The organism is Ilumatobacter fluminis (assembly GCF_004364865.1).
Classification (GTDB): domain Bacteria; phylum Actinomycetota; class Acidimicrobiia; order Acidimicrobiales; family Ilumatobacteraceae; genus Ilumatobacter; species Ilumatobacter fluminis.
In genome coordinates this window covers 3,975,184-4,031,864 of the sequence record NZ_SOAU01000001.1, presented here as the reverse complement: position 1 = coordinate 4,031,864, position 56,681 = coordinate 3,975,184, and the positions used below count along the sequence as shown (strand labels likewise).

The window sequence follows — 56,681 nt, the reverse complement described above, 5'->3', positions numbered from 1 at the left end:
CTTCGCGGAGCAGCAGAGCAAGCTCGTGGTCGAGGCGATCGAGGGTACCTACGCGTTCCCGCCCGAGTCGGAGATGACCGAGGTGATCGACGCCGACGAGCGCGAACACCTGGGGCACTTCTACGACAGTCCCCGTCACCGCATGCAGGTCGACTTCGCCACCTACGTCAAGGATCTCATGAAGGAGATCGACGCCGGCCGCACCCGCGCCACCCAACCCACGAACGCATGAACAGTGTGCGCACCGGGTGCGCACACTGTGCACGCATTGCTCGAGGTCGGTGGAGCAGACTGGTGGGGTGAGCAGCACGCGTCCGGCTGACGGGACGGCGTCGTCCGACCCGGAACCGGCCGATCCGTCGACCTCGGACCGGTCGTCGGTGGGGTGGGACGTCGCGGTCGACGGTGGCGACCGGTGGGGATCGGTGCCCGGTGGCGTGGCGACCGCGATCGGTGCGGTCACCGGGCTCGTCGTCGTGCTCGTCGGCGTCGTCGGAGCCCTCTCGGTCGAGTCGACCCTGCTCGGCGACCGGGCACTCCTCGCGATGCGGACCCGCGACGTGTTCAGCTCGTCGATCCCCGTGGTCGGCGCCTACTCGAGGTTCGGCTGGAGCCATCCCGGACCGTGGTCGTTCTACCTGCAGGCGGTGCCCTTCCGGGTGCTCGGCGGCGACGGCACGGCACTGGCGGTGGCTGCGGCGACGGTCAACGCCGCGGTCCTCGGACTCGGCGGGTGGGTCGCGGCGCGGCGGAGCGCGGCGGTGACGGCCGTCTTCACCGTCGCGACCGCCGTCCTGATCGTGAACGGCACGCTCGTGATCCACGAGGCGTGGAACCCGGCGATGGCGATCGCGCCGATGCTGGTGGCCGTCGTCGCCGCGGCGGTCGCCTGGACGGGAGACGGTGCCGCGCTGGCCGTCGTGATCGGATGCGGTGCGCTGGCGGCACAGACACACGTCGGCGTGGCGCTGCCCGTCGCGGTGGCGATGGTGATCGCCGGCGTCGGATGGTTCCGGCACCGCCCCGACGACGGCGGCGTGCCGGTCGCGGCCCTGGTGGTGGCCGGGCTCGCGGTGGCGCCGATCGTGTTCGACACGGTGACCGACTGGCCAGGGAACGCCTGGCGTCTCGTCGAGTCGGCGTTCTCCGACGACCTCGAACGTGTCGGCGCGGTGGATGCGCTGCGGCTGATCCTGCGGTCCACCTCGCCGGAGTTCGTGGTCGATCCCGGCTACGAGCAGTTCTTCGGTTTCGTCGTGTCCGGCCAGTCGGTCGGGTGGTTGCCGGGGGCCGTGCTCGTCCTTGTCGCGTTGGTCGCCCGGTACGGCGCCTCGGCGTCGCTCCGACGGCTGGCCCTGATCCAACTCGCGGTCTCGCTCGGCGCGTTCGTCGGCATCGCCGGCATCCGGGGTCCGTTGCACGCCTACCTGCTCGGCGTCCTCCCGGTCCTCGCTACCATCGGCTGGTCGATCGTCGCGGCGGAGGTAGCCGCTCGCCTGGTGTCGGCCCCGCCGGCGTGGATGCTCGCGGTGTCGCTGCTCTCGTTGCCACTCGTCGCCTGGGTCGCCGCCGACGGTCCGTGGGTCGACCAGGCTGCCGACGGCGATGTCGACGCCGTCGAGTCCGTCGTCACCGACATCGAGCGTTGGGCCGACGGACGCAGCAACCCGACGGTCGCGCTCGAGGTCTCGGCCCCCGACGACTTCCAGGGCGTCGACCTGTTCGGCGGCCTGGTCGAGGCGCTCGACCGGCGAGGGGTCGGGGTGGTGCCAGGGACCGGGCACGAGTTCCTGCTCCCCGATCGCGCCGGCGACGCCGTTTCGGCGACGGTGACCGTCGTCTCGCTCGCGCCGACCGACCCGACCGGTGACGTCGACGGCGCGCTCGTGGTGTACGACCCGCTCACGGCCGCCGAGCGGGCGCGCCTGACGGAGCTCCTCGGCCAACTGGTCACCGTGCTCGAGCAGAACGACCTGGCGGTGCTCGTGCCGGCGGTGACGAACGGTGATGTCGACGCGGTCCCGGTCGATCGCTTCGAGGATCCGGACACGGTCCGACGACAGCTCGCCGAACTGAGGGCGTTGCTCGAGCGAGGTCCGCGGCTGGTGGTGACGGTCAGCTGATCTTCGGCGCGTCGTCGCTCACGAACTGGGTGCGGAGCTCGCGCTTGAGCACCTTGCCCGTGGCGTTGCGGGGGAGTGCCTCGACGATGGCGATGTCGGCGGGCACCTTGAACTTGGCGAGCCGCTCGGCGCAGTGCTCCTGCACCTGTTGACGGTCGACCTCGGCACCCGGCTGCAGCGCCAGCACCGCCAGGCCGACCTCGCCCCACCGATCGTTCGGCACGCCGATCACGGCCGCCTCGGCCACGCCGGCGATCTGGTAGAGCACGTTCTCGACCTCGGCCGGGTACACGTTCTCCCCGCCGGAGATGTACATGTCCTTCCACCGGTCGACGATGAACACGAACCCCTCGTCGTCCATCCGGGCGGCATCGCCCGTCTTGAGCCATCGGCCCTCGAACGCGCTCTCGGTCGCCTCGGGCTTGTTCCAGTAGCCGGGTGTGATGTGGGGCCCGGCGACCCAGAGCTCGCCGACCTCGTCGGGTCCGCAGTCGCCGCCGTCGTCGTTCACGATGCGGAACTCGGTGTGCATCAGCGCCTTGCCGGTCGAGCCGATCTTTCGGAGCGCGTCACCCGGGTCGAGGAAGATGGCGGCCGGGCTCGTTTCCGTCATGCCGAACCCTTGCGACAACAGCACGCCACGATCCATCCACGTCTCCATGATCGTGAGCGCACACGGTGCCCCGCCGACACCGGCGATCCGCAGACGGGACAGGTCGGTCGTGGCGAAGTCGGGGTGCTGCATCATGAACTGGTACGGCGCCGGAACGGCGAAGAAGTGGGTGATGCCCTGGTCGGGATCGCCGATCAACGCCAGCGCCTCACCGGGATCGAACTGGCGGACGAGCACCACGGTGCCGCCGGCGTGCAGGACCGGGTTGCTGTAGCAGTTGAGTCCGCCGGTGTGGAACAGCGGCAGCACGTTGAGATGCACGGTGTCGAGCCCGACCCCGGCGGGGATGCCGAGATTGACACAGTTCCAGAAGTTCATGCCGTGGGTGATCATCGCCCCCTTCGGCAGGCCGGTCGTGCCCGAGGTGTACATGATGGTCAGGACGTCGTCGTGGGTGAGCGTGGCCCGATCGATCGGCCCACCGGCCGCTGCGGCGAGCGCCTGTTCGTACGGGCTCTCGGGCGTGCCGCCCGCGATCTCGAGGGTGGTCGCGATGCCGCAGCGTCGTTGGAGTTCGCCTGCCGAGGCGACGAACTCGGTGTCGTGCACCAACAGCTTCGGTGAGCTGTCGTTCAGGATGTACTCGAGCTCGTTCACGGTCAGTCGCCAGTTGAGCAGGACACAGATGGCACCGGTGCGAGCACAGGCGAACTGCACGTCGAAGTACTCGACGCCGTTGTGGGCGAGCACGGCGACCCGGTCGCCACGCCCGACGCCGAGCGATGCGAAGTACGACGCCATGGCGTCGACTCGGGCGTCGAGTTCGCCGTAGGTGAAGCTGCGGCCGGTCCCGAGGTCGCGCACCGCCTCCTTGCCGGCTCGGTTGTCGCGGTGGTGGGCGATCCAGTCGTACGCCCGCACGGCTCCGTGCCCGGCGGGGCGTGACGTCGTCATCGCGGCGACATCGGCCGGGTCGGGTGTGAACGCGGTCGCGTCGGTGTCGGTCGTGGTCGTCATCGGCATCCCCCTCGTCGTCCTCGGACGGAGCGAACGTAGCAAGCCGCCGACCATCGGGTCTCCGCGGACGGCATAGCCTCGGCGGCGTGTTCGACGTCGTCCTCGTCGCCCCCGAGATCGCCACCAACACGGGCAACATCATCCGCCTGTGTGCGAACACGGGCGCCCGGCTCCACCTCGTGCACCCCCTCGGCTTCTCGATGGACGACTCCTCGCTCAAGCGGGCCGGTCTCGACTACCACGATCTCGCCACCGTGGCCGTCCACGACGACGTCGTCTCGTGCCGGGACGCAACGGGGTCGCGTCGGTTCACCTTCTCGTCGAAGGCGACGAGCCGGTTCGACGAGGTGGCGTTCCGACCCGGCGACGTGTTCGTGTTCGGCGCCGAGCGGGCCGGACTCACCGACGATCAGCAGGACGCGTTCGACCCGGCGACGCGCTTGGCGCTGCCGATGCGACCCGGCAACCGGAGCCTCAACCTGGCCAACGCCGTGGCGGTGGTGGTCTACGAGGCCTGGCGCCAGCAGGGCTACGCAGGTGCGACCAGCGCGGGTTCCACGAGCGAGACGCTGACCACGCCCGAGTTCGACGGCTGAGCCGGCCCAGGGCGGCGTCGTGGGTGTCAGCGCGGCGTCATTGCGGTCCGGCGGCGATCACGACGATCCGGGTCCGCTCGGGTGGTCGGATGTCGAGCCGCTCGAGGTCGAGGCCGCCCCCGACCCGTTGCACCGACCACGCCCGGTCCGGGTCGTCGGTGAACGCCACGACGCCTTTGACCCTGACCACGGTGTCGGGCAAGCCCTCGAGTTCGGCCACCAGCCATGCCCGGTCGACCGGAGCGTCGTACTCGAGCGTGCGAGTGGAGTGAGCATCGTGGTGGTCGAAGCCCGACCCGCCAGGCTCGGTCGCGTCGCCGTCGAGCACCGCCCAACCGAGGTCGCATCGCACTGTTTCGATCACGTCGGCGTCCGGCGCCGTCTCGGCGAGCCAGTCGTGGAGCCGGACGATCTCGGCGGCGTCGACGAGGTCGACCTTGTTGACGACACAGACGTCGGCCGCCTCGAGTTGGCGCAGCACGGTGTCGCCGACGTATCGGTCGGTGGCGCGACGGCGAACGGTCTCGGCGTCGACGACCACGACGACCCGCCCCACCGCGAACCCCGCGGCCACGCCGAACCGGACGATCGAGGCGGGATCGGCCACCCCGCTCGCCTCGACGACGACCCGGTCGAGGTCGTCGGCGCGCTCGCGCACGACGGCGAACGCCTCGACCAGGCCGTCGGCCAGGCTGCAGCACACGCACCCGTTCGCGAGGCTGATCACATCGTCGTCGGCCGACGTGATCAACGCGCCGTCGACGTCGATGTCGCCGAAGTCGTTCACCAACACCGCGACACGCCGACCGTCAGCCGACGCGAGCAGCCGATTGACGAGGGTGGTCTTGCCGCTCCCGAGGTAGCCACCGATCACGTGAAGCGGCGTCATGCGCGACGACCCTATGTACGATCGGGTCGCATGTCGAAGCGCAACCTCATCTGGCTGGCCGCCATCGTCGTGGTGGGCGTCGTGCTCGGCGTCGTCGCCGGCTGGTTGTGGGGCGTGATCGCCGCCGCCGTGGTGCTGGTGATCAGCGAGGTCGTCGAGCGCTCCGCCCGAGCGAAGCGCCGCGCTGCTCGTGGTGCAGCCGGGTCGCCGTCGATCGGTGACGCCGTCGACGCACGCCGCAAGCGTCGCTGATCACGCGGGCAGCGTCAGACGGCCAGCGTCGTCGACAGCTCGTGGCGGGCTCGGGTCGACCATCCGGTCTCGTCGACGATCTCGTCCATCTCGGCCAGCCATTCGTCGATCGGCTCGACCGGACCGGGCAGATCGAGACGTTCGATCTCGGAGCGGAGCGAGGTGAGCATCCCTGCGAGCGTGCGCATGACGTCGGGGTCGTGTCGTCCGTGATGGCGGATCGGGTCGAGCGCCGCTCGGAGCAGCTGCTCGTGGGTGGCGACCGTGCGATGGACGATGCGACCGTCCTCGTCGATCGTCTCCGTCGCTCGCTCGTGTGTCCAGACCTCGCGCAGGATCTCACCGAGGTGCATCGTGAGGTCGCGTGCCGTCTGCGGGTCGTTGACGCCGGGTGAGAGTGCGCGCACGGCGATGTCGGTCAGCTGTGCCATGCCGAATCCGACGTCTTGCTGCATCGTGCGCGACGGGCCGAGGGCGAAGCAGTTCCGGATGTCGTCGACGATCTCGTCGCGATCGCGATCGTCGTTTCGGTCGTTGTTTCGGTCGCTGTTTCGGTCGGGCAATCCGCTGACCCAGGCGAGCGGACTCCGGCTCATGGCGTAGCCGCCGTGCGTGACGACGACCCACACGGTGGTGCCCTCGGGACTGACCTCGACGATCTGGGCGGTGTCGATCTGCTGGACCCAGCCAGCGGTGTCGGCTTCGACCGGGATCGCGTCGCCGGGGATGTCGTCGGGATCGTCGCGCCGGTCGTGAGCGAGCGGGGCTCGTCGAGGCGCGGCGCCCCGAGTCGCGCCGTTGGCGCGAATCGTCGAGATCGTGTCGTCGGTCAAGCGCTGAGCGATCGTGCCGATCTGCAGGTTCGTCGTGACCTGATCGATCGCCCGAACGACGTAGACGAGCGACACGATCGCCAGGACGACGCCGACGAGCACGGTCGTACTCGGCACGATGCTCAGATCGTCACCGAGCTGCCGCGCCGAACGAAGGCCGAGCAAGCAGAAGACCGTCGTTCCGAGGACGACGCCGACCGCCCGCTGGAGGATTCGGTCGCCCAACCAGTTCCGCAGTGTTCGCGGCGACAGCTGGCCGCTCGCCAGCTGGACGGCAACGAGCACCATCGACACCAACAAAGTGACGGCGGTGATCAGACCACCGGCGATCGCGCCGAGGATCGCCCGAGCGCTGTCGACGGTGGTCTCGAAGAAGTTCGGCAGCGATTCTCCGTCGAGCTGACGATCGATGACGAGGGTCACCTGGCTCAGGACGACGCCGGCGAACAGGAAGGTCAGCGGGACCAACGCCAGACGGTGCCGGGCGTCCTCGACCAGCTGGCGCAGCCGGACGATGCCGATGTGATCGCGGAGCCACGACGTCATGCGAACGGAGTACCCGGTGTCACCCACGTCCAACCAGGTCGGGCCGACCGAGGACTTCGCCGCGACTTCACCTCGGTCACACCCCACGGCCACTCGCACGTCGGAACCGACTCCTACGTTCCGCTCGTCCGCCCCACAGAGGAGACCTCCACCCCCATGAAACCCGCATCCCTCGGGCGACGGCATCGTGCCGTCGCCCTGTCACTCGCCGGCGCCGCACTGGCGTCGGCGACGCTCGTCGGCGCCGGCTCGTCGTCCGCCGCCCCTGGTGACGTCGTGTTCGCCGAAGACTTCGACTCGACGGCCGACGGAACGCTTCCCGACGGTTTCTTGGCCGCAACCGGTGACTGGTCGGTCGAAGACGGCGAGCTGATCGGCCACATGAGCGACAGCTACGCCCCCGCCATCCTGACATTCGGCGACCCGACACTCGATGACTTCCGCATCGAGTTCGACATGCGATTCGACGCCGTCAACATCGCGAACCGATGGGCCGGCGTGGTCACCGACATCGCCCCGACCGGGTCGGCCCCGTGGTGGCAGGCGGTCGTCCGAGCCGACGGCACGAGCGTCGAGTTCGCCGAGCGGACTGCCTCGAACGGATGGAACGTCACCAACGCATCGACCGCACCCGCCCCGGGAGTCGGCAACGATGTCTCGGTTCGTATCGACGTCCACGGTGACTCGGGTGAGTGGTTCCTGAACGACGAACTCGTCCTGACGACCGACGTCATGACGCGCAGCGACGCAGGCGTGCTCGGCTTCGCGATGACCGGCGGCACGGTCGCGTACGACGACATCGTGGTGACCGAGCTCGAACCGCTCCCGACCGAGCCCGAACCCGAGCTGTTCCGACTCGAGGAGTCGTTCGACGGCGACTCGTTGCCCGAGGGATTCACGCCGGTCTCGGGCGACTGGTCGGTGCACGACGGTCGGCTCCATCTCGACGCGCCGACGTCGATCGGTCGCATCACCTTCGGCCCGCACCTCGACGACTTCGAGGTGTCGGCCACGATGCGCTTCGAATCGGTGAACAACTCGTCGCGGTGGGCCGGCATCATGACCGACGCCGCGGCCGACGGGTCCGTGCCGTGGTCACACGCCGTCATGCGGTCGACATCCACGGCGACCAACGGCATCGAGTTCGCGATCCGCACCGCCTCCAACGGCTGGAATGTCACCGATCGTGCCGCTGCGCCGACGAATGCCGGCGTCGGCACCGACGTCGACGTCCGGATCATCGTCCGTGGCTCGCGCGGCGAGTGGTACTTCGACGACCAGCTCGTGCTCGAGACGAACGCGATCGCTCGTTCCGGCGACGGAGGCCTCGGCTTCATCGCCGACGGTGCCCGCATCAGCATCGACGATCTCGTCGTGTCCGAGTTGCCGTACGAGCCGATCTCGTTCATCCGGGAGCCGGGTGAGGGACCGGTGACGATCGCGCACCGCGGCAACTCGTCGGTCACCCCCGAGAACTCGCTCGCCGCGTTCGAGTCGGCGATCCGCACGGGTGCGGAGATGTTCGAGATCGACACCTACACCACGGCCGAGGGCAGCAACGTCGTGATGCACGACGGCACCCTCGACCGGACGACCGACGGCACCGGGTCGACCACCGGTGTGACCGACGAGTACCTACGTTCGATCGACGCCGGCTCGTGGTTCTCTCCGGCATACGCCGGTCAGGCGGTGCCGTTCTTCGAGGACGTGCTCGATCTCGCGAACGGTCGCGGTTCGATCGTCGTCTGGGAGGTCAAGAACATCAGCGGTCCCGACGAGATGGCCGAGGCGGTCGCCCAGATCCGCGAGCGCGGGATGGAAGAACAGGTCCTGATCCAGAGCTTCAACGCGACCTACATCGCCTGGGCTCGCGATGCCGCCCCCGAGATCCCGCGCGCCTACCTGAGCACGCCGAGCGGTGACCCCGTCGCGCTGGCACGCGACCTCGAGCTGTCGTCGTGGAACATGTCGGCCGGCTGGCTCCTCGGCAACCCCGAATTCGTGACCCAGATGCACGACATCGGGGTGGCCGTGATGCCCTACACCGTCAACGACGCGGCGACCTGGAAGGCGTTGGCCGAGATCTCGGTCGACGGCGTCATCACCGATCGCCCTGCCGCCCACATCGGCTTCCGGAACGGTTCGCCGATCGATGTCACGGTTGTGGCCCCCGAGCCGGTCGAGCCGACCCCGATCGCGGTCCGGGTCGAGCAGGCCGCAGCGCAGGCCGACCCGTCGGCAGCCTGGCCGGTGGCGTTCGACGTCGTGTTCGCCGAGCCCGTCGTCGGGTTCTCGGCCGACGACGTCGTCGTGGAGACTCCGGTCGCCACGACGACCACCATCACCGAGTTGACGCCGGGCCTCCGCTACCGGGCGACCGTGGCCGCCGTCGACGCGCCGGCGCCGTCCGGTGCCGTCACCGTGACGGTCGCTGCTGCTGCTGCCACCGACGCCGACGGCGTCGCCACGGCGGCGTCGACGTCGACCGACAACATGGTCGAGGTCGTGATCCCGGTCGAGCCGACGGCTGCGTGCCGGCTCGACTACGACGTCACGGCGACCTGGCACGGTGCGTTCATCGCCAACGTCGAGTTCGTCAACACGGGCGACATCGCCTGGGACGGCTGGGAGCTGGGCTGGACGTTCCTCGGTGACGAGCAGGTGCGGGCCAACTGGTCGGCGGTGATGGACCAGACGGGGTCCGACGTGACCGTGACCCCCGCTCACTGGAACCGGGTGATCGCGGCCGGCGATTCGGTCACCTTCGGGTTCATCGGACATCGCGGCGACGCTCTGCCCACGATTCCGGGTGACGTCACCCTCGACGGCGTGCGATGCGCCGGATGACCGCCGTCCACTGACGTCGGCTCCACGACGCGCCGAGGGCCGGACCGGGAACACCCGGTCCGGCCCTCGCTCGCGTCAGGGCGTCACCAGCGAGCCAGGGCGGCGAGGCCGCCCGTCATCTCGGGCGTCTGTGGCACGACCACGACGGTCGCCGACGTCGTCAGGGCTGCGGTGATCGCGGCGCCGATGGCATCGAGGCGACTCCGGCGTGCGTCGTCGTCCATCGACGATGTCGGGCCGGACACCAACAGCGTCTCGACCCGTCCCTCGCGGAGCGCGGCCTCGACCTCGCCAGGATCGGTGATGCCGCCCTCGTCACGGAAGCGTTCGAGGATGGCAACCTGGAAGCGAGCTCGGCGGTCTGCGAGCTGATCGACGACCTCGGACGAGATGCCGTCGACGTCGCCGGCCTCGATGTCGACGAGCCGGTCGCCGAACTCGTTGTCGAGCGCTTCGTGCAGGAACTGCTTTGCTCGCACCTCGCCGGTGACGGCGATGAGGACGGGGTCGAGATCTCGAGCCATCCGGGTCACGACGTCGGCCACGTCGCCGGCGTTGCGTTCCCAGGTGTTCTCGGCCCGCTGCTGGTAGCGGCGATGCGACCAGCCACCGCCGCGCACGCGATTGATGTGCTCGGTGTCGCCCTCGACGTCCTCCGTGCCCGTCGGCTCGCCGGCGTCGAAGCCGCTGACGGTTGCGCCGGCTCGGTCGGTGTCGACGATGATGTGGGGCAACGTCCGCTGACGGTCGTCGATGACCTCGAGCAGGCGCGGGTGGTCGGCGATCTCGACGACGGCGTTGTCGGCCTTCAGCTCACCGCTGAGCGGCTCGACGAACACGGTGCCGTCGGCGCGCTGGGCCACGACGAACGCCGGCGCATCGCTGTGATGCAGGTCGGCGACGGCCGACTCGAACGAGTCGAGCCGGTCGGACGGCCAGTCGGCGTCGAGCTGTCGGCGGGCGTGTTTCCACATCACCTCGAACCGGTGGTCGCTGCCGAACTGACCGCTCGGGGCGGGCAGCAGAACGGTTGCGAACGGACCCTCACCGTCGACGAACTCGCGGAGGTCGTCGGTGGAGAACGTGCTGGTGAGGCGGGCGGCTGGATCGATGGTCGTCATCGGGGCTCCTTCGTCGTCGGAATCAGGCTGTTCGGTCTCGCCGGCGCTGTCAACGGGCGCCGTCGACGTGGACGGCAGCGGCTTCGGGCGAGGTATCGCGATCGCCGGTGTCGGCGACCAGCTGTTGCTCGTCGTCGATCACGTCCGGGTCGAGGCCCGGATCGATCAGCGCCGGGGGTTCGGCGACGTCGGACCCGACCTCGTCGCTTCGGACGTGGCGGTCGTCTCGCGTTTCGTAGTCGTCCTCGGCGATCGAGCCGTCGGACAGGATGGACGGGTCGTCGACACCAAGCGGCTGGTCGGGCGGGAAGTCGTCGGCGGCGCGCTCGTCGTCGCCGACCTCCTCGCCGAGCTTGGAGGGGTCGAGCTGTTCGGCGTGTGAGTCGCTCATGAGCACGGCGTACCCGAGCTCGAGCGAGCGGAAACTCGCTCGTCAGTTCGAGCGCAGCGCCTCGATCAGCTCGTCCTTGGTCATGTCGGACCGTCCGTCGATGTCGAGCTCCTGTGCCCGCTCGTACAGCTCGTCCTTCGACCATTCCTCGTACGGCGACGACTCACCACCGCGCTTCGACGCGCCGTCGGAGTTCGCGATCGCCGCTGCTTTCGACTTCGACATGCCCTCGTCGCGCAGAGCTTCGTACTGCTCGTCGTCCTTGATGCTGGAACCGTGGTTCTTCGCCATGCGAGTGCGGTACCCGACGCTCCGACCCCGGAAACCGTGGCGCCTCCGCCGCCGGGCGCGCGGCCGGGCACGGTCGGGCAGACTGGAGCGATGAGCGACGCGACTGCGATCGAGATGCTGATCGACCCCCGGGAGCGTCCGGTCGGCAGCGGAACCGTCCGACGCCTCCTGCCGTGGCGACGCCGGCGGATGGTGGGTCCGTTCGTCTTCGCCGACGTCATGGGACCGGAGACGATGGGCCCCGGCCAGGGCATGGACGTCGACGCCCACCCCCACATCGGCCTGTCGACCGTGACCTACCTGCTCGCCGGCCGGGCGGTCCACCGAGACTCGACCGGCGCCGTGCAGACCATCGATCCGCGTGCGGTCAACTGGATGACGGCCGGTGGCGGTGTCACCCACACCGAGCGCAGCCACCCCGACGACCGTCCGGTCGACGCCGAGATGTTCGGTCTCCAGACGTGGGTGGCGCTGCCGGCCGAGAGCGAGAACGCCGATGCCCGGTTCGAACACAGCCCCGCCGACGAGATCCCGTCCGAGTCGGGTGACGGCGTCTCGGTGCGGCTGGCCGTGGGGACCGGGTTCGGGCTCGCAGCGCCCATCGCCGGGTCGTCTCCGCTCGTGCTCGCCGAACTCGACCTGCGTGGCGGCTCGGTGCGCGTCGAACCCGATCACGCCGAACGCGCCGTGATCGCGATGGCGGGCGACGTGTTCGTCGACGGCCACCGCCTCGACGTGGTCCAACTCGCCGTGATCGAACCGGGGAGTCGGCCGGTCGTGTCGGGCACCGGAACCGCCATGGTGCTCGGAGGCGAACCCGTCGGGCACCGTCACATCTGGTGGAACTTCGTCCACTCCGACCGTGAGGTCATCGAGGACGCGAAGGCCCGTTGGGAGCGGCAGGACTTCCCGCTCGTGCCGGACGACAGCGAGCCGTGGGTGCCGCTGCCCGGCAGCTGATCGGCGTCACCAGCCGCCAGTGCCCGGTTCGCCCTTGTGCGGACCGACGATCTCGTCGGTCACCCAGCCGCCGTAGAACCCACCCGCCTGAGGACGGACGACCTCGTCGGCGACCCGGCACTCGATGCGACCGGGATAAAACGCGAACCAGCCGGCGATCGTGAGGAACTCGGGCAACGGGGTCGGGTACGTCCAGCCGATCGGGTCGCCCGGCGTGTCGGCGAGCCGCCAGTACTGCGCCTCGCCCTTCCACTCGCAGAACGAACGGCCCTCGGCCCGGACGAGTCGTTCGGTGCGGACGTCGTCGGGCGGGATGTAGAACGTCGGCGGGCTCGCCGTTTCGAGGATGCGGACCGCCGCCGTCGTGTCGGCCAGGGGGTCGGCCGGGTCGCCGACCACGACGCGGCGCCCGTCGGGATCGATCCGGGGTGGGCGTGGGTAGTCCCACACCGATTCCTGTCCCGGCCCGGGCTCGAGGGCGAAGGGTGGACGTTCGTCGCCCGTGTTGGTCCAACCGAAGAGTCCCATGTTTCGACGGTACCCACTCGCCAGGCGTGATCGGTCGCGACACCGGGCACTGTCGGGCATGAGCTACGACATCCACATCGGAGACCAGGTCGAATGGAACTGGGGCAGCGGCACCGGGACCGGGAAGGTGGTCGAGCGTTTCACCGACAAGGTGACCCGCACGATCGACGGCAGCGAGATCACCCGGGACGCGAGCGAGGACAACCCGGCCTACCTCATCGAGCAGGACGACGGCGACCGGGTGCTCAAGTCGTCGAGCGAGCTGTCGTCCGCCTGAACACGCAGCACGGCGCACACTCGCGACGCGCCACCACAGGTGGCGGAGGCGCGCGAAACTTCAGGCCGCCTTGATCGGGGGTTGATCTTGGAGTCTTAGCGTTCCCCGCATGACTGAGAGTGCGGGAATCGATCAGGCTTCGACCGGGATGCGTGTCGGCGTCGTATCGGCGTTCCCTCCTGGCAAGAACAGCCTGAACGAGTTCGGGTGGCACATGGTGACGAACCTGGCGCCCAAGCGTGAGGTCGACACCGTCGTGTTGTACGCGGACGACACCCCCGAGGGCGCCCCCACCCCGGTCGATGACGTCGACGTCGAGGTGTGCTGGGAGTTCAACTCGATCCGCAACGTGTGGCGGATCGCCCGAGCGGTCCGTCGCAGCAAGCCCGACGCCGTGCTGTTCAACCTCCAGTTCGCCACGTTCGGCGACAGCCGCATCGCCGGCGGGCTCGGCCTCCTCGCCCCCGCCGTCGTCTCGATGATGGGTGTCCCGACCGGCGTCGTGCTCCACAACCTCGTCGAGAACGTCGACATGGAGGACGCCGGTTTCGCCTCGAACAAGCTCGTCGCGAAGGCGATGTCGTTCGCCGGTCGCATGCTCACCAAGGTCATCCTGCGTGCCGACTACGTCGCGCTCACCATCCCCCGGTACGTCGAGATGCTGCGCGACTCGTACGGCGCCGACAATGTGCTGCTCGTCCCCCACGGCGCGTTCGAGGTCATCGACGAACCCGACTTCGGCGTGCCCGACGGGCCCCGCAAGCTGCTGGCGTTCGGCAAGTGGGGCACCTACAAGACCGTCGACGTGCTGATCGAGGCCTATCGCCTGTTGCTGGAGCGCGGTGGCTACGACGACGTCGAGGTCGTCATCGCCGGCACCGACAGCCCGAACAGCAAGGGCTACCTCGCCGGCGTCGCCGAGACCTGCGCCGATCTGCCCGGCGTCGTGTTCACCGGCTACGTCGAAGAAGACGACGTCCCCGTCCTGTTCTCGAGCGCCGCTGCCACCGTCTTCCCGTACACCTCGACGACCGGCAGCTCCGGGGTGCTCCACCAGGCCGGGAGCTACGGGCGCGCCGCCGTGCTCCCCAACATCGGCGACTTCGCCGAGGTGATCGAGGAGGAAGGCTTCATCGGCCAGTACTTCGACCCTGCCGACGCCGAGAGCCTCGCCGACGCGATCGCGGCCGTCATCGACGACCCGGCGCGCCGTGAGGAAATGGGACGACGGAACTTCGCGGCTGCAGCCGGCATCCCGTTCTCCGAAGTCATGGACTGGCACCTGAGCCACCTCGAGCCGCTCGTCGAGGCCAACCGATGAACGACGTCGCCGAGCGCACCGGCGGCAAGGCCCTGCTCCAGGGCGGCACCCTGCTCGCGATCGGCATGATGGCTGCCAACGGCGGCAACTACCTGCTCAACCTGCTGCTCGGCCGCTGGCTCGAGCCGGCCGAGTTCGCCGACGCCAACCTGATGGTGACCCTCATGTTGCTGGTCACTGCGATCGCGATCGCCCTCCAGCTCGTCGCCGCCCGCTACGCCGGCATCCACCAAGCCCGCGGCACCGACGACCGAGCCGACGCGATGGCGGCGTGGCTGGCCCGCTGGGCCACCTGGGCCGGCATCGCTCTCGCCGTCGTGCTCGCCGCCCCGGCCGTCTGGTGGGCCGACGTGTTCAACACCGAATCGGCCTGGCCGTTCGTCATCCTCGCCGTCGGCATGCCCGCCTACCTCGTGCAGGCCGTCGGCCGGGGCGTGATGCAGGGCCGACTCGATTTCGCCCGACTCGCCTCCACCTTCGTCGTCGAGATGATCGTCCGGGTCAGCGCCGGGCTCGCTCTCGTCGCCCTCGGCTTCGGAGTCAACGGCGCCACGCTCGGTCTCACCTTGTCGTTCATCGCCACCTGGGCGTTGGTGCGGTGGATGCAACCGATCCACGGAGAACCGAAGCTCACCGTCGCCGAGTTCGGCGACCTGCGCACCTACGTCACGCCCGTCCTCGTCCTGCTGCTCGGCCAGATCGTGATCAACAACGGCGACGTGATGATCGTCAAGAGCACCTTCGACGGTGACACCGCCGGCGTCTACGCCGCCATCGCACTGATCGGACGCGCTGTCTTCTTCCTCTCCTGGTCGGCCGTCACGACGCTGTTCCCGGCCGTTGCCCAGCGGAGTGAGTCGGACGAGGAGTCGACCGGACTCCTGATCGGCGGCGTCGCCGTCGTCAGCGCGGCGTGCGGCTTCATGGTGCTGCTCGCCTGGCTGTTCGGCGACATCTTCCTGAGCGGGGTGTTCGGCGACGAGTACGCCGGCGTCGACTCGCTGCTCGTCGGCTACGCGATCGCCACATCGATGTTCGCCGTCGCCAACCTGCTCGTCACCTTCCAGCTGTCGGCCGGCCATCATCGAGAGAGCAACCTGCTCCTCATGGGCGCCGTCTTCCAGACCACGCTGCTGCTCCTCTTCCACGACTCGATGCGCACCGTCGTCGACGTCCAGCTCATCGCGATGGGCACCCTGCTCGCCGCCGTGGCGATCTCGACCGTCGCCCGAGTCCGCTCGCACACGCCCCGCCCCGGAGATGCGACGATGGGAAAAGCACCTGAGACCGAGGAGGCGCTGACATGAACTCGAGCACCGACGACGCACTGCCCACGACCGAGGCGGGCACCCCCGGACTCGACCTGTACCGACGGTGGGCCGAACAGCCGATCGACGGCCCGCCCGAGATCAGCATCGTCATCCCCGCCTACAACGAGGAGTGGCGCATCCTCCCCACGATCGGGGCGATCGCCGTCGAGATCAGCAAGCTCGACCGGCCCTGGGAACTGATCGTCTCCGACGACGGCTCGTCCGACGACACCCGCAAGCTCGTCCGCGAGCTCGGGCTGCCGAACCTCCGCCTGATCGAGAGCGAGAACACCGGCAAGGGTGGGGCCGTCCGACGCGGCATGCTCGCTGCGAAGGGCGACTACGTCCTCTTCGCCGACGCCGACCAGTCGACGCCGATCGAACAGTTCTCGCAGCTGCTCGCCGAGATCACCGAGGGCGGTGCCGACGTCGTCGTCGGGTCGCGTGCCGCCGACGGCGCCGACGTCGCCAACAAGTCGTTGCTCCGCAAGGTGATGAGCGCAGGCCTGAACGGCATCGTCCGTGTCGGATTCCGGATCCCGATCAGCGACACCCAGTGCGGCTTCAAGCTGTTCACGAGAGACGCCGCCGACGAACTGTTCGGCGTCCAGCGCATCGACGGGTTCTCGTTCGATCTCGAGATCCTGTTCCTGGCCCGCAAGCGCGGCATGAAGATCTCCGAGGTGCCGGTCGCCTGGTACGACGCTCCGGGATCGACCGTCGACCCCGGCAAGGTCGCCATCCAGTTCCTCAAGGACCTCGTGCGCATCCGCACCTGGTCGATCCAAGGCAAGTACTCCACGCCGCGCAGCGCGGCACCCGAAGCCGAGAAGGACCCCGCATGAACGTCTCCGTCGCGCTCGCCGACACCGAAACCGTCCTGAGCCTGTCGGGCCGCTTCGACGCCCACGAGGTCGAGGCCTACCGCGCTGCGGCCGACCCGGTCGTCGACGTCGACAGCGCCTCGATCGTCGTCGACCTGGAAGCGGTCAACTTCATCGACTCGTCGGCGCTCGCCGAACTCGTGCGATCGATGAAGCACGTCCGCGAACGTGGCGGCGAGCTGGTGCTCCGCAACCCGAGCGACCCCGTGCAGATCATCCTCGAGCTCACCGGGCTCGACCTCGCCTTCACGATCACATGATGACGCTCGAGCGGCTCCCCAGTCTGCTGCACCCCGTCGAGGGGCACCTCCGGCGTCTCGCCCGAACCTGGATCAACGACGGTGCCGACGGCTGTCGCCTCCGCTACGGCGACGAGGTGGTCGTGATCGACGGCCGTTGCGACGAGGACCGTCTCGTGTCGGCCCCGTTCGGCGGTCTGCTGCACGATTGGCACTGGGAGGTCGGCACCGATCGACGCAACACCGAGCGAGTGGAGGCCGAGGCCGATCTGCTCGGCGAGCTGGCCGCGCGGAACGAAGAAGTCGGCCAGGTCGCCGGTGCACTCCTCGAGAGCGGCGACCAGCTGCTCGCCATCTACGACCTCGCCCGCAGCTCGCTGTCGCGTGCCACCGGTGCCGAACGGCGCCGGATCGCCGTCGCCGACGCGCTACGCCTCACGGGTGCCTCGTGCGCGGCGCTCGTCGGTGGCGAGGAGACGGCCTACGTCGGAGACGACGCAGTCGCGGCACGCATGCTGCCCTGGAGCGGCGACTCGACCCGGACCGCCATGCGACGGGTCGACGGCGTCGGCGACGTCGCCATCCGCCCGTTCCCCGACCGTGCCGACGGCACGTTGCTGCTCGCGTCCGGGCCCGATCGACGGTTCACCACCGCCGACCTGAAGTTGATCGACGCGATCTCGTTCTTCGCCGGCGGGCTCATCGCACTCGAGCGGATGAAGAGCGACGCCGTTCGTGGCGCCCTCATCGAGCGTGATGCCGAGACGGCGGCGAAGCTCGCCCAGATGCTGCTGCCGCGTGAGAGCCCCGACATCGACGGGCTCGACGTCGCAGGACGATGCGACCCGGCGCGTCTCGCCGGTGGCGACTTCTACCTGTGGATCCCGACCGGTGATCACGTCGTGGTCGCCGTGGGCGACGTGTCGGGCAAGGGGCTCGGAGCGGCACTCGTCATGACGATGGTCGTGCGCACCACCACACGGCTCGCGCTCGAATCGAACATCCCCGATCCGCACGAACTGTTCCGCCAACTGGCGCGCCACCTCACCGACTACCTGAGCGAAGCCGGTGTGTTCATCACGATGGTGATCGGGGTCTACCGGCGCGACGGCGACACGATCCGGTTGGCGAACGCCGGGCATTCACCCGTCCTGGTCGGCAACGCCGACGGGTTCGCCAACCTCCCGCCGACCGCTCCGCCGCTCGGCGTGATGGAGGACATGATCGCCGACACCGTCGAGCTGCCCTTCGTCCCCGGTGACGTCGTCGTCATGGGGACCGACGGACTCGTCGAGCAGGAGAATGCCGAACGGGCGCAGCTCGGCGACGAATGGATCGCCGATCACATCGCCGGCCTCGCCGGCGATCCTGCCTGTGTCGTCGTCGACTCGTTGTTCGCCGCCGTCGAACGCCACGCCGGGGACACCGCCGCCAGCGACGACCGCACCGCCGTCGTCATCCGCCGGGAGAAATCGTCGTGCACGAACTGACGGTCCACGCCGACCTGCTGAGCATCCGAGACATCGGACCATGGCTCCGTGAGGTCGCCGGTGACGCCGTCGCTGCGGACGCGCTCGAGTCGTTCGCGATGAAGTGCGAACTGGCCGTGCAAGAACTCGCCGTCAACATCGTGACCCACGGCTACGACGGCGAAGCCGGACCCGACGATCACATCACGCTCGCCGGCACGACCGTCGACGGGGCGGTGCAGGTCGTGATCACCGACCGCGCCAAGGAGTACCGTCCCGACGAGCAGGCCGCTCCGGCCGCCGACGAACCCCAAGTGCACGGCTACGGGCTCATGATCGTGCGCCAGCTCACCCGCCGCTTCGATCACGAACGTGTCGACGGCGTCAACACGACCACGCTCGAGTTCCCCCTGCCAGGAGGCCAACCATGAAGATCACCACCACCGACCAGGTCACCCGATCGACCACCCTCGCCCTCGAGGGCCGACTCGACGCCCTCAGCGCACCGTCGTTGCGCGACGCGCTCGACGGTGTCTTCGCCGGCGGCGTCCATCAGATCCTGATCGACCTCGCCGCCGTCGACTTCGTCGATTCGGCCGGCCTCGCTGCCCTCGTCCACGCGATGAAGGCGGCTCGGACCGAAGGCGGCGATGTCGAACTCGTGCGTCCCCGCTCCGACGACGCGTTCCGCGTGTTCGAGCTGACGAAGTTCGACGCCGTGTTCCGCATCCACGAAGCGTCCTGAACCATGGCGCGCATCCTGATCGTCGACGACGACATGGTGTCGCGCGTCTTGCTGCGCCACCTGCTCGCCGCTCACGGCCACGAGGTCGTCGAGGCCGACGACGGAACCACGGCGGCCGACACGTACCGACCCGGTGATGTCGATCTGATCATCAGCGACCAGGAGATGCCGACGATGTCGGGCATCGAGCTCCGCCGCCACCTCGGGGAGGGCCTCACCGTGCCCTTCGTGCTGCTCACCGGCTACGCGACAGGAGACGAGTTCGCGCTTTCGCCCGAGGCCGACGAGGTCGACGCGTTCCTCACCAAACCGGTGTCGGCCGCCATGGTCGATCAACTGCTCGCCAACCTCGAACTCTGACCGCTCCGCTCGGCTGCGCCCACGGGTCGCATGCGAGACTGCCCCTTCATCCGAGGGACGAAGGGGGACCCGATGACCGAACCATTGACCGTCTCGCACGCGCACGGACCGACCGAGCCGGCAGTGCGCGACATCACGATCGGCGCGTTGCTGCGCGAGACCGCCGCCGACCTACCCGACCGCACCGCCCTGGTCGCCGGCACGCCCGAGCCCGACCGTCGCCGGAGCTGGACCTATGCCGAGCTGGTGACCGACGCCGAACGGACCGCCCGAGCACTGGCACAGCGGTTCGAGCCCGGCGAACGGGTCGCGGTCTGGGCGCCGAACGTGCCCGAGTGGCTGATGCTCGAGTTCGGTGCTGCGATGGCCGGGCTCGTGCTCGTCACCGTCAACCCGGCGTTCCGGGCGAGCGAGGTCGAGTTCGTCCTCACCCAGTCGCGTGCGTCGGGGGTGTTCGTGCTCGACGAGTTTCGCGGGAACCCGATGCGCGCCACCGTCGAGTCGGTGCAGGCCAACTGCCCCGAGTTGCGCGAGATCATCCCGCTCAGCGACTGGGACGACTTCATCGCCACCGGCGACGCCGATGTGGCCCTGCCCGACGTCGCCCCGACCGACCCGGTGATGATCCAGTACACGTCGGGCACCACCGGTTTCCCGAAAGGGGCGCTGCTGCATCACCGAGGTCTCGTCAACAACGCTGCTCACACGTCGTCGCGCATGGGTGTCACCTACGGCGACTCGGTGTACGTCAACCCGATGCCGTGCTTCCACACCGGCGGGTGTGTGCTCGGTGTGCTCGGCGCGGTGTCGAAGGGGTCGACCCACGTGCTCGTCGAGGCGTTCGAACCCGGGCTCGTGCTCGAACTGCTCGATCAGTACGGCGGCACGGCGATGATGGGCGTGCCGACCATGTTGATCGCCATGATCGAGCATCCGTCGTTCGAGTCGAGCGATCTGTCGAAGGTCGAGGCGATCTGCTCCGGCGGATCGACGGTGCCCGCACCGCTGGTGCGTCGGCTCGAGGAGAGCCTGGGTGCGCCGTTCACGATCGTGTTCGGCCAGACCGAATGCTCGCCGGTCGCCTCGATGACGAATCCGAGCGACAGCATCGACGACAAGGCGAACACCATCGGCAACCCGATGCCGAACGTCGAGGTCAAGATCATCGACCCGGAGTCGGGAGAGACGGTGCCGATCGGCACGATCGGCGAGTACTGCACCCGTGGGTACCACGTGATGCACGGCTACTTCGAACGTCCCGACGCCACGGCCGAAGCCATCGACGAGGAGGGTTGGCTCCACACCGGCGACCTGTGTGCGATGGACGAGCGCGGCTACTGCACGGTCGAGGGTCGCCTGAAGGACATGATCATCCGCGGCGGCGAGAACATCTACCCACGAGAGCTGGAGGAGTTGCTCTTCGCCCACCCCGACGTCGGCGAGGTCGCCGTGGTGGGCCTGCCCGACGAGAAGTGGGGCGAGACCGTCGGCGCGTTCATCCGACCGGCGCCGGGCAAGACCGTCGACAAGTCGGCGCTGTTCGCCTACATGCGCGAGCACCTGGCACCGCACAAGACCCCGGCGCAGTGGTTCGAGGTCACCGAGTTCCCGCTCACCGGATCCGGCAAGATCCAGAAGTTCAAACTCCGCGACGACTACCGAGCCGGCACCCACGACCCCGTCTGACCGGCCCTCGCGGGTCAGGTGCCAGAGGTGACGGGTGAGGCGCAGCCGAATCCGTGACCGGCGGTCACCTGACTCCGGGGTTCTGTGGTCTGACCCGGCGGCTCGTTCCCTCCGGTTCGCGCACCCGTCCCGGGTCAGGTGATCGCCGGTAACGGCTCGTTCCTCGCCGTCACCTTTGACACCCGACCCGGAGACCCGGCGTCAGGCGAAGGCGACCTTGGCCACGTCGTCGTAGGTGTCGGCGAGGTGGAACGTCATCTCGTCACGCACCCGTTCGGGGACGTCGTCGAGATCGGGGCCGTTGCGCTTCGGCAGCACGACCTCGGTCAGGCCCATCCGATGGGCGGCCAGCACCTTCTGCTTGACGCCGCCGATCGGCAGCACCTGGCCCTGCAAGGTGATCTCACCCGTCATGCCGACCGTCGGCTTGACGTGGCGGCCCGTCATGAGCGACACGAGTGCCGTCGTCATCGTGATGCCGGCCGAGGGCCCGTCCTTCGGCACCGCCCCCGCCGGCACGTGCACGTGGAAGCGGCGTCGGAGTGCCTCGTCGTCGAGACCCAACTCGTCGGCGTGTGACCGCACATAGTTGAGGGCGATCTGCGCCGACTCCTTCATCACGTCGCCGAGCTGCCCGGTGAGGGTGAGGCCCGGCTCGGCATCGGGGCCGGTCGGGAAGGCCGTCGTCTCGATGAAGAGCACGTCGCCACCCACGCCGGTGACGGCGAGCCCGGTGGCGACGCCCGGCACGTTCGTGCGCTCGGGCACGTCGTCGGTCACCTTCGGACGGCCGAGCCACGCCGACACCTCGTCGGGGTCGATGATCACCGGGGTCTCGGTGCCCGTCGCGACCTTCGAGGTCACCTTGCGGACGAGCCGACCGAGCTCACGTTCGAGCGTCCGCACGCCCGCCTCGCGGGTGTAGCCACGGATCACGGCCGAGATCACGTCGTCGCCGACGTCGATCTCGTCGCTGCGCAACCCTGCCTGCTCGACCTGGCGGGGGAGGAGGTAACGGTTGGCGATGAAGCGCTTCTCGTCCTCGGTGTACCCGTCGAGACGCACCAGATCCATCCGGTCGAGCAGCGGCGCAGGGATCGTGTCGGCGACGTTGGCGGTCGCGATGAACACGACCTCCGACAGGTCGAGGTCGACCTCGAGGTAGTGGTCGCGGAAGGTGTGGTTCTGGGCGGGGTCGAGCACTTCGAGCAGGGCGGCGGTCGGGTCGCCCGACCAGCCGCCTGCGGTGAGTTTGTCGACCTCGTCGAGCAGGATCACCGGGTTCATGGTGCCGGCCTCCTGCAGGGCACGGACGATCCGGCCGGGCTGCGACCCCACGTAGGTACGGCGGTGACCGCGGATCTCGGCCTCGTCGCGGATGCCGCCGAGCGCGACGCGGACGAACTCGCGTCCCATCGCCCGGGCGACCGACTCGCCGAGACTGGTCTTGCCGACCCCTGGCGGTCCGACGAGGGTGATGATGGCGCCCGAACCTCGCGTGGCGCGCTCGCCGTCTCGCTCGTCGATGCCGCGGTCGCGGCGGAGCTTGCGGGTGGCGAGGAACTCGACGATGCGGTCTTTCACCTCGTCGAGGCCGTAGTGGTCGGCGTCGAGCTGGGCGCGTGCGGTGTCGAGTTCGAGTGAGTCGTCGCTGCGCTCGCCCCACGGCATGTCGAACACCCGGTCGAGCCAGGTGCGGATCCAGGAGTGCTCGGGCGACTGTGAGCTCATCCGCTCGAACCGGTCGAGCTCCTTGGCGATCGTGTTCTTCGTGGCGACGGGTGCGTCGAGCTGTTCGAGGCGATCACGGAAGTCGCCGACGACGTCGTCGTCGCCCTCGCCGAGTTCCTTGCGGATCGCGTTGAGCTGTTGGCGGAGCAGATACTCGCGCTGCTGCTTGTCCATGCCCTCGCTGACGTCGTTGCGGATCGTCTCGGCGACCTGCAACTCCGCGAGATGGTTGCGAGCCCACGAGCTGATCGCGTCGACACGGTCGGCCAGGTCGACGGCGTGCAGCACTCGGCGACGGTCGTCGTCGGCGAACTCGGCCCAGGTGGCGACGGCATCGGCGAGGGCCCCGGGGGCGCGGGTGCTGCCGAGGATCTCGGGGAGGCGGCGCGAGCGGCGCAGCGGTGCGATCAGTTCGAGCACGGCGCGCAGTTCGCGGGCGGCGGCGGTCACGCGCTCGGTGGGGGTCGGGTCGATGATCGGGTCGACGGCAGCGGTGAGGCGGGCGTCGCCGCCCGCCTCGTCGGTGCGGGCGAGGCCCACATAGGCGCGGGTGTCGATCTGGACGATGGCGACCGGTTCGCCGCCGGGGAGCTTGCCGACGTCGGGCACGGTGGCGACGACACCGAGGGTGTCGGCCGGGTCGGTGACGAACGCGATCCGGCCGTTGGTGTCGGTGCGAGCGGCCTCGACGGCCTGCCGGAGTCGGGGGTCGGACAGCTGGAGGGTGAGGGTCGCGCCCGGGAGCACGACGGTGGGGAGGATGGCGACGGGGAGACGGGTGGTCGTCGACGTTTCGGACATGTTGTCACGGTACGGGAAGAAATCCTGAGTCGCTACCTGTCAACTATCGAAGAATGTCGATGTTTCGACGTGACCGGCGGCACCCGGGCCGGCACCGTCCACAGGGGATAGGTTCGCGGTGTGAGCGAGGAACTGGCGGTCTCGGCCGACGACGTGGCAGCAGCCGCCGACCGGATCGCCGGTGACATCGAGCGCACGCCGATCGCCGACTCCCGCACCCTGTCCGCCGTCACCGGCGCCGACGTCGTCGTCAAGTTCGAGAACCTGCAGTTCACCGCCTCGTTCAAGGACCGCGGCGCGGCGAACAAGCTCCGCACCCTCACCGACGACGAACGCGCCTGCGGTGTGATCGCCCTCAGCGCAGGTAACCATGCCCAAGGCGTCGCCTACCACGCCGGTCGACTCGGCATCCCGGCGACGATCGTCATGCCGGCGTCGGCGCCGTTCGCGAAGGTCGCCAACACCGAAGCCCTGGGAGCCGAGGTCGTCCAGGCCGGTGCCACGTTCGCGGAGGCGTCCGAGACCGCCGATCGGCTCGCCGACGAACGCGGGCTCACCTGGGTGCATCCGTACAACGATCCGGCGGTGATCGCCGGCCAGGGCACCGTCGGCATCGAACTCCTCGACTCGATCGACGACCTCGACACGATCATGGTCCCGGTCGGCGGCGGGGGACTGATCGCCGGCATCGCCACATGGGTCAAGGCGCATCGTCCGAACGTCGAGATCGTCGGCATCCAGTCCGAGACCTACCCGGGCATGCTCGCCGCACTCGCCGGCGACGAGCTCGCCCCGTCGAAGGCCGACACGATCGCCGACGGCATCGCCGTCAAGCAACCCGGTTCACTGACCGTCCCGATCGTCCGCGAACTGGTCGACGACGTGATCGCCGTTCCCGAGACGACCATCGAGCGTTCGATCTCGCTGTTCCTCGAGATCGAGAAGACCGTGGCCGAGGGCGCCGGGGCCGCGGGTCTGGCCGCCCTGCTCGAATACCCCGACCGGTGGCGCGACAAGCGAGTCGCGCTCGTGCTCACCGGCGGCAACATCGACACCCGGGTGCTCGCCTCGGTGCTGCTCCGAGAGATGGCTCACTCGGGTCGTATCACGAGCCTGCGGATCGCGGTCAGCGACACGCCCGGCCAACTCGCTCCGTTGGTGGCGGCGATCGCATCGGCGGGAGCCAACGTCGTCGAGATCGAGCACCGTCGGCTGTTCGACCCGATCTCGGCGCGGGCGACGAACATCGACGTGATGCTCGAGACGCGCGACGCCCGCCATGCCGATCGCGTCGTCGACGCCATCGAAGCCAAGGGCTACCGAGTCGTCCGCTCCGAGACGACCTGAACAATGGGGTCGTACCCGACCCCATTCGTCGTTGTGTCACGTGAATTTGTCGACGATGCGGTCGATCGTCGCGGCGGTGCGGACCGTGGTGACGGGCGCGCCGGGTCTCGGGGTCAGTGCCGCCAGCGGCGACTCCGACATGCCGCCCACGTGCGTCCACAGGGTCTGGCGTCCCATCGGGCTGAGGGTGTCGTTCGGCCCGGCGGTCGCTGCCAGCGCTGCTCGCGCCTCGTCGCCGGGGTCGGATTTGTAGAAGATGATCTCGTGCTTGGCCCCGGGTCCCGGTTCGGGAATGCCGGCCAGCAGCGTGCGGAGTTCGTCGACCGACCGCACGAAGCACGTCACCTCGTAGCCGAGCGACGCCTCCAACCGCTGCTCGAGCACCGGTTCGGCCTCCGCCGGTTCGAGCTCGCTCGTGAACAGCAGGTTGCCGCTCGCCTGATACGTGGACACGTCGGCGAACTCGGGGCCGGCGACGGCAGCGATCAGCTCGTCCTTCTTCGGCCGCCGGTTGCCGACGTTGATGCCTCGCAGGAATGCCACCAATCGCACCGGTGCATTGTGGCACCGGCCGGGCGTCACGACGTCAGCACCGTCTGCGTCTGGGTGGTCTTGCCGACGAGCTTGCCCTCGTCGGTGCGGAGCTCGGTTTCGACCACGATCGTCGTCCGGCCGACGTGCAGCGGACTCGACGTCGCCGTCAGCGTCTGACCCTCCCTGATCGCACCGAGGAAATTCGTCTTCGACTCGATCGTCGACGTGCCGACAGCGCCCTCGGGCAGGTTGGTGAACGCGCACGCACCGCCGGCGGCGTCGGCCAACGCCATGACGGCCCCGCCGTGCAGCAGACCGTTGCTCGTACACAGCTCAGGGCGCCAGCCGAGCGTCAACACGACGCGTTCGGCCGTGAGCACGGTCGCCTCGATGCCGAGGGAGGCACACAGCGGCATGGCGGTTCGGACGAACTCGGTCGGCTCCATGGCCGAACCGTACTCATCGTCGAACCCCCCGTCGACGGCGGAGATCGGTCACCCCGACGACGTCCGTCGGGCGGTCACCAGCCGAACGGTCGCGCCGGCGGCGAGGACGGCGACACCTGTCACGACGGCACGCCACGGGAGTGCGGCGATCAGGACGATGCAGCCGACGAGGCCGACGAGGGCGATCGGCTTCGGCCATCGGCGCTGCGCCTCGGTCAGCGTGAGCGCTGCCGCGTTGGTGATCGCGTAGTACGTCAGGACGGCGACGCCGGACACGGCGATCGCACTCCGGATCTCGAGCAGCACCACGAGACCGATCACGATCGCTGCGACGGTCAGCTCGGCCCGGATCGGCAGCGAGCGTCGGGCGTCGACGTGAGCGAACCAATGTGGAAGCTCGCGGTTGCGGGCCATCGCCAGTGAGGTCCGCGACACGCCCGGAATCAGGTTGAGCAGCACGCCGAGGGCAGCGATGCCGGCGCCGATGCGGACGATGCCGCCCACCGGGAGACCGCCCGCCTCGGCGACCAGGCGGAGCGGTGCGTCGGTGAGCGCGAGGAGGTCGGCGTCGACGACGGCGAGGGCGGTCACACCGACCACGGCGTACACGACGAGCACCGCGCCCAACGCCCGAGGGATCGCCTTCGGAATCGTGACCTCGGGTTCGCGAACCTCCTCACCCAACGTCGCGATGCGGGCGTAGCCGGCGAACGCGAAGAACATGAATCCGGCCGACTGGATGATGCCGTGGAGATCACCGTCGATCGGTGTGATGCGGCCGAGCGACGCCGACGGACTCGTCCAGCCCGACACGACGACAGCCGTCAGTGCGAGCAGCGACACGACGAGCAGCACCCTCGTCACCGCAACCGTTCGCGACAACCCGCCGATGTTCACGGCGGTGATGGCCACGACCGCTGCGACGGCGACCCAGCGCTCGTACTCCGGCCAGAGGTAGGCGCCGACGGTGAGCGCCATGGCAGCGCACGACGCGGTCTTCCCGACGACGAACCCCCACCCGGCGAGGTGGCCCCACGTCTCACCGAGCTGTCGGCGTCCGTACACGTAGGTGCCACCCGACTCGGGGTGGATCGCGGCGAGTTGCGCCGAGGAGGCGGCGTTGCAGAACGCGACGACGGCGGCGATCGCCAGACCCAGCAGCAGGCCGGTGCCGGCCGATCGCGCGGCGGGGGCCCACGCGGCGAACACACCGGCGCCGATCATCGAGCCGGCGCCGATCACCACGGCGTCGGACAGGCCGAGCCGTCGTTGCAGTTCGCCGCTCGACACGGCGCCGAGGCTACGAGCCGGCGAGCCGCCGGGTCGTGCCGTTCACCGACTGTTCAGGTGACGTGATCGTGGTCTCAGACCTTGGGAGCGATGGCGTCGCCCGGCAGCACGCCGTCGGGGTAGAGCGCGGTCTGGAAGCGGCGCATGCCGGCGAGCCAGCGGTCGCGGTCGGTCGCCTTGCGCTCGACGTAGGTGGCGACCTCGTCGTGCGGAAGCACGAGGAACTTCTCGTCGCGGATCGCCTCCAGGCACTTCTGCGCCACCTCGTCGGAGGTGAGCACGCCGTCGCCGCTCGCGACGCTGCCGCCGAGGTCGGGGTCGGAGCCGTCGTAGTCGGGGCTGTTCGAGATGATGTTGGTGGCGACGGCCTGCGGGCACAGCACTGACACCCGGATGCCCTGGTGATGGTGGCTCACCGAGATCCACTCGCCGATCGAGACCGCGGCGGCCTTGGTGACCGAGTAGGCGAGCGATCCGATCTGGGTGAGCAGTCCGGCGGCAGACGCCGTGTTGAGCAGGTAGCCCTCACCGCGGGCGATCATCGAGGGCAGCACGGCGCGGGCGGCGTAGATGTGGGCCATGCAGTGCACTTCCCACATGTTCTGGATCGCCTCGTTGGAGTCCTCGAGGCCGGCGGTGGTGACGTAGCCGGCGTTGGAGACGAACAGGTCGATCGGGCCCTGCGCCGACTCGGTGTCGTCGACGAGCTGCTTGATCGCCGCCTCGTCGCGCACGTCGATCTCGACGCCGGTGCCGCCGATCTCGGCAGCGACCCGTTCGGCTTCGGCGCCGTGCAGGTCGGCGACGACCACGTGGCGAGCACCGGCCGCGTTCGCCGCCTTGGCGAGGGCCTCGCCGATACCCGAACCGCCACCGGTGATGACCACGACCCTGTTCTCGAGTTCCATGCCGCCGGACCGTAGTGTCCCGACCGTCGCGACCAACAAGCGGGTCGGACGAGCGCACTCCGGGTCAGGTGTCAGAGGTGACGGCGAGGAACGAGGGTGCGTCGGGTCAGGTGTCAGAGGTGACGGCGAGGAACGAGCCGTTACCGTCGATCACCTGACCCGGGGTCGGCGCGCGAACCCGAGGGAACGAGTCGTCGGGCCGACCAACAGGACCCCGGAGTCAGGTGACCGCCGGTAACGGGTTCGGCTGCGCCTCACCCGTCACCTCTGGCACCTGACCCGCGTGGACCCGGGTCAGGTGAGGGAGTCGCGGAGTTGGCGCTTCAGGATCTTGCCGCTGGCGTTGCGGGGGAGTTGTTCGTCGACGACGGTGACCACGGTCGGGATCTCGAACTTGGCCAGCCGCTCGGCGAGGAACTGCTGCAGCTCGGAGGCCTCGAGCGATTCGCCCGGCTTCACCATCACATGGCACGCGACCTCTTCACCGAGTCGCTCGTGCGGCACGCCGTACACCGCTGCCTCGTACACCGCAGGGTGCTCGTAGATCGCCGCTTCGACGTGTGCCGAGTAGATGTTCTCCCCGCCGCGCAACACCATGTCCTTGGCGCGGTCGCTGACGTACACCCAGCCCTCCTCGTCGAGGTGCCCGATGTCGCCCGAACGTAGCCACCCGTCGACGATCGTGTCGGCGGTCGCGTCCGGACGGTTCCAGTAGCCGCGGATCAGGTTCGGGCCGCGGAACCAGATCTCGCCCTTCTCGTTCGGCGGCAGCGGGTTCCCCTCGGGATCGGTGACGCGCACCTCCATCGTCGGCACGGGTCGACCGGTCGAGGTCGGGCGTTGCAAGAAGTCGTCGCCGGTGATCTGCGGCCCGTACGCGTTGGTCTCCGTCATGCCGTAGCCCAGCCCGGGGCGACCGTTCGGGAAGTTGTCCTCGATGCGCCGCACCAGTTCGGCGGGCATCGGTGCGCCGCCACCGCCGACCGAGACGAGGCTCGACGTGTCGCGCTCGGCGAACGATGGCGCCTCCAGCAGGTCCCAGCTCATCGTCGGCACACCGACGAAGTTCGTCACCCGTTCCTGTTCGATCAGTTCGAGCGCCCGCTCGGGGTCCCACTTGTAGGTCATCACGAGCTTGGCGCCGCTGACGAATGATCCGAGCATGACCGGGACGAGACCCGTGACGTGGAACAGCGGGACGCACAGCATCATGGCGCTCTGCGCCGGCACGTCGCTCTCGGGCGGTGCCGGCTCGCGTGCGGCGCTGACCGCGGCGCGGGCAGCGAACGACATCAATGCGCTCAGCAACGCTCGGTGCGTCGACACGGCGCCCTTCGGGAAGCCGGTCGTGCCCGACGTGTACAAGATCGTGACGTCGTCGTCGGGGTCGATGTCGACGTCGGGCATCGTGGCGCCCTCGACCAGGATGTCTTCGAGGCGGATGGCGCCATCGCGCTCGCCGCAGCGAACGGTGACGAGCCGGGCCGCGATCTCGCCCGGGGCCGCCGCCTCGATGCGACCGAGCCGTTCCTCGTCGCAGAGGATCACACTGCACCCCGAGTCGTTGACGGCGTACACGATCTCGTCGGTCACCCACCAGGCGTTGAGGGGGACGGCGATCGCGCCGATGGACGTGATCGCCGTGAAGGCGGTGATCCACTCGGGGTAGTTGCGCATCGCGATCCCGACCCGGTCGCCCTTCGCGACGCCGAGGTCGTGCACCAGCGCGTGGCCGATGCGGCCGGCGTGGTCGAGCACGTCGGGCATCGTCCAGCGTTCGTCCTCGAACACGATGAAGTCGTCGGTGCGGCCAGCGGCCATGGCGAACAATCCGCGGATGTTCGGCGGGGTGTGGACGAACAACGTGGTCGGCCGACCGTGCACCTCCCCGTCGGTGATCTCGAACATCGTGCCCGGCGCGCAGACGGCATCGACCGCCTCATCGAACGTCATCCCCATGCCGCGGTTGTCTAGCAGACCCCGACGCCAACCCAACGGGTCAGGTGCCAGAGGTGACGGCGAGGAACGAGCCGTTACCGGCGGTCACCTGACCCGGGGCAGGTGCGCGAACAGGGAACGAGTCGCTTGGCCAGACCACGGGACCCCGGAGTCAGGTGACCGCCGGTCACGCCTCGCCCCGGGGGCGAGTCGTCACCTCTGGCACCTGACCCGCGACGGTAGCCGGTGTTGGTAAACCGTCTGGCCGGTATAGTTTCGATCATGCGAGAGGTGGTCGTGGAATCGGCGGTGGAGCGTGATCAGAATCGGTGGTTGGCGCTTGCCGCGCTCACCCTGCCGGTGCTGATCATCTCGATGGACGCGACGATCCTCGGCTTCGCGATCCCCGAACTGTCGACGGCGCTGGCCCCGTCGAGCTCGCAGCTGCTCTGGATCATCGACGTCTACTCGTTCGTCCTCGCCGGGCTCCTGGTCACGATGGGCATCGTCGGCGATCGCATCGGTCGACGTCGCCTTCTCCTCATCGGTGCCGCCGCGTTCAGCGTCGCCTCGGTCCTGGCCGCGTTCGCCCCCAGCGCCGAGGCGTTGATCGCTGCTCGCGCACTGCTCGGTGTCGCGGGCGCCACCCTGATGCCGTCCACCCTGGCCCTCATCCGCAACGTGTTCACCGACGACCAGGAACGGCAGATGGCGATTGCGATCTGGGCCGTCGCCTTCTCCGTCGGCGCGGCGATCGGACCCATCGTCGGCGGCTTCCTCCTCGATCACTACTGGTGGGGCTCGGTGTTCCTCGTGGGTGTTCCCGTCACCGCGCTGCTGCTCGTCGTCGGTCCCCGGCTCCTCCCCGAGTCGCGCGACCCGGATCCGCAGCCGTTCGACATTCCGAGTGCCGTCCTGTCGATGGTCGCGATGTTCTCGGTCGTGTACGCGATGAAGTCGTTCGCCGAACACGGCACGTCCACGGTCGCCTGGATCACGCTCGCTGTCGGCCTCGTCGGCGGCTACCGCTTCGTCCGCCGTCAGCAGCGACTCGACGACCCGATGATCGACGTCGGCCTGTTCCGGATCCCGCGCTTCACGATGGCGATCAGCGGCAACCTCGTGGCTTGCTTCGGGTTCTCGGGATCGATGTACTTCGTCGCCCAGCACCTGCAACTCGTCACCGGGATGTCGGCGTTCCGTGCCGGCCTGAGCCTGCTGCCGTCGGTCGCCGCCACGATCCTCGTCACCCTCTCGGCGCCCGCTGCTGCTCGCCGGATCGGCACGTTCCGGGTGATCTCGCTCGGGCTGACCGCGGGTGCCGTCGGCTTCTTCCTGCTGTCGATCGTGGGCGCCGACTCGTCGACTGCCCAGATCGTCGGGTCGATCCTGGTCCTCAACGCCGGACTCAGCGCTGCGATGGCCGTCGCGGTCGACGGTGTGATGTCGGCGCTGCCGCCCGAGCGGGCCGGTGCCGGTGCGTCGGTGTCGGAGACGGCGAACGAGTTGGGTATCGCACTCGGCACCGCCGTCCTGGGCAGCATCGCGGCGACGGTCTACCGTGGGGAGATCGCCGACGCCACCACGTTGCCCACCGAGGCCCTCGAAACCGCCCGGGAAACGCTCGGAGCCGCCCAATCCGTGGCGTCCGAGCTCGGTGGCGCAGCCGGTGATCAGCTCGTCGCCGTCGCCAACGATGCCTTCGTCGCCGGGACCCAGGTCGCCGCGACCGTTGCGGCGCTCGCGTTCGTGCCGCTCGCGATCTGGGCGTGGATGCTCGGCCGACCCCGCCAGAGCGCAGAGCGCTGATGGCCCGCCCGTCGAGCCGCGACCAGATCCTCGACACGCTCGAGCAGGTGATCGTCGACCGCGGTGCGGTGAGCGTCACCCTCGAACTGGTCGCCGACGAGGCCGGCGTCTCGAAGGGCGGCTTGCTCTATCACTTCCCGACCAAGTCGGCGATGTTCCACGGTCTGCTCGACCGGTGCGATGCACAGATCGACGAGGAGATCCTGACGGCGCCCGACGACCCCGCCGATCTCGTCCGCTGGACGATCGGGCTGGCCTACGGGTCGGCGGAGCGGCCGAGCCGGCTCTGGCAGGCCGTCATCGACGCGTCCGGGTCGGGTGACCAGTCGTACGACGAGCGGCTCGTCGCGCTGATCGAGCGATCGTACGAACCGCTCGACCGACTCGGTCCGATCGGTGCGGCGCACACGCGGCTCGTCGCGGACGGCCTCTACTTCGCTCCGTACATGGGCACACCGACGCCGGCCGTCGAACTCGTCGAGGGTGTCATCGACGCAATCATCGCCGAACTGGGCGACTGACCAGCGGGTTCGTGCCGCGCGGCTGCGCTCGGCTTGACTTGCGGCATGGCACAACTCTCCGAATCCGTCACCCTCGACCGCGAGGGCGACGTCGCCGTCATCACCATCGACAACCCGCCGGTCAACGCGCTCAGCTGGCACGTGCGCCAGGGCCTCGCCGACGGGTTCGCCCAGGCGGTCGAGGGTGGCGCGTCCGCGATCGTCCTCATCTGCGCCGGTCGCACCTTCATCGCGGGCGCCGACATCAGCGAGTTCGGCCAGAAGCCGCAGGGGCCGAGCTTGCACGACACCCAGCTCGCCATGGAGAACGCCCCGGTACCGGTCATCGCCGCGATCCACGGCACGGCGCTCGGCGGTGGCCTCGAGGTCGCACTGTGTGCGCACTATCGCGTCGCGCTCGACTCGTCGAAGTTCGGCCTGCCCGAGGTCAACCTCGGTCTGCTGCCCGGTGCCGGTGGCACGCAGCGCCTGCCCCGCCTCGTCGGCGTGCCGAAGGCGCTCGACATGATGACGTCGGGTCGCCACATCGGCGCCGCCGAGGCGTTGGGCGACGGCCTGATCGACGAGATGGTCGAGGGCGACCACGATGCGCTGCGCAACGCCGCCCTCGCCTTCGCTGCCCGCGCCGTCGCCAACAACATGCCGCTCGCCAAGGTCCGCGACCGCGACGAGAAGGTCGCCGAGGCACGTGGGAACGAGCAGCTGTTCGCCGACTTCCGCGCCACGATCGCCCGCAAGACGCGCGGGTTCCTGGCTCCCGAGTACAACGTCCGCTGCGTCGAGGCTGCCGCCAACCTCCCCTTCGACGAGGGTCTGCAGGTCGAGGCCGAACTCTTCCGCGAGCTGGTCACCGGCTCGCAGTCGGCAGCGCAGCGTTACTACTTCTTTGCCGAGCGCGCCGCGAACAAGATCCCCGACGTCCCGAAGGACACCCCGCTCGTCGACATCCAGCGCGTCGGCGTGCTCGGCGCCGGCACGATGGGCGGCGGCATCGCGATGAACTTCGCCAACATCGGGATCCCCGTCACCATCGTCGAGCGCGACCTGGAGTCGCTCGACCGTGGGCTCGGTGTGGTGCGCAAGAACTACGAGCGTTCGCGTTCGACGACCGCCGAACAGGTCGAGCAGCGAATGTCGTTGCTCACCGGCTCGACCGACAAGGCCGACTTCGCCGACTGCGACCTCGTCATCGAAGCCGTGTTCGAAGACATGGAACTGAAGAAGTCGGTCTTCGCCGAGCTCGACCAGATCTGCAAGCCGGGGGCGATCATGGCCTCGAACACCTCGTTCCTCGACATCGACGAGATCGCCTCGGCCACCTCGCGTCCCGAGAGCGTGATCGGCATGCACTTCTTCTCGCCGGCCAACGTGATGAAGCTGCTCGAGGTCATTCGAGGGGAGCAGACCTCGGCGAGCGTGATCGCGACGGCGATGGCACTCGGCAAGCAGATCAAGAAGGTCGCCGTGCTGTCGCGGGTGTGCCCCGGGTTCATCGGCAACCGCATCTTGGCGCAGCGTCGCTTCGAAGCCGACCGCCTGATCCTCGAAGGGGCCACCCCGGAACAGGTCGACCGTGTGCTCTACGACTTCGGTCTCCCGATGGGTCCGTTCGCCATGATGGATCTCGCCGGGCTCGACATCGGTTGGAAAGCCGAGACGTCGAAAGGCTCGACCGTGCGCGACATCCTCTGCGAATCAGGGCGTCGCGGCCAGAAGAACGGCCGTGGCTACTACACCTACGACCCGGAGACCCGTGCCGCCACGCCCGATCCCGAGGTCGTGGCGATGATCCGCGAGTTCGCCATCTCGAAGGGCTACGAGCAGCGCGAGGTCACCGACCAGGAAGTGCTCGAACGTTGCCTGTACCCGATGATCAACGAGGGCGCGAAGATCCTCGACGAGGGCGTCGCCATCCGTGGCAGCGACGTCGACGTGGTGTGGGTGAACGGTTACGGCTGGCCCGTGTACCGCGGTGGTCCGATGTTCTGGGCCGACTCGGTGGGTCTGCCCGAGGTCGTCGCCAAGATCCGCGAATACGGCGAGCGCCTCGACGGCGACCACTGGGAACTGTCCCCGCTCATGGAGAAGCTGGCCACCGAAGGCGGCCAGCTCCATCAGTTCTCCAACTGAAGTCCCCGGGTCGGGTGTCGGAGGGAACGGCGACGGAGTCGACGTTTCCGGAGGTCACCCGACCCGGTGAACCGGCGTGTTCAGGCGACGGCGGCGACCGGCTGTTCGAGGACGGCCGGCGCCGCCGTACGCCCCTGGCGCAGGAGCCAGAAGGTGAACGCCGCCTCGCCGACGATGGCCGGCAGCATCACGATCATGGTGAAGACGCTCGCGTAGCGGTCGTAGTCGGTGAGCACCGTGTAGCCGATCGAGTCGATCAGGTACACCGAGCCGGCCAGGCCCACGATCGCACCGAGCCATTTCGGAGCGATGCCCGACGTCCAGATGATCCGGGCGAGCACGAGCAGGTGGAGGCCGAACAGGGTCAGCCCCACCATCCACGTCGCGTTGAAGGCGTCGAAGGCGAGCAGGGTCTGCGCAGCCCGCTCGTCGTCGCCGAGCACGTTCGTGAATCCGTCGGCATCGGCGAAGCGCAGGCCGACGAACATGAACACGAGCCCCATCCCGAGGAAGACGGTGTAGCCGATCCGGAACCACGCGGCGAGCAGCGATCGCCGCTCCCCGGTCGGGCGGAACACCAGGTGGAGGAGCCACGAGACGGCGACGTCGAGGACGAAGATGACGAGGAACGCCAGCATCGCGACGCGGATCAGTGACTCATCGGCGGCGACGTTCGCCATGGTGCCGGCGGCATCGTCGAGGTCGACGACTCGTTCGCGCACGGCGAAGTTGGCGAAGATCGCCAGCACGAACAGCGCGGCGTAGGCCAATCCGGCGTACCAGGCAGCCGAGCGGCGGCTCAGTTCAGGCGTCGGCGTGATGGCGGTGATCGTGTCGGTGCGGGGTCGGGTGCTCATGGCGGCGTCCTCTCGGAGTCGGTTGCGTTCGAGGTGCAGGTGTTGCACTGGTTCGTGCGTTCGGATGGCGATGATCGAGTGCGGGGAGACGAAGGCGTTCACGACGCAGCGCCGATCGTGATGACGGCCTTGCCGCGGAGGCGGCCGGCGGCGAGGTCGTCGATGGCCGACGCGACCCGCTCGAGGGGGAAGGTGCGGTCGATCGGTGCGACGATCCGGCCCTGCTCGACCAGTTCGTGCAACCGCGCCCGCTTCGCCGCCGACTCGTCGGCGATGAACATCGTCAGTCGCTGGCTGACGAACGGCGAGCGCATCACGGCTCGCACCTGACGCCCGACGCCGCCGGTGACCCTGCCGCCGTCCTCGCCGCCGACGATGACCAGCGTGCCGGTCTCGGTCAGTGCGGAGCGGAGCGTGGAGACGCGATTGCGGCCGCCGATGTCGACGATGAGGTCGAAGGGGTCCTCGTCGGTGAAGTCGTCGCTGCGGTAGTCGAGCACCACGTCGGCGCCGAGGCCGACGACGTACTCGGCCTTGGCTGCACTGGCGACCCCGGTGACGTGGAGGCCGTGGGCGTGGGCGAGCTGAACGGCGAAGCTGCCGACGCCACCCGACGCCCCGAGGATCAGCACTCGCTGGCCGGCCTCGGCGCGGCCGATGTCGAACAGTGCCTGCTCGGCCGTGGCGCCGGACACGGCGAGCGTGGCGGCCTGCTCGGGGGTGACGTGGTCGGGGCGATGAGCGAGCTTCGTCGCCTTGGCGGTGGCGTACTCGGCGAAGGTGCCGATGCCGATGCCGTAGACCTCGTCGCCGACGGCGAAGTCGGTGACGTCGGTGCCGACGGCGACGACCGCGCCGGCGAGATCGAGTCCGAGTGTCGGGTACTTCGGGCGGCGGATGCCGTAGCCGGCGAGGCGCACGGCGTAGGGCAGCCCGGTCATGAGGTGCCAGACGCCGCGGTCGACGCCGGCGGCGGCGACTCGGACGAGCACCTCGTCGTCGGCGGGTGTGGGCACCTCGACGGTGCGCAGCTCGAGGACGTCGGCGTCGCCGTACCGGTCCTGGACGATCGCCCGCATCTGCTCGCGGCTCGTGCCGTCGGTGCGGGTGCTCGCGGCGGCGGCGATCGATGCGGCGCTGGTGGCTGTGGTTGCTGTGGTTGCGTTCATGGTGGCTCCTGCGTGTCGTACTTAGTAAGGTTGACGTCATGCATCCAACCGTACTAAGTACGAAATGTCAACGGTGTTTCGAAGAATTCCTCCGGAACCCCTGCAAGACGGCCAGACTGGACGCCGGGTCGACGTGTGCCGACCCGACCGATCCCGATCGAATGAACAGCAGCGCAATGAGCGACGACACCCCCAGGGACACCAGCGACGACACCCGCGACGAAGCCGCCCGGACGGGTGCGAAGCGCCCCACGCTCAGCCGCGAGGCGGTGATCGCCGGCGCGATCGAGATCGCCGACCAGATCGGCGTCGAGCCGCTCACGTTGCGCAAGCTGGCGACCCACCTCGGCGTCAAGCCGATGTCGATCTACTACTACGTGGCGAACAAGGACGAGATCATCGACGGGATGGTCGACGCCGTGTTCACCGAGATCGAGATGCCGCCACCGGAGACGCCGTGGCGGGAAGCGATGACGGTGCGAGCCCACTCGGCGCGCGAAGCCCTCCGTCGTCATCCCTGGGCGGCGGGCATGCTCGACTCCCGTACCAATCCGGGTCCGGCGAACCTCGGCCACCACGACGCCGTCATCGCATGCCTCAGGGCGAACGGGTTCTCGTTCGCCCTGACCGGGCACGCGTTCGCGACCCTCGATGCCTTCATCTACGGCTTCGCGCTGCAGGAGTCGTCGTTGCCCGGTCAGGGCGATCCGCAGATGACCGATCTGGCCGACGAGTTCCTCGAGCACTTCACCGAGCACTTCCCGGCGCTCGCCGAGTTCACCCGTGAGTACGTGCTCCAACCCGGCTATGCGTTCCGGAACGAGTTCGACGTCGGACTCCAACTCGTGCTCGACGGCCTCGAGGCGCGCTACGCCGCCGAGTCCTGACCGGCGGCCTCGCGCTGCGTCCGATGCCGATGCGGCCGCCCTGGTAGAACCCGACCCATGGGAACCCTCGCCGACGACACACGCTGGATGGACGCCACCGCACAGGCCGAGCTGATCGCCGACGACGAGGTGACGCCGCTCGAGTTGGCCGAGGCGGCGATCGAGCGGATCGAGTCGCTCGATGGCCCGATCAACGCCGTGATCATGCGGTGGTTCGACCACGCTCGCGAGCTCGCGACGTCCGATCTTCCCGACGGACCGTTCCGCGGCGTGCCGTTCCTGCTGAAGGACCTGTGGGCGCACTACGCCGGTCAGCCGCTCACCAACGGCAACGTCGCGTTGCGCGACGCGATGCCCGTCAGCGAGCGCGACACGTGGCTCGTCGAACGGTTCCGAAACGCCGGCCTCGTGACGCTCGGGCGTACCAACAGCCCCGAGCTGGGGAGCCTTCCGGTCACCGAGCCGGTCGCCTACGGCCCGACCCGCAACCCGTGGGGTACCGATCACACACCAGGCGGATCGAGCGGTGGCGCAGCAGCGGCGGTCGCTGCCGGCATGGTGCCGATCGCCCACGCATCCGATGGTGGTGGCTCGATCCGGATCCCGGCGTCGTGCTGCGGTCTCGTCGGACTCAAGCCGTCGCAGGGCCGCATCACCATCGGTCCGTTCCGTGCCGAGTCGGGGCTGTCGGTCGAACTGGCCGTGAGTCGTTCCGTGCGCGACACCGCCCGCATGCTCGATGCCGTGCACGGACCGGGCGTCGGCGACACCGTGATCGCGCTGCCTCCCGAACGGCCGTACGTCGACGAGGTCGGTGCCGATCCCGGTCGCCTGCGGATCGGGCTGCTCGATCATCACCCGCACGGCGGCTTCCTCCACGACGACTGTGCAGCCGCTGTCCGTTCGACCGCCGCCCGGCTCGAGGCGCTCGGCCATCATGTCGAACCGGCGTACCCCTCGGCGCTCGCCGATCCGTCGTTCACCCCGAAGTTCATGGCGATGTGGGGCGCGAACATGGCCGTCGGACTCGCCAACTACGCCGCTGCGCTCGGTCGCGAGCTGACCGAGGACGAAGTCGAACCCGTCAACTGGGCGCAAGCGCAGTGGGCCGCCCACGTGAGCTCCACCGACTACGCCCAGGCGCTGGGAGCAATCGCGACGTATCGGCGAGCGATCCACCAGTGGTGGGCAGACGGGTGGGACATCTTGCTCACGCCGACGCTCGCCGAGCCGCCGGTGGCAATCGGCGAGCACGACCCGACCGACGACGATCCGCTCGCCGGCATGCGGCGCGCCGGTCGGTTCGTCGGATTCACGCCCCCGTTCAACACGAGTGGTCAACCGGCGATCAACGTGCCGCTCGACTGGAACGCCGACGGTCTGCCGATCGGCACGCAACTGGTGGGCGGCTACGGCCGCGAGGACGTGTTGATCCGGCTGGCGAGCCAGCTCGAATCGGCGCATCCGTGGGCCGACCGGACGCCGTCGTGAGCGAGGTCCCGGCCACCCTGCCCGATCTGCTGACGGGTTTGGCGACGACCCGGGCGATCCGTCGGCTGGCCCTCGATCCGATCCCCGACGACGACCTGTCGACGATCCTGTGGCACGCCACCCGAGCGCCGTCGGGCACGAATCGGCAACCGGTTCGATACGTCGTCCTGCGCGACGACGAGCGTGGACGTGCGGCGAAGGACGTGCTCGGGCGCGGCTTCCGTGACGGCTGGAAGGCCAAGTCCGAGTCGGCCGGCTACGGCCAGGGTTCGGCACTCGACCCGAACTCTCGCAAGGGCCGCCAGCGGGCGGCGATGGAGTACTTCGTCGAGCACTTCGAGCAGTTCCCGGCGGTCGTGCTGGTGTGCCTCGTGCGCTATCGCGACCCCAACCCGTTCGAAGGAGCGTCGGTGTACCCGGCGTGCCAGAACCTGCTGCTCGCGGCGCGTGCGCTCGGCTACGGCGGGGTCCTCACCGGGTGGCACGGCCCGGTCGAAACCGAGTTGCGCGAGTTGCTCGGTCTCCCGGACGGTGTCGCGATCCACGCCACGATCCCGCTCGGCCGCCCACTCGGTCATCACGGTCCGGTGCGCCGCCTCCCCCTGAACGAGGTCGTCTTCGACGGCGCCTGGGGAGAGTCGGCCACCTGGGCCCGCGACCCCGACGGCACCGAGTTCGCCGGCCCACCCCCGACCCCCTGAACGACCTTCCAATGCGTGAACAAACTGCGGAATAGTTCCGCAGTTCGTTCACGCCTTCGCTGGGTCGGGATGGGCGCGGGGGTGGGCGTCTACGGTGCGGGGGGTGAGTTCCCCCCGGCAGTTCCGCCAGCATCGATTCGCCGCACCGTCGGGTGCGTGCGAGATCCTCCTCGTCCGCCACGGTGAGTCGGCGGCGTTCGAACCCGACGGTGAGCCGTTCCCGATCGTCGACGGTCACGCCGACCCGCCGCTGCGCGACCCCGATGGTCTCGAACAAGCCGAGCAGGTCGCCGAACGGTTGGTATCGACCGGAGAACGCATCGACGCCGTCTATGTGACGACGCTCCAGCGAACCGCGCAGACCGCCGCGCCGTTCCTCGCCCGCACCGGCATGACCGCGTCGGTCGAACCCGACCTGCGCGAGGTCTTCCTGGGCGACTGGGAAGGCGGACTGTTGCGACAGAAGATCGCCGACGGCGACCCGATCGCGATGCGGATGTACGAGGAACAGCGCTGGGACGTCATCCCGAATGCGGAACCGTCGGCCGACTTCGAGTCACGGGTGCGGGCCGGTATCACCCGGATCGCCGCCGCCCATCCGGACCAGCTCGTGGCGGCGTTCGTGCACGGGGGCGTGATCGGCCAGGTGATGAACATCGCCGCCGGCACCTCCGGTTTCCGCTTCAACGGTGCCGACAATGCCTCGATCCATCACGTCGTGATCGACCACGACCGCTGGATCATCCGCTGCTTCAACGACACCAGCCACCTCAGCCCCACCTTCAGCGCCGCCAGCGAACCCCTCACCTGATGCCCGGTCGGATGATGTCAGACATCATCCGACGAGGCTCGGGTGGTACGACGTCGTAGAGGGTCGGATGATGTCTGACATCATCCGGCGTCAGGAGCGGGTGGTGCCGACCTTCAACTCGTTGAAGGGGACGCCCGAGTCGACGCTGATGTCGCGGGGGAGACCGAGCACGCGGTCGCCGATGATGTTGCGCTGGATCTCGTCGGTGCCGCCGGCGATCGAGGCGGAGAACGAGCCGACGACGGCCGACTGCAGTTCGCCGGCCTTGTCGTCGGCGGGGTCCCAGGCCTGTGAACCGGTGCCGGCGATCTCCATCGCGATCTCGCGGAAGCGCCACTGGATCACCGACCCGAACAGCTTGCCGAGCGAGCCGCCGGGGCCTGGAGCCTTTCCGGCCTTCATCTCGGCGCGGGTGCGCATGGCGACGAGTGACTTGGTGGTCTCCATCGCGTAGATCTGCATGATCTGGTCGCGTACGACCGGATCGTCGATGCGGCCGGCGCGCTTGGCGGCGGCGACGAGTACGTCGAAGTTCGGCTGGCTGATCGAGCCGGCACCCATCGAGCCGATCGCGACCCGCTCGTACATGAGCATCGCCGTCGCCTGACGCCAACCGTTGTTGTACTCGCCGAGCAGGTTGTCGGCCGGCACGCGCAGGTCGGTGAAGAACACCTCGTTGAAGTGCTTGCCGCCGTCGATCTGGTGGATCGGGCGGATCTCGACGCCCGGTGTGTCCTTGAGCGGCACGATGAACATCGAGATGCCGGCGTGCTTGGGCTGCTCGGGGTCGGTACGGGCGATCAGCACCCCGTAGTCGGATTCGTGGGCGAGCGTGGTCCAGACCTTCTGGCCGTTGATGATCCACTCGTCGCCGTCTCGTTCGGCCTTGGTCTGGAGGCTGGCGACGTCGGAGCCGGCACCCGGCTCGGAGAACATCTGGCACCACACGGTGCGGGCGGCGATGTTGTCGGGCATGTACGTGCGCTTCTGCTCGTCGGTGCCGAACTCGTTGAGCACGGGGAGGCACATGCCGTGGCTGATGACCAGCTCGCCGGTCATCTGCGGGAACTCCTGGGACACCTGGCGATAGATGCGCTCGTGTTCGAGGGTCAGGCCGGCGCCGCCGTACTCGGCGTCGAAGGCCAGGCCGGCGAGACCGGCGTCGGCGAGCGCAGCCTGGAACTCACGGGCGGCGGCGAGGTTGCGCCGTGCGCCGGGCTGTGCGTGCTCGGTGAGGAACGCCCGGCAGCGCTCGCGGAAGGCGTCGGCTTCGTCGGGGGTCAGGGCGGTGGGCGTTGCGGTGTCGGTCATGTCGGCTCCCTCGTCCGGGACGCTCGGCGGCCCGGGTTGCGATCTGTACTGATCAGAACTGTATGGTTACATACAATCATGAGTGCGACAAACGCGGCGAACGGAGCGAGTGGGCCGACCCACGAACTCGACGCACCGCCGTGGCGTCGCGTCGAATCGACGCTCATGGCGACCGCGAACGCGATCCACGCCGCGTACGACCAGCGACTCGCCGACCTCGGCCTCACCCTGAGCACGGCCAGCCTGCTGGCCTACCTCGCCGAGTTCGGCCCCGTCACCCAGACCCGCTGCGCCGAACACCTCGGCCAAGGTCGTGCCGTCACCGGCACCCAGGTCGACAAGCTCGAGTCGGCCGGCTTCGTCGAGCGCACGCCAGACCCGAACGATCGGCGCGTCTGGCTCGTCGTGATCACCGGTGCCGGCCGCGAACTCGCAGCCCGTGTCGCCGAGATCGACGAGCGCCTCCGTGGCGAGTTCCGTGCCGGGATCTCCCGGAGCGATCGCCAGACCCTGGCCGCACTGCTCGTGCGGCTCCAGGAGAACATCCACCGTTCTCAACTCACCCAGCAACCAGAACCCGACAACCAGTAGAGGAATCACCATGACGAACGCAGTGATCGTCGACGCCGTGCGCACGCCCGGTGGCCGACGCAACGGCAAGCTCAAGGATTGGCACCCCGCCGATCTCGCCGCCCACGCGCTGAAGGCGCTCGAAGAGCGCAACGGCCTCGACCCGGCGATCGTCGACGACGTCGTCATGGGTTGCGTGATGCAGGTCGGTGAGCAGGCGCTCAACATCGGTCGCAACGCCGTGCTCGCCGCCGGCTGGCCCGAGACCGTGCCCGCCACCACCGTCGACCGCCAGTGCGGTTCGAGCCAGCAGGCGCTCCACTTCGCAGCGCAGGGCGTCATCTCCGGCGCGTACGACGTCGCCGTCGCCGCCGGCGTCGAGGTCATGACCCGCACCCCGATGGGCGCATCGATCGTCAAGGACATGGGCTTACCGTTCCCGCAGTCGATGATGGACCGCTACAACAGCTTCCTGCCGCCGCAGGGCATCGGCGCCGAGATGATCGCCGAGGAGTTCGGTCTCACCCGCGACGATCTCGACGCGTTCGGTGCCGAGAGCCAGCAGCGCGCCGCACGCGCCACGGCCGAGGGCCGCTTCGAGCGCGAGATCATCCCGACCCCGTACACCATCGACGGCACCACCGAGATGATGACGGCCGACGAAGGCATCCGCGAGGGCACCACGATCGAGACGCTCGCCGCGCTCAAGCCGGCGTTCAAGGAAGACGGCATGATCACCGCCGGCAACTCGTCGCAGATCTCCGACGGCGCCTCCGCCGTGCTCGTCATGAGCGAGGAGAAGGCGGCCGAGCTCGGCCTCACGCCGCGCGCCCGCTTCCACAGCTTCGCCGTCGCCGGCACCGACCCGGTCACGATGCTGAAGGGCCCGATCCCCGTCACCGAGAAGATCCTCGCCAAGTCGGGGCTGTCGATCGACGACATCGACCTGTTCGAGGTCAACGAGGCATTCGCCCCTGTCGTGCTCGCCTGGGCGAAGACCTACGGCGGCGACGACGTCGACAAGCTCCTCGCCCGCACCAACGTCAACGGCGGCGCCATCGCCCTCGGCCACCCGCTCGGCTGCTCCGGCACCAAGCTGATGTCGACCCTGCTCAATGAGCTGGAGCGCACCGGCGGTCGCTACGGTCTGCAGACGATGTGCGAAGGCGGCGGACTCGCCAACGCCACGATCATCGAAAGGATCTGACCCATGGACCGTTTCCCCCTCGAAGGCGCTTCCGCGATCGTCACCGGCGGTGCGTCCGGCATCGGTGAGGCGTGCGCCCGCCAGCTGGCCGCCCTCGGCGCTCGCGTCGTCGTCGCCGACCTCCAGGAAGAGAAGGGCCAGGCCGTCGCATCCGACATCGGCGGCCTGTACGTCAAGTGCGACGTGTCGAGCGAAGAAGACGGCCAGACCGCCGTCGCCGCCGCGACCGAGATGGGCCCGCTGCGCGCCCTCGTGAACTCGGCCGGCATCGGCTGGGCGAACCGCACGGTCGACCGCAACAACGACCCGATGCCGCAGGAGCAGTTCGACTTCGTCATCAAGGTCAACCTGCTCGGCTCGTTCAACATGCTGCGTCTCGCCGCCGCCCAGATCGCCAAGAACGATCCGGTCGACGCCGACGGCCAGCGCGGTGCGATCGTCAACCTCGCCTCCGTCGCCGCGTTCGACGGCCAGATCGGTCAGGCCGCCTACTCGGCGTCGAAGGGTGGCGTCGTCGGCATGACCCTGCCGATCGCCCGCGACCTCGCAGCGGCCGGCGTTCGTGTCAACACGGTGGCACCGGGCCTCATCGAGACGCCGATCTACGGCGAGGGTGAGGCGTCCGACCAGTTCAAGGAGAACCTGGGCAAGAACGTCCTGTTCCCCAAGCGCCTCGGCACCGCCGACGAACTGGCCTCGATGGTGGTCGAGCTCGTCACCAACAAGTACATGAACGGAGAGGTCATCCGCGTCGACGGCGGCATCCGCATGCCACCGAAATAACGGTCGGGACTGGCCTCCGCTGCGCTTCGGCTGCTCCCTCCTGCCAGCAGCGCCGCCCTGGCGGGCGTGTCGCTGCGGCGGGAGGGTGCGCACGACGGTGGTCGTCGACACATCTTCTGATCTGAGTCGGGAACGAGGCGTTCGAGCGCAAGGCGCGGGAGGGCGACGCCGACTTCGGTCGGCGAGCCCGATCCGCAACGCAGCGATCGGGCGCCTCGGCCCGACTCAGACGATCTTTTGGGTGCCTTCGCCCCAGTATTCGTCTCTCAGTTTGCGCTTGTAGAGCTTGCCGGTGGGGAGGCGGGGGAGCTCGTCGCGGTAGTCGATCGACCTCGGCACCTTCTGGCGGCTCAGGTGCTCGCGACAGAACGCGAGCAGCTCGTCCGTGAGGTCGTCGCCCGGTTCGACGTCGGGCATCGTCTGCACGATCGCCTTCACCTCCTCGCCGAGATCCTCGTTCGGCACGCCGATCACCGCCGCGTCGGCGATCTTCGGATGCGTGATGAGCAGGTCCTCGGTCTCCTGCGGGTAGATGTTGACCCCGCCCGAGATGATCATGAACGTCTTGCGGTCGGTGAGGTACAAGAAGTTGTCCTCGTCGACGTAGCCGACGTCGCCGACCGTCGTCATCGTGCCGTCGGGCGACGTCGACTCGGCGGTCTTGCCCGGATCGTTGTGGTACTCGAACGGGGTCGCCGTCTTGAACCAGATGGTGCCCGGCTGCCCCATCGGCAACTCGTTCATCTCGTCGTCGAGGATGTGGAGGTCTCCGAGCATCACCTTGCCGACCGACCCCTTGTGGGCGAGCCACTCCTCCGAGTTGCAGGCGGTGAAGCCGAGCCCTTCGGTGGCGCCGTAGTACTCGTGGATGATCGGACCCCACCACTCGATCATCTGCTCCTTGACCTGAACCGGGCACGGCGCGGCGGCGTGGACGGCGATCTCGAGCGACGACAGGTCGAAGCGCGTGCGTTCCTCCTCCGGCATCTTGAGCATGCGGGAGAACATGGTGGGCACCAGCTGGGTGTGGGTCACCTGGTACTGCTCGACGAGGCGCAGGTACTCGATCGGGTCGAAGCGTTCCATGATGATCACGGTGCCGCCGATTCGGATGGTGAGGTTGACCGCCGCCTGCGGCGCCGAGTGGTAGAGCGGTGCCGGCGACAGGTAGATCATGTCCTCGCGGTAGTGCCACAGCCCGGTCAGGAACTGGAACAGCGGCATCATCTCGCCGGGCGGCTGCACCGGGAGCGGGCGGGCGATGCCCTTCGGGCGGCCCGTCGTGCCCGACGAGTACAGCATCGGTGTGCCGAGCTGCTCGTCGGCGATCGGGGTGTCGGGGAACGGGCTCGTGGCCTCGACGAAGTCGCGGACACGCTCGTCGCCCGAGTCGCCCGGCTCGTCGACGACGAGGATGGCCGTCAGTTTCGGGCAGTCGCTCGCCGCGGCGAGCGCCACCTCGCGCTTGGCGGGTGAGGTGATCAGCACCTGCGAGTCGCTGTTGTCGACGATGTAGGCGACTTCCTCGGCCGTGAGGTACGAGTTGATGCACGTGTAGTACAGGCCCGACCGTTCGCCGGCGGCGCATGCCTCCAGGTACCGATCGTTGTTCTCCATGAAGATCGAGTAGTGGTCACCCGGGCCGAGCCCGTGGTCGCGCAAGGCGTGGGCCAGCCGGTTCGCCCGGGCCTCGAGTTCGGCGTGGGTCACCTCCTCGCCCGTCGACGCCATGATGAACGCCGGTCGATCCGGATGTTGTTCCACGTAGTGGCCTGCGTACACGACAACCCCCTGTCAGTTCGAAACGCTCTCGCCAGCTTGGCACGCACCGGTCACGTGTCGGCTGTCGAACGATTTCGTGACGAAGGTGGCACCTTGACTCGTCCCTCGGGTGTGACGGATGGCATACTCGCCGACATCCATTTGGGGGATGCCGGCTCCGGCCGGCTCAGAACATGGGGGAGAACATGATCCGAACTCGCAAGAGTCGTGCCGTGGCCGCACTGGTCGCCGGCGCCTTGGTCATCGCTGCGTGCGGTGGCGACGACGACAGCGGCGACGATGCCGAAACCGAGGAGCCCGCCGACGACGGCGGTGACGACGGTGGCGACGAACCGGCCGACGACGGTGGTGACGAACCCGCCGACGACGGTGGTGACGAACCCGCCGACGACGGCGGTGACGACGGTGACGACGGTGGTGACGACGGGGAAGGTGACGACTCCGGCGACGGCGACACCGGTGGTGACGACACCGACGACGGCGAAGGCGACATGGCCGACGACATGATGGCGCCGGTGCGCGGGGGCGTGCTGACCTATCTGCTCGAGGCCGAGTCCGACACCTGGGACATCCCCGGTGCCAACTGCGCCGTGGCCTGCATCACCGTGATGCGCCAGGTGATGGACCCGCTCACCATCATCAACGACCAGAACGAGGTCGAGCCGTTCCTGCTCGAGTCGTTCGAGGTCAACGACGACTTCACCGAGTACACGCTGACCATGCGTGAGGGCATCACGTTCCACGACGGCACGCCCGCCGACGGCGCGGCGCTGCAGCGCAACCTCGTCGAGATGGCGAGCGGTCTGCTGCAGGGCCAGGTCCTGATGGACCTCGTGAACGGCGTCGACAGCATCGAGCTCGTCGACGACATGAGCGTCAAGCTGACGTTCGGTCGTCCGTACGCGACGTTCCTCTATGCGATCGCCGAACGCACCGGCTGGCTCTTCGCCCCGTCGTACTGGGACAACCCGGAGCGCGCCGGCGCACTCGCCGTCGGCACGGGTCCGTTCATGATGACCGAGTGGGTCCGCGGTGAGCGCACGTCGCTCGAGGCGAACCCGAACTACTGGCGCACCGGCGCCGACGGCGAGCCCTTGCCGTACCTCGACGGCATCGAGTTCCGTCCGGTTCCCGACGACTCGGCACGTCTGGCGACGATGCAGGGCGGCGACGCCGACGGTACCCACGACGACACCGGTGAGAACCTCGAGTACTGGCGGACCGAGTGGGAGGGCAACCTGCTCGAGCCCGCTCCGGACAAGGAAGCCGGGTACTTGATGTTCAACGCCGGCAAGCCGCCGTTCGACAACCCCGACATGCGTCGGGCGCTCGCACTGTGCACCGACCGCACCGAGTACCAGGCGTTCCGCGCACCGGAGAACACGATCATCAACGGGCCGTTCGCGGAAGGTGCCCTCGGATACATCGACGACCCGGGCTTCCCGCAGTTCGACCCCGACGCGGGCAACGCCCTGCTCGACGAGATCGGCCGTCCCGACGAGATCATCTACGGCACCACGAACACGCCGGCGACCCAGCTCACCGCCGAGCTGTTCGTCGACATGTGGGGCACGAACTGCGGTCTCAACGTGACGACCGACGTGTTCGACCAGTCGGAACTGATCACCAAGGCCCTGACCGGTGACTTCCAGGTGTTCGCGTGGCGCAACCACGGCCAGAACAACCCGGGTCTCGAGTACGTGTGGTGGCACAGCCGTCACACCGAGGGTCTGGCGCTCAACTTCGGCCGCATCATCGACGAAGAGATCGACTCGCTGATGGATCAGATCCAGGCGACCACCGATCAGGCCGAGATCGACGCTCTGGCCCAGCAGATCAACCAGCGCTTCGCGAGCGAGGTGTACAACCTCTGGCTCGTCAGCGCCGAGTGGGAGATCCCGTATGCCTCGAACGTGCACGGTGTCGGCGTCGTGACGCTGCCGTCGGGCGGTGTCGCCGAGCCGACGATCGCCGGCCGCACCTGGTTGCACGAGGCCTGGAAGGAGAGCTGACCTCCTGATCGACACGACGGGTGGCGCCGAGTGGGGCGTCACCCGTCGAGGTCGATCGGGCTCGGTCCGTTCGCGGGCCCACCTCGATCACCATGGCGCTGACCATCATCCTCATCCTCATCGCGGCGCTGATCGCGTGGATCGTCTATGTCGCCGGGTGGCGTTTCGCCCTCCAGCGGCTCGGCGGTGCACTGCTGATCGTCGTCCTGGTGACGTTCCTCACCAGCTTCCTGTTGCGTCAGACCGGCGCCGACGAGGAACAGAAACAAGTGCTCGTCGAACTCGGGCTGCCCGCCGAGTCGGCACCGTGCGTCTCGGCGCTCGGCACCGGCGCCGACGTCGACAGCGTCAACCAGTGCGTCGAAGAGCGCGGGCTCGACCAGAACGTGTTCGGGCAGTACTGGACGTGGGCGTCCGACGTGCTGTCCGGCGACCTCGGCTACGCGTTCTACAAGAACCGTGAGCCGCTCACGACCACGATCGAACAGCGGCTGCCGCGCACCATCTTCCTCTTCGTGTACAGCCAGTTGATCGCCCTCGCCCTGGCGGTGCCGCTCGGCATCTGGGCGGCGTACCACGCCGGCAAGAAGTCGAGGAACATCCCGTTCTGGGCGCTCCCTGCGGGCCTGCTGGTGATGATCGGCATCGCCGTCGGATTGGGGTGGTCGCTCGCGGCGACCCTCTTGATCGCGGTCCTCATCCCGGTGTTGATCTACAGCTTCCTCCGGGGCGGGCCGACCGGCGACAACAGTGTGAATGCGATGGCGTTCGTCCTGCTGTCGCTCCCGGTCTTCGTCCTCGGCGAGAGCCTCCGCTACTTCCTCGCCATCGAGAACGACTGGTACCAGCTCACCGGCTACGCCCCGTGGAGCGAGGGTGCGAGTGCCCACCTCCAATCGGTGTGGCTGCCTGCACTGGTGCTCGGCTTGGCGGCGACGCCGGTCTACCTCCGGTTGCTCCGCGCCGACATGATCCAGAACCTCCAGCAGGACTACGTCGCCGTCGCCAAGGCGAAGGGCATGTCGAACACCCACATCCTGCTCCGCCACGTGCTGCGACCGTCGACGCTGACGTTGATCACGGTCGCCGGCCTGAACATCGCCCAGTTGGTGAACGGCGCGATCGTCGTCGAGTTCATCTTCGACTTCGACGGCATGGGCGGCTATCTGATCGAAGCGGTGTACCGGCGTGAATTCTTCGCCGTCCAGACCCTCGTGGCGCTGGTCGCCGTCGTCTTCGTCATCGCCAACACCCTGGTCGACATGCTGTACACCGTGGTCGATCCCCGAGTCCGTGCGGGGGACGAACGATGAGCAACGTTTCCGCCGAGATGGCGGTCAAGAGCGCCCGGGCGCACGACGTCACCGACGAGGCGAAGAAGCAACGCAACTGGTTGTTCATCGCAGCGACGGCGTGGCTGATCCTCGTCGCGGCCGTGGTGATCCTCGGCGAGTGGCTGCCGTTCGTCACCGACCCGAACGAGAAGAACGCGAGCGCGATCCGGCAAGGTCCGAGCTGGGACCACTGGTTCGGCACGGCGTCGTTCGGCCAGGACGTGTTCTCGCGTGTGGTCGTCGGCGGTCGCATCTCCCTGTTCGTCGGCGCGATGGTGACCTTGATCGGCATCGTCATCGGCGGCCTGCTCGGCCTGCTCGCCGGGTACCTGCGGGGATGGACCGACTCGACCGTCCGGCTGATCATCAGCGTGACCCTGTCGATCCCCGCCCTGCTGCTCGTCATCTTCCTGGTGACGATCAACGACCAGTCGTTGTGGTCGGTCATCATCGCCGTGAGCTTGCTCGCCATCCCGTCACTCGCCCGCATCGTGCGGGCCAGCACACTCCAGGTCGCCGAACGCGACTTCGTGAAGGCGGCGCAGGTGCTCGGCGTGAAGAAGGGGTCGATCCTGTGGCGTGAGGTGCTCCCGAACGTGATGCCGACCTTGATCTCGTTCGCGTTCCTCACCTTCGGCATCATCCTCGTCGTCGAGAGCTCTCTGTCGTTCCTGCAGCTGAGCGTGAAGCCACCGGCGATCACGTGGGGCTCGATCATCGCCGAGGGACGCATCAAGTTCGACGAGACGCCGCACATGGTGTTCCTCCCCGGGCTCGTGCTGTTCCTGACGGTGCTCAGCCTCAACGTGGTCGGCGACCAGTTGCTGAAGCGATTCGACATCAAGGAGTCCGGACTGTGAGCGACGAGACGACCCCGATGCTCGAGGTCGACGACCTCCACGTCACCTTCTCCACGCCCGCCGGACCACTCACCGCCGTCGACGGGGTGTCGCTCACGCTCGACGAGCGCGAGTCGATCGCGATCGTCGGCGAGTCGGGTTCGGGCAAGTCGGTGTTCGCCCGCACGCTGATGAACCTGTTGGCGGGCAACGGCAAGCGGACGGGCACGATCAGCATCGGCGGCCGAGACATCGACCAGCTCGGCAAGACCGAGCGCAAGCACTTCTTCGGGGTGCAGGCAGCGATGGTCTTCCAGGATCCGATGACGTCGCTCAACCCGGTCAAGCGGATCGGGGTCCAGCTCACCGAGGGCATGCGCTACCACCTCGGCATGAGCAGCTCCGACGCCGATGCACGCGCGGAGGCGCTCCTGCGCCTGGTGCACATCCCGTCGCCCGCCAAGCGATTGAAGCAGTACCCGCACGAGCTGTCGGGCGGCATGCGTCAGCGTGTGGTGATCGCGATGGCCCTGGCGTGCGAGCCCCGTCTCTTGATCGCGGACGAGCCGACCACGGCGCTCGACGTGACCGTGCAGAAGGCGATCCTCGACCTGCTCGACGAGCTGCGCGACGAACGCAAGATGTCGCTGATCCTGATCACCCACGATCTCGGCGTCGCCGAGGGGCGTGCCGACCGGATCGGCGTGATGTACGCCGGCCGTCTGATGGAACTCGCGAAGGCGAACGATCTGTTCGCCAACATGCGGCATCCGTACACCGAGGCTCTGTTCGACTCGATCCCGACGACCGACATGCCGAGTCACACCCGGTTGCAGCCGATCCCGGGTCGCCCGCCCGATCTGCTCGATCCTCCGGTCGGATGTGCATTCGCGGCCCGCTGCAAGTACGCACAGCCCGACTGTCTGGAGGCCAAGCCGCCGCTCGAAGAGCAGCTGCCCGGTCACTACGTCGCCTGCTATCACCCGGTCGGCACCGACGCCGGACGCGCGGCGCTGGCCGCCAACGAGGCAGCCGGCGTCACGGCCGCCGGGTTGTCGCTCGACCCGAACGAAGAGGAGTTCGTCTGATGGCCGGCACCGGTACGACGCACCTGCGCGACGGCGATCCGAACGTCCTCGTCCGCGTCGAGGACATGGTCGTCGAGTTCCCGATCGGTGGTGGCACCGTCCACGCCGTGTCGGGCGTCAGCTTCGACATCGTCGAGGGAGAGACGCTCGGCATCGTCGGTGAGTCGGGCTGCGGCAAGTCGACGACGGCGCGAGCAGTCATCCAGATGCCACGCCCGACGAGCGGCTCGGTTCGCTTCCGCGGCACCGATCTCACCGAACTCGGCAACGAGGATCTCCGCAAGGTCCGACCCGACCTGCAGATGATCTTCCAGGATCCGATCAGCTCGCTCAACCCGCGCCGAACGGTCCACGAGATCATCGCGGAGGGCCTCCGGGTGTGGGGCGACCGCGGCCGCTGGTCGGCCGACAAGATCGACGAGTTGATGGAAGCGGTGGGGATCGACCCTCGCTACGGCGAGCGCAAGCCGCACCAGTTCTCGGGCGGTCAGTGTCAGCGCATCTCGATCGCACGGGCACTCGTGCTCGACCCGAAGGTGATCATCTGTGACGAGCCCGTGTCGGCGCTCGACGTGTCGGTCCAAGCCCAGATCCTCAACCTGCTGCAGGACATGAAGGCGCGCTACGGCGTGAGTCTGGTGTTCATCAGTCACGACCTGTCGGTGATCAAGAACATCTCCGACCGGGTCATGGTGATGTACATGGGCAAGGTCTGCGAGGTCGCCGGTGCCGACGACCTGTTCGCCCGGCCGACGCATCACTACACGCGTGCGCTGATGTCGGCGATCCCCGGCAGTCGCAGTGTCGTCGACGAGGAGATGGTCGAGGGAGAACTCCCGTCGGCGATCGACCCGCCGCCGGGTTGCCGGTTCAACACCCGGTGCCCGGCCGCCACCGACGTGTGCCGCACCGACGAGCCCCAGATTCAAGCGTTGGGTGGCGACCACTACGTGGCCTGCCATCACCCCGTCATCGAAACCGACGTCACCGTCACGACCTGACGTTCCGACGGGTCGGGTGTCGTACGGAACGCCGAGGGCAGCACCTCCAACGGGTCGGGTGTCGTACGGAACGCCGAGGCGCAGCCGAGGCGTTTCGGGAGATCACCCGACCCGGACGCGCGCCGTGGTCACCGGGTCGGGTGATCTCCGGAAACGTCGACTCCGTCGCCGTTCCCTGCGACATCCGACCCGGCATCGACTCCGTCGCCGTTCCCTGCGACACCCGACCCGAGCACTCGGCGGCGGCTCTCGTAGTCTTCGCGGTTGACGTAGCCGCCGCAGAGGTGTCGGTGTCCGGTGAACGCCGTGCGGCCGTGGAGCATCCGCCAGTTGTCGAACAGCATCGCCTCGCCGGGCGGATTGTGACGCTCCCACCGGAGCCGGTCGTCGTTCGCCAGCGCCTCGAACGCTCGCAGCGCGGCGTAGAAGCGGTCCATCTCGTCGGGCGGCAGCAGGAACGGTGCTCGGTCGGCGTTGTTGAACGACACCTGCACGAGGCGACCGCCGCGGTCGTGGCGGAAGACGGGCCGCTGGGCGACGAGGTGTGCCCCGTCGCCGATGTACTGGCCCGGTACCTCGACCGTCGACAGCGTCTCGTAGTGCTCGGGGGCATTGCGGCGGAGTTCGTCGGCGATCCGGAACCCGTCGACCATCGTGCTCGCACCGCCGTCGCCGTCGTGGTGGAGGCACTGGAGGATCTGGAGGCCCGGGGCGTCGTGGCTGTACGTGCCGTCGGTGTGGGGCAGCAGTTCGATGTTCGTGTACGCCGTGTCGGCCTTCGACAGGTCGGGTCGGAACTCCCAGAACCCGCCGAAGATCGTCTCGCGGATGTAACCGATGCGCTCCATCAGCGAGCGGGTCGCGTCGACGGTGGCCGGCGTGCCGGTCACCATGCAGAACCCGTACCGGGCCACGAGGTCGAGCCAGCGGCGGACACCGTCGTCGTCGGCCATGACGACGTCGTGCGGGACCGAGGGCCACTGCTCGGCGATCGTCGCGACGTCCCACAGCACCGGCTCGTCGGGCAGCGGCACCGCCGCGGCGTGATCGCGGACGAACGACAGTGGGAGCACCGACGGTGCATCGTCGTTCGCCCACGTGACGACGAGACGATCGTCGTCGATCGATAAGTCGACCGGCCGCAGGTCGGGGTCGAGCCCGCCCGTGAAGACCTGCCGTTGTTGGGTCACCGGATGGAAGGTGTCGGGGTCGTGTGAGTGCTCGCGCACCCAGATCCAGGGAGCGATCAGGACGGCACCGTCGTCCCACTCGATCGTCAGCCGGTCGCCGCCGTCGATCTGCCCGATGTCGAACTGTCGGATCACGTCCCGAGTCAATCACGGTGCGTCCCGCTCGGTCGCATCTCCTCCCGTGGCGTACCGTCGCATCCGAGGAGGGGTGATGTCCGACGACACCGATCAGGCCGACGACGTCGAGCGCGTCGAGTACGACGAGTTCGCCTATTTCCACGAGAACGCCGCCGAGTGGGGCCTGCCGTACGGCGGGCCACCGGCCGTCGAGCGCGTCGAGACGACGACGTCCGACGGGCGGACGATCAGCACGCTGCGATGGGGTGATGACGCAGCTCGCATCGTGCTCGTCCACGGTGGTGCCCAGAACGCACACACGTGGGACACCGTCGCCATGGCGCTCGGGGAACCGCTCGTCGCGCCCGACCTGCCCGGCCACGGTCACTCCGACAGTCCGGCTCCGGGTGCCGGCACGGCACCGGCCGCCAACGCGGCCGATCTGGTTCCGGTCCTCGAGGCCTGTGCACCCGACGCCGACGTCATCGTCGGGATGTCGCTCGGCGGGCTGACCTCGATCGCGCTCGCGTCGATGCGCCCCGATCTCGTGCGTCGACTGGTGCTCGTCGACATCACGCCGGGGGTGACGAGCGAGAAGGCGAAGGCGATCCACGACTTCGTGCGCGGCCCGGCGACGTTCCCGAGCTTCGACGAGCTGCTCCAGCGCACGATGGAGTTCAACCCCACGCGCAGCGAGTCGTCGCTGCGGCGCGGCATCCTCCACAACGCACAGCAACTCGACGACGGCAGCTGGGTCTGGCGCCACCGGCGGGACGACTCGGCGGTCATGGCCGACGCCGCCGACGACATCGACGGTGAACAGCGGCGGCGCGCCGTCGAGCAGCTGTGGGAGGTGTTGGCGGCGTACGAGGGGCCGGTCACCTTGGTGCGCGGCATGCGCGAGCAATCGGTCGTCACCGACGACGACGTCGACCGACTCCGGACGCATCGGCCCGACGCCACAGTGGTCGAGGTCGACGCCGGGCACAGTGTGCAGGGGGACCAGCCGCTCGAACTCGCCGAGATCATCCGACGCGCACTGGAGACCGACGCATGACTGCCGACTACGCCACGCTCCATCCGAGCTTCACGTACGACGAGCCGAAACCCGGGGTGCTGCGCATCACCTTCGACGCCCCCGGACTCAACTCGGTCGGCCCCGAGGCCCACCGCGACATCGCCGACGTGTGGCAGACCGTCGACCGCGATCCCGACGTGCAGGTCGCGATCCTCCAGGGCGCCGGCAAGGGCTTCTCGTCGGGCGGGTCGTTCGACCTCATCGACGGCATGATCGACGACTACGCACGTCGCACCGAGGTGATGCGCGAGGCGCGCGACCTCGTGTGGAACGTGATCAACTGTTCGAAGCCGATCGTGTCGGCGATGCACGGCCCCGCCGTCGGCGCCGGCCTCGTCGCCGGGCTGCTCGCCGACATCTCGATCGTCGGACGCAACGCCAAGATCATCGACGGTCACACCCGGCTCGGCGTCGCTGCCGGCGACCATGCCGCGATCTGCTGGCCGCTCCTCGCCGGTATGGCGAAGTCGAAGTACTACCTGCTCACCTGTGAGACCCTGACCGGCGAGGAAGCAGAGCGGATCGGCCTGGTGTCGCTCGTGGTCGACGACGACCAGGTGCACGACAAGGCACTCGAGGTCGCCGATCAACTGCTTGCGGTCTCACCGTCGGCGGTCCGGTGGACGAAGCACACCCTCAACCACTGGTATCGCCAGGCCGGCCCGGCGTTCGATGCCTCGCTGGCGCTCGAGTTCTACGGCTTCGGTGGTCCCGATGTGCGAGAAGGCGTCGCCTCCCACCGCGAGAAGCGCCCGCCCGACTTCAGAAGGGGTCAGGCACCTTCTGGCAACGACGCCGCGGTCACCTCGACCGATGCGCCAGAAGGTGCCTGACCCCTTCTGGTCAGACGGGCTGGGGGTCGTCGACGAGGACGGTCGTGGGGAGGGAGCGGAGGCCGCCCTCGCGGAGCTCGAGCACGGCGTCGACCGGGTTCGGGTCTTGGAAGAAGCGCTCGTCGACGAAGTCGGGCTCGTCGGCGGTGGGGTCGTTCTGCCACCACGACGCCTCGAGCGCGATGCCGTTCGGGTCGGTGAAGTAGATCGAGCGCATCAGCCCGTGATCGACGACGTCGGTGACCTCGCTGCCGGCGTCGTGCAGTCGCTCACGGAGTGCGAGCAAAGCCGCCTCGTCGGGCAGGTCCATCGAGAGGTGATCGAACTGTCCGGCCCGGGGATCGAAGACGCCGGCGGGCTTGGCGACCATCTCGGAGCGCCGCCCGATGTACTCGAAGAAGGCCACCGAACTCGTCGGGCCGAACGAGAAGAAGTAGTGGCGGAAGGTGTCGGTGGCGACGGTGGCGACGAGCGGGGCGCCGAGCACCCCGTGCCAGAAGCGCACCGTCGCGTCCATGTCGTTGGTGATGAGGGCCAGGTGGTTCAGGCCCTGCCACTGGACGTCGGCGGTCGGATTCATGTCTGCCTCATTTCCTTGCTGACTCAACGATACCCGAGTCGTGCATGGTGAAACGCCCCCGTCGACCGATGTGTTCCCGCTCGCTTAGGGTTCGTCCATGGACCTGACGACGATGACCTACGAGGTGCGCGACCGGGTCGCACACGTCCGCTTCACCCGGCCCGAAGGCGCCAACGCCGTGAACCCGGCGTTCTCCGCCGACCTGCGGGCCGTGATGGTCGCGATCGAGTTCGACGACGACGTGAAGGCGGTGTCGGTCACCGCCGAGGGCAAGGTGTTCTGCGCCG

54 protein-coding genes (2 of these 54 only partly in view) are annotated in these 56,681 nt (G+C 68.6%); 35 read left to right on the top strand and 19 right to left on the bottom strand.

Going from position 1 to position 56,681, the window contains the following annotated elements:
- A protein-coding gene (locus tag BDK89_RS18285) for a flavin-containing monooxygenase (protein WP_133870321.1) crosses the window boundary here: on the top strand, positions 1-232 show its 3' end. It extends 1,100 nt beyond the left edge of the window; the window shows 232 of its 1,332 coding nt (coding positions 1,101-1,332); the start codon falls outside the window, past its left edge; its stop codon occupies positions 230-232.
- A 67-nt stretch (positions 233-299) separates the two neighbouring features.
- Entirely contained in the window at positions 300-2,123 is a 1,824-nt protein-coding gene (locus BDK89_RS18280; RefSeq protein WP_133870320.1) for a hypothetical protein, read from the top strand.
- On the opposite strand, the gene BDK89_RS18275 is transcribed toward BDK89_RS18280, so the two are convergent.
- A complete protein-coding gene (locus BDK89_RS18275) occupies positions 2,116-3,690 on the bottom strand; it encodes an acyl-CoA synthetase (RefSeq protein ID WP_133871160.1) in 1,575 nt (524 codons plus the stop codon). The genes BDK89_RS18280 and BDK89_RS18275 overlap by 8 nt on opposite strands.
- A 149-nt stretch (positions 3,691-3,839) precedes the next feature.
- On the opposite strand from BDK89_RS18275, the gene BDK89_RS18270 reads away from it, so the two are divergent.
- The gene (locus BDK89_RS18270; RefSeq protein WP_133870319.1) at positions 3,840-4,349 is read left to right on the top strand and encodes a tRNA (cytidine(34)-2'-O)-methyltransferase; all 510 of its coding nucleotides are present in this window, start codon (positions 3,840-3,842) and stop codon (positions 4,347-4,349) included.
- 37 nt (positions 4,350-4,386) lie between these two features.
- Here BDK89_RS18270 and BDK89_RS18265 read toward each other — a convergent pair whose 3' ends face one another.
- Positions 4,387-5,238: a CobW family GTP-binding protein gene (locus BDK89_RS18265; protein ID WP_133870318.1), complete on the bottom strand. Its 852-nt coding sequence runs from the start codon at positions 5,236-5,238 to the stop codon at positions 4,387-4,389.
- A gap of 30 nt (positions 5,239-5,268) precedes the next feature.
- Between BDK89_RS18265 and BDK89_RS18260 the strand changes: the two genes are divergently transcribed.
- Positions 5,269-5,490 (top strand): hypothetical protein, encoded by a 222-nt coding sequence (locus BDK89_RS18260; protein ID WP_133870317.1) that lies wholly within the window; start codon positions 5,269-5,271, stop codon positions 5,488-5,490.
- A 14-nt stretch (positions 5,491-5,504) separates the two neighbouring features.
- Here BDK89_RS18260 and BDK89_RS18255 read toward each other — a convergent pair whose 3' ends face one another.
- Complete coding sequence (locus BDK89_RS18255) at positions 5,505-6,869, bottom strand: DUF2254 domain-containing protein (RefSeq protein ID WP_166657677.1); 1,365 nt, start codon at positions 6,867-6,869, stop codon at positions 5,505-5,507.
- 156 nt (positions 6,870-7,025) lie between these two features.
- Here BDK89_RS18255 and BDK89_RS18250 point away from each other — a divergent pair, with 156 nt between their 5' ends.
- Positions 7,026-9,716: a glycerophosphodiester phosphodiesterase family protein gene (locus BDK89_RS18250; protein WP_133870315.1), complete on the top strand. Its 2,691-nt coding sequence runs from the start codon at positions 7,026-7,028 to the stop codon at positions 9,714-9,716.
- Positions 9,717-9,799: 83 nt separating this feature from the next.
- Here BDK89_RS18250 and BDK89_RS18245 read toward each other — a convergent pair whose 3' ends face one another.
- Genes BDK89_RS18245 through BDK89_RS18235 form a run of 3 tightly spaced genes read right to left on the bottom strand, consistent with a single transcriptional unit; the run spans position 9,800 to position 11,519 of the window.
- A complete protein-coding gene (locus BDK89_RS18245; RefSeq protein ID WP_133870314.1) occupies positions 9,800-10,837 on the bottom strand; it encodes a baeRF2 domain-containing protein in 1,038 nt (345 codons plus the stop codon).
- A 49-nt stretch (positions 10,838-10,886) separates the two neighbouring features.
- Positions 10,887-11,228, bottom strand: coding sequence for a hypothetical protein (locus BDK89_RS18240; protein WP_133870313.1), 342 nt, complete (start codon positions 11,226-11,228; stop codon positions 10,887-10,889).
- A gap of 42 nt (positions 11,229-11,270) precedes the next feature.
- Positions 11,271-11,519: a DUF7218 family protein gene (locus BDK89_RS18235; protein WP_133870312.1), complete on the bottom strand. Its 249-nt coding sequence runs from the start codon at positions 11,517-11,519 to the stop codon at positions 11,271-11,273.
- A gap of 90 nt (positions 11,520-11,609) precedes the next feature.
- Between BDK89_RS18235 and BDK89_RS18230 the strand changes: the two genes are divergently transcribed.
- Positions 11,610-12,479: a pirin family protein gene (locus BDK89_RS18230; protein ID WP_133870311.1), complete on the top strand. Its 870-nt coding sequence runs from the start codon at positions 11,610-11,612 to the stop codon at positions 12,477-12,479.
- A 6-nt stretch (positions 12,480-12,485) separates the two neighbouring features.
- On the opposite strand, the gene BDK89_RS18225 is transcribed toward BDK89_RS18230, so the two are convergent.
- The gene (locus BDK89_RS18225; RefSeq protein WP_133870310.1) at positions 12,486-13,007 is read right to left on the bottom strand and encodes a DUF427 domain-containing protein; all 522 of its coding nucleotides are present in this window, start codon (positions 13,005-13,007) and stop codon (positions 12,486-12,488) included.
- Positions 13,008-13,065: 58 nt separating this feature from the next.
- Between BDK89_RS18225 and BDK89_RS18220 the strand changes: the two genes are divergently transcribed.
- From BDK89_RS18220 to BDK89_RS18175, 10 genes are all read left to right on the top strand, one after another.
- On the top strand, positions 13,066-13,284 hold the full coding sequence (locus BDK89_RS18220) for a hypervirulence associated TUDOR domain-containing protein (protein WP_133870309.1): 219 nt from the start codon (positions 13,066-13,068) through the stop codon (positions 13,282-13,284).
- A 109-nt stretch (positions 13,285-13,393) separates the two neighbouring features.
- Entirely contained in the window at positions 13,394-14,605 is a 1,212-nt protein-coding gene (locus BDK89_RS18215) for a glycosyltransferase (protein ID WP_133870308.1), read from the top strand.
- A complete protein-coding gene (locus BDK89_RS18210; protein ID WP_133870307.1) occupies positions 14,602-15,912 on the top strand; it encodes an oligosaccharide flippase family protein in 1,311 nt (436 codons plus the stop codon). The genes BDK89_RS18215 and BDK89_RS18210 overlap by 4 nt, the downstream gene beginning before the upstream one ends.
- The gene (locus BDK89_RS18205; RefSeq protein ID WP_133870306.1) at positions 15,909-16,760 is read left to right on the top strand and encodes a dolichyl-phosphate beta-glucosyltransferase; all 852 of its coding nucleotides are present in this window, start codon (positions 15,909-15,911) and stop codon (positions 16,758-16,760) included. The genes BDK89_RS18210 and BDK89_RS18205 overlap by 4 nt, the downstream gene beginning before the upstream one ends.
- Positions 16,757-17,059, top strand: coding sequence for an STAS domain-containing protein (locus tag BDK89_RS18200; RefSeq protein WP_133870305.1), 303 nt, complete (start codon positions 16,757-16,759; stop codon positions 17,057-17,059). The genes BDK89_RS18205 and BDK89_RS18200 overlap by 4 nt, the downstream gene beginning before the upstream one ends.
- Positions 17,059-18,528 carry a PP2C family protein-serine/threonine phosphatase gene (locus BDK89_RS18195; protein WP_166657676.1) on the top strand — a complete coding sequence of 490 codons (1,470 nt, stop codon included), beginning with the start codon at positions 17,059-17,061 and terminating at the stop codon, positions 18,526-18,528. Before BDK89_RS18200 ends, BDK89_RS18195 begins: the two co-directional genes overlap by 1 nt.
- The gene (locus BDK89_RS18190; RefSeq protein WP_166657675.1) at positions 18,516-18,938 is read left to right on the top strand and encodes an ATP-binding protein; all 423 of its coding nucleotides are present in this window, start codon (positions 18,516-18,518) and stop codon (positions 18,936-18,938) included. The genes BDK89_RS18195 and BDK89_RS18190 overlap by 13 nt, the downstream gene beginning before the upstream one ends.
- A complete protein-coding gene (locus BDK89_RS18185; RefSeq protein ID WP_133870302.1) occupies positions 18,935-19,252 on the top strand; it encodes an STAS domain-containing protein in 318 nt (105 codons plus the stop codon). Before BDK89_RS18190 ends, BDK89_RS18185 begins: the two co-directional genes overlap by 4 nt.
- A 3-nt stretch (positions 19,253-19,255) precedes the next feature.
- Entirely contained in the window at positions 19,256-19,612 is a 357-nt protein-coding gene (locus BDK89_RS18180; RefSeq protein WP_133870301.1) for a response regulator, read from the top strand.
- A gap of 72 nt (positions 19,613-19,684) precedes the next feature.
- Entirely contained in the window at positions 19,685-21,298 is a 1,614-nt protein-coding gene (locus BDK89_RS18175) for an AMP-binding protein (RefSeq protein WP_133870300.1), read from the top strand.
- Between the two features lie 201 nt (positions 21,299-21,499).
- Here the strand turns inward: BDK89_RS18175 and lon are convergent, their stop codons facing one another.
- On the bottom strand, positions 21,500-23,830 hold the full coding sequence (gene lon, locus BDK89_RS18170) for an endopeptidase La (protein WP_133870299.1): 2,331 nt from the start codon (positions 23,828-23,830) through the stop codon (positions 21,500-21,502).
- Between the two features lie 120 nt (positions 23,831-23,950).
- On the opposite strand from lon, the gene BDK89_RS18165 reads away from it, so the two are divergent.
- Positions 23,951-25,177, top strand: coding sequence for a threonine ammonia-lyase (locus tag BDK89_RS18165; RefSeq protein WP_133870298.1), 1,227 nt, complete (start codon positions 23,951-23,953; stop codon positions 25,175-25,177).
- Between the two features lie 36 nt (positions 25,178-25,213).
- On the opposite strand, the gene BDK89_RS18160 is transcribed toward BDK89_RS18165, so the two are convergent.
- From BDK89_RS18160 to BDK89_RS18140, 5 genes are all read right to left on the bottom strand, one after another.
- On the bottom strand, positions 25,214-25,729 hold the full coding sequence (locus BDK89_RS18160) for a DUF1697 domain-containing protein (protein ID WP_166657674.1): 516 nt from the start codon (positions 25,727-25,729) through the stop codon (positions 25,214-25,216).
- Between the two features lie 26 nt (positions 25,730-25,755).
- The gene (locus BDK89_RS18155) at positions 25,756-26,157 is read right to left on the bottom strand and encodes a PaaI family thioesterase (protein ID WP_133870296.1); all 402 of its coding nucleotides are present in this window, start codon (positions 26,155-26,157) and stop codon (positions 25,756-25,758) included.
- A 48-nt stretch (positions 26,158-26,205) separates the two neighbouring features.
- Entirely contained in the window at positions 26,206-27,447 is a 1,242-nt protein-coding gene (locus tag BDK89_RS18150) for an APC family permease (protein ID WP_133870295.1), read from the bottom strand.
- A gap of 74 nt (positions 27,448-27,521) precedes the next feature.
- Positions 27,522-28,355: an SDR family oxidoreductase gene (locus BDK89_RS18145; RefSeq protein ID WP_133870294.1), complete on the bottom strand. Its 834-nt coding sequence runs from the start codon at positions 28,353-28,355 to the stop codon at positions 27,522-27,524.
- A gap of 294 nt (positions 28,356-28,649) precedes the next feature.
- On the bottom strand, positions 28,650-30,314 hold the full coding sequence (locus tag BDK89_RS18140; protein WP_133870293.1) for a class I adenylate-forming enzyme family protein: 1,665 nt from the start codon (positions 30,312-30,314) through the stop codon (positions 28,650-28,652).
- 261 nt (positions 30,315-30,575) lie between these two features.
- On the opposite strand from BDK89_RS18140, the gene BDK89_RS18135 reads away from it, so the two are divergent.
- Genes BDK89_RS18135 through BDK89_RS18125 form a run of 3 tightly spaced genes read left to right on the top strand, consistent with a single transcriptional unit; the run spans position 30,576 to position 34,753 of the window.
- On the top strand, positions 30,576-32,102 hold the full coding sequence (locus tag BDK89_RS18135; RefSeq protein WP_243839218.1) for an MFS transporter: 1,527 nt from the start codon (positions 30,576-30,578) through the stop codon (positions 32,100-32,102).
- Positions 32,102-32,623, top strand: a complete 522-nt coding sequence (locus BDK89_RS18130) for a TetR/AcrR family transcriptional regulator (RefSeq protein WP_133870292.1) — start codon at positions 32,102-32,104, stop codon at positions 32,621-32,623. Before BDK89_RS18135 ends, BDK89_RS18130 begins: the two co-directional genes overlap by 1 nt.
- A gap of 45 nt (positions 32,624-32,668) precedes the next feature.
- Positions 32,669-34,753, top strand: coding sequence for a 3-hydroxyacyl-CoA dehydrogenase NAD-binding domain-containing protein (locus BDK89_RS18125; RefSeq protein WP_133870291.1), 2,085 nt, complete (start codon positions 32,669-32,671; stop codon positions 34,751-34,753).
- Positions 34,754-34,833: 80 nt separating this feature from the next.
- On the opposite strand, the gene BDK89_RS18120 is transcribed toward BDK89_RS18125, so the two are convergent.
- Together BDK89_RS18120 and BDK89_RS18115 are read right to left on the bottom strand one after the other, a co-directional pair.
- On the bottom strand, positions 34,834-35,610 hold the full coding sequence (locus BDK89_RS18120; RefSeq protein ID WP_133870290.1) for a DUF4386 domain-containing protein: 777 nt from the start codon (positions 35,608-35,610) through the stop codon (positions 34,834-34,836).
- A 98-nt stretch (positions 35,611-35,708) separates the two neighbouring features.
- On the bottom strand, positions 35,709-36,779 hold the full coding sequence (locus BDK89_RS18115) for an NAD(P)-dependent alcohol dehydrogenase (protein WP_208294117.1): 1,071 nt from the start codon (positions 36,777-36,779) through the stop codon (positions 35,709-35,711).
- Positions 36,780-36,955: 176 nt separating this feature from the next.
- On the opposite strand from BDK89_RS18115, the gene BDK89_RS18110 reads away from it, so the two are divergent.
- From BDK89_RS18110 to BDK89_RS18095, 4 genes are all read left to right on the top strand, one after another.
- A complete protein-coding gene (locus BDK89_RS18110) occupies positions 36,956-37,666 on the top strand; it encodes a TetR/AcrR family transcriptional regulator C-terminal domain-containing protein (RefSeq protein WP_133870289.1) in 711 nt (236 codons plus the stop codon).
- Between the two features lie 57 nt (positions 37,667-37,723).
- On the top strand, positions 37,724-39,157 hold the full coding sequence (locus BDK89_RS18105) for an amidase (RefSeq protein WP_133870288.1): 1,434 nt from the start codon (positions 37,724-37,726) through the stop codon (positions 39,155-39,157).
- Complete coding sequence (locus BDK89_RS18100) at positions 39,154-39,858, top strand: nitroreductase family protein (protein WP_243839217.1); 705 nt, start codon at positions 39,154-39,156, stop codon at positions 39,856-39,858. The genes BDK89_RS18105 and BDK89_RS18100 overlap by 4 nt, the downstream gene beginning before the upstream one ends.
- 103 nt (positions 39,859-39,961) lie before the next feature.
- The gene (locus BDK89_RS18095) at positions 39,962-40,669 is read left to right on the top strand and encodes a histidine phosphatase family protein (protein WP_133870286.1); all 708 of its coding nucleotides are present in this window, start codon (positions 39,962-39,964) and stop codon (positions 40,667-40,669) included.
- Between the two features lie 90 nt (positions 40,670-40,759).
- Here the strand turns inward: BDK89_RS18095 and BDK89_RS18090 are convergent, their stop codons facing one another.
- Entirely contained in the window at positions 40,760-41,980 is a 1,221-nt protein-coding gene (locus tag BDK89_RS18090) for an acyl-CoA dehydrogenase family protein (protein ID WP_133870285.1), read from the bottom strand.
- Positions 41,981-42,058: 78 nt separating this feature from the next.
- Here BDK89_RS18090 and BDK89_RS18085 point away from each other — a divergent pair, with 78 nt between their 5' ends.
- Genes BDK89_RS18085 through BDK89_RS18075 form a run of 3 tightly spaced genes read left to right on the top strand, consistent with a single transcriptional unit; the run spans position 42,059 to position 44,540 of the window.
- Entirely contained in the window at positions 42,059-42,571 is a 513-nt protein-coding gene (locus BDK89_RS18085; RefSeq protein WP_133870284.1) for a MarR family winged helix-turn-helix transcriptional regulator, read from the top strand.
- A 10-nt stretch (positions 42,572-42,581) separates the two neighbouring features.
- A complete protein-coding gene (locus BDK89_RS18080) occupies positions 42,582-43,757 on the top strand; it encodes a thiolase family protein (RefSeq protein WP_133870283.1) in 1,176 nt (391 codons plus the stop codon).
- Between the two features lie 3 nt (positions 43,758-43,760).
- Positions 43,761-44,540, top strand: a complete 780-nt coding sequence (locus BDK89_RS18075) for an SDR family oxidoreductase (protein ID WP_133870282.1) — start codon at positions 43,761-43,763, stop codon at positions 44,538-44,540.
- Between the two features lie 225 nt (positions 44,541-44,765).
- On the opposite strand, the gene BDK89_RS18070 is transcribed toward BDK89_RS18075, so the two are convergent.
- On the bottom strand, positions 44,766-46,322 hold the full coding sequence (locus BDK89_RS18070; RefSeq protein WP_133870281.1) for an AMP-binding protein: 1,557 nt from the start codon (positions 46,320-46,322) through the stop codon (positions 44,766-44,768).
- Between the two features lie 212 nt (positions 46,323-46,534).
- Here BDK89_RS18070 and BDK89_RS18065 point away from each other — a divergent pair, with 212 nt between their 5' ends.
- The 5 genes from BDK89_RS18065 (at position 46,535) to BDK89_RS18045 (ending at position 52,596) form a co-directional block, all read left to right on the top strand.
- A complete protein-coding gene (locus BDK89_RS18065; RefSeq protein ID WP_243839215.1) occupies positions 46,535-48,334 on the top strand; it encodes an ABC transporter substrate-binding protein in 1,800 nt (599 codons plus the stop codon).
- Positions 48,335-48,426: 92 nt separating this feature from the next.
- Positions 48,427-49,647 carry an ABC transporter permease gene (locus BDK89_RS18060; RefSeq protein ID WP_133870279.1) on the top strand — a complete coding sequence of 407 codons (1,221 nt, stop codon included), beginning with the start codon at positions 48,427-48,429 and terminating at the stop codon, positions 49,645-49,647.
- Positions 49,644-50,528 carry an ABC transporter permease gene (locus BDK89_RS18055; protein ID WP_133870278.1) on the top strand — a complete coding sequence of 295 codons (885 nt, stop codon included), beginning with the start codon at positions 49,644-49,646 and terminating at the stop codon, positions 50,526-50,528. The genes BDK89_RS18060 and BDK89_RS18055 overlap by 4 nt, the downstream gene beginning before the upstream one ends.
- A 17-nt stretch (positions 50,529-50,545) precedes the next feature.
- Positions 50,546-51,595, top strand: coding sequence for an ABC transporter ATP-binding protein (locus BDK89_RS18050; protein WP_133871157.1), 1,050 nt, complete (start codon positions 50,546-50,548; stop codon positions 51,593-51,595).
- Positions 51,595-52,596 carry an ABC transporter ATP-binding protein gene (locus BDK89_RS18045; RefSeq protein ID WP_133870277.1) on the top strand — a complete coding sequence of 334 codons (1,002 nt, stop codon included), beginning with the start codon at positions 51,595-51,597 and terminating at the stop codon, positions 52,594-52,596. The genes BDK89_RS18050 and BDK89_RS18045 overlap by 1 nt, the downstream gene beginning before the upstream one ends.
- A gap of 128 nt (positions 52,597-52,724) precedes the next feature.
- Here the strand turns inward: BDK89_RS18045 and BDK89_RS18040 are convergent, their stop codons facing one another.
- Positions 52,725-53,921: a trimethyllysine dioxygenase gene (locus BDK89_RS18040; protein WP_166657673.1), complete on the bottom strand. Its 1,197-nt coding sequence runs from the start codon at positions 53,919-53,921 to the stop codon at positions 52,725-52,727.
- Positions 53,922-53,997: 76 nt separating this feature from the next.
- Between BDK89_RS18040 and BDK89_RS18035 the strand changes: the two genes are divergently transcribed.
- Together BDK89_RS18035 and BDK89_RS18030 are read left to right on the top strand one after the other, a co-directional pair.
- Entirely contained in the window at positions 53,998-54,960 is a 963-nt protein-coding gene (locus BDK89_RS18035) for an alpha/beta fold hydrolase (protein WP_133870275.1), read from the top strand.
- On the top strand, positions 54,957-55,814 hold the full coding sequence (locus BDK89_RS18030) for an enoyl-CoA hydratase/isomerase family protein (RefSeq protein ID WP_133870274.1): 858 nt from the start codon (positions 54,957-54,959) through the stop codon (positions 55,812-55,814). The genes BDK89_RS18035 and BDK89_RS18030 overlap by 4 nt, the downstream gene beginning before the upstream one ends.
- Before the next feature lie 10 nt (positions 55,815-55,824).
- Here BDK89_RS18030 and BDK89_RS18025 read toward each other — a convergent pair whose 3' ends face one another.
- Entirely contained in the window at positions 55,825-56,394 is a 570-nt protein-coding gene (locus BDK89_RS18025; protein ID WP_133870273.1) for a VOC family protein, read from the bottom strand.
- Positions 56,395-56,491: 97 nt separating this feature from the next.
- Between BDK89_RS18025 and BDK89_RS18020 the strand changes: the two genes are divergently transcribed.
- Positions 56,492-56,681, top strand: partial view of an enoyl-CoA hydratase/isomerase family protein gene (locus tag BDK89_RS18020; RefSeq protein WP_133870272.1) — the 5' end (the start) only. 599 nt of this gene lie beyond the right edge of the window; the window shows 190 of its 789 coding nt (coding positions 1-190); the start codon lies at positions 56,492-56,494; its stop codon lies beyond the right edge, outside the window.

Coding starts and splice junctions, on each gene's coding strand:
- BDK89_RS18275 (WP_133871160.1), bottom strand. CDS start 3,690: ATGACGACGTCACGCCCCGCCGGGCACGGAGCCGTGCGGGCGTACGAC.
- BDK89_RS18265 (WP_133870318.1), bottom strand. CDS start 5,238: ATGACGCCGCTTCACGTGATCGGTGGCTACCTCGGGAGCGGCAAGACC.
- BDK89_RS18260 (WP_133870317.1), top strand. CDS start 5,269: ATGTCGAAGCGCAACCTCATCTGGCTGGCCGCCATCGTCGTGGTGGGC.
- BDK89_RS18255 (WP_166657677.1), bottom strand. CDS start 6,869: ATGACGTCGTGGCTCCGCGATCACATCGGCATCGTCCGGCTGCGCCAG.
- BDK89_RS18250 (WP_133870315.1), top strand. CDS start 7,026: ATGAAACCCGCATCCCTCGGGCGACGGCATCGTGCCGTCGCCCTGTCA.
- BDK89_RS18245 (WP_133870314.1), bottom strand. CDS start 10,837: ATGACGACCATCGATCCAGCCGCCCGCCTCACCAGCACGTTCTCCACC.
- BDK89_RS18240 (WP_133870313.1), bottom strand. CDS start 11,228: ATGAGCGACTCACACGCCGAACAGCTCGACCCCTCCAAGCTCGGCGAG.
- BDK89_RS18235 (WP_133870312.1), bottom strand. CDS start 11,519: ATGGCGAAGAACCACGGTTCCAGCATCAAGGACGACGAGCAGTACGAA.
- BDK89_RS18230 (WP_133870311.1), top strand. CDS start 11,610: ATGAGCGACGCGACTGCGATCGAGATGCTGATCGACCCCCGGGAGCGT.
- BDK89_RS18225 (WP_133870310.1), bottom strand. CDS start 13,007: ATGGGACTCTTCGGTTGGACCAACACGGGCGACGAACGTCCACCCTTC.
- BDK89_RS18220 (WP_133870309.1), top strand. CDS start 13,066: ATGAGCTACGACATCCACATCGGAGACCAGGTCGAATGGAACTGGGGC.
- BDK89_RS18215 (WP_133870308.1), top strand. CDS start 13,394: ATGACTGAGAGTGCGGGAATCGATCAGGCTTCGACCGGGATGCGTGTC.
- BDK89_RS18210 (WP_133870307.1), top strand. CDS start 14,602: ATGAACGACGTCGCCGAGCGCACCGGCGGCAAGGCCCTGCTCCAGGGC.
- BDK89_RS18205 (WP_133870306.1), top strand. CDS start 15,909: ATGAACTCGAGCACCGACGACGCACTGCCCACGACCGAGGCGGGCACC.
- BDK89_RS18200 (WP_133870305.1), top strand. CDS start 16,757: ATGAACGTCTCCGTCGCGCTCGCCGACACCGAAACCGTCCTGAGCCTG.
- BDK89_RS18195 (WP_166657676.1), top strand. CDS start 17,059: ATGACGCTCGAGCGGCTCCCCAGTCTGCTGCACCCCGTCGAGGGGCAC.
- BDK89_RS18185 (WP_133870302.1), top strand. CDS start 18,935: ATGAAGATCACCACCACCGACCAGGTCACCCGATCGACCACCCTCGCC.
- BDK89_RS18180 (WP_133870301.1), top strand. CDS start 19,256: ATGGCGCGCATCCTGATCGTCGACGACGACATGGTGTCGCGCGTCTTG.
- BDK89_RS18175 (WP_133870300.1), top strand. CDS start 19,685: ATGACCGAACCATTGACCGTCTCGCACGCGCACGGACCGACCGAGCCG.
- lon (WP_133870299.1), bottom strand. CDS start 23,830: ATGTCCGAAACGTCGACGACCACCCGTCTCCCCGTCGCCATCCTCCCC.
- BDK89_RS18155 (WP_133870296.1), bottom strand. CDS start 26,157: ATGGAGCCGACCGAGTTCGTCCGAACCGCCATGCCGCTGTGTGCCTCC.
- BDK89_RS18145 (WP_133870294.1), bottom strand. CDS start 28,355: ATGGAACTCGAGAACAGGGTCGTGGTCATCACCGGTGGCGGTTCGGGT.
- BDK89_RS18140 (WP_133870293.1), bottom strand. CDS start 30,314: ATGGGGATGACGTTCGATGAGGCGGTCGATGCCGTCTGCGCGCCGGGC.
- BDK89_RS18135 (WP_243839218.1), top strand. CDS start 30,576: ATGCGAGAGGTGGTCGTGGAATCGGCGGTGGAGCGTGATCAGAATCGG.
- BDK89_RS18130 (WP_133870292.1), top strand. CDS start 32,102: ATGGCCCGCCCGTCGAGCCGCGACCAGATCCTCGACACGCTCGAGCAG.
- BDK89_RS18125 (WP_133870291.1), top strand. CDS start 32,669: ATGGCACAACTCTCCGAATCCGTCACCCTCGACCGCGAGGGCGACGTC.
- BDK89_RS18120 (WP_133870290.1), bottom strand. CDS start 35,610: ATGAGCACCCGACCCCGCACCGACACGATCACCGCCATCACGCCGACG.
- BDK89_RS18115 (WP_208294117.1), bottom strand. CDS start 36,779: ATGAACGCAACCACAGCAACCACAGCCACCAGCGCCGCATCGATCGCC.
- BDK89_RS18110 (WP_133870289.1), top strand. CDS start 36,956: ATGAGCGACGACACCCCCAGGGACACCAGCGACGACACCCGCGACGAA.
- BDK89_RS18105 (WP_133870288.1), top strand. CDS start 37,724: ATGGGAACCCTCGCCGACGACACACGCTGGATGGACGCCACCGCACAG.
- BDK89_RS18090 (WP_133870285.1), bottom strand. CDS start 41,980: ATGACCGACACCGCAACGCCCACCGCCCTGACCCCCGACGAAGCCGAC.
- BDK89_RS18085 (WP_133870284.1), top strand. CDS start 42,059: ATGAGTGCGACAAACGCGGCGAACGGAGCGAGTGGGCCGACCCACGAA.
- BDK89_RS18080 (WP_133870283.1), top strand. CDS start 42,582: ATGACGAACGCAGTGATCGTCGACGCCGTGCGCACGCCCGGTGGCCGA.
- BDK89_RS18075 (WP_133870282.1), top strand. CDS start 43,761: ATGGACCGTTTCCCCCTCGAAGGCGCTTCCGCGATCGTCACCGGCGGT.
- BDK89_RS18060 (WP_133870279.1), top strand. CDS start 48,427: ATGGCGCTGACCATCATCCTCATCCTCATCGCGGCGCTGATCGCGTGG.
- BDK89_RS18055 (WP_133870278.1), top strand. CDS start 49,644: ATGAGCAACGTTTCCGCCGAGATGGCGGTCAAGAGCGCCCGGGCGCAC.
- BDK89_RS18050 (WP_133871157.1), top strand. CDS start 50,546: ATGCTCGAGGTCGACGACCTCCACGTCACCTTCTCCACGCCCGCCGGA.
- BDK89_RS18045 (WP_133870277.1), top strand. CDS start 51,595: ATGGCCGGCACCGGTACGACGCACCTGCGCGACGGCGATCCGAACGTC.
- BDK89_RS18035 (WP_133870275.1), top strand. CDS start 53,998: ATGTCCGACGACACCGATCAGGCCGACGACGTCGAGCGCGTCGAGTAC.
- BDK89_RS18030 (WP_133870274.1), top strand. CDS start 54,957: ATGACTGCCGACTACGCCACGCTCCATCCGAGCTTCACGTACGACGAG.
- BDK89_RS18025 (WP_133870273.1), bottom strand. CDS start 56,394: ATGAATCCGACCGCCGACGTCCAGTGGCAGGGCCTGAACCACCTGGCC.